This is a genomic window from Sphingomonas flavida (assembly GCF_036663655.1).
Lineage (GTDB): Bacteria > Pseudomonadota > Alphaproteobacteria > Sphingomonadales > Sphingomonadaceae > Sphingomonas.
In genome coordinates this window covers 1-56,795 of sequence record NZ_JAXOJH010000005.1, presented here as the reverse complement: position 1 = coordinate 56,795, position 56,795 = coordinate 1, and the positions used below count along the sequence as shown (strand labels likewise).

Annotated in this window: 51 protein-coding genes (1 of these 51 running past the window's edge); 28 read left to right on the top strand and 23 right to left on the bottom strand. The window is 66.6% G+C overall.

The window, feature by feature from the left end; translation table 11 throughout:
* A protein-coding gene (locus tag U1703_RS07440) for an ABC-F family ATP-binding cassette domain-containing protein (protein WP_332785180.1) crosses the window boundary here: on the bottom strand, positions 1–1,202 show its 5' portion. Its footprint begins 583 nt before the window's first position; the window shows 1,202 of its 1,785 coding nt (coding positions 1–1,202); the start codon lies at positions 1,200–1,202; its stop codon lies beyond the left edge, outside the window.
* A gap of 112 nt (positions 1,203–1,314) precedes the next feature.
* Here U1703_RS07440 and U1703_RS07435 point away from each other — a divergent pair, with 112 nt between their 5' ends.
* The 3 genes from U1703_RS07435 to U1703_RS07425 all read left to right on the top strand — a co-directional run bounded on the left by U1703_RS07435 (position 1,315) and on the right by U1703_RS07425 (position 3,749).
* Positions 1,315–1,632, top strand: coding sequence for a hypothetical protein (locus U1703_RS07435; protein WP_414712010.1), 318 nt, complete (start codon positions 1,315–1,317; stop codon positions 1,630–1,632).
* A 46-nt stretch (positions 1,633–1,678) separates the two neighbouring features.
* Positions 1,679–2,368, top strand: a complete 690-nt coding sequence (locus U1703_RS07430) for a response regulator transcription factor (RefSeq protein WP_320451545.1) — start codon at positions 1,679–1,681, stop codon at positions 2,366–2,368.
* A 70-nt stretch (positions 2,369–2,438) separates the two neighbouring features.
* Positions 2,439–3,749, top strand: a complete 1,311-nt coding sequence (locus U1703_RS07425) for a sensor histidine kinase (protein ID WP_443025779.1) — start codon at positions 2,439–2,441, stop codon at positions 3,747–3,749.
* A gap of 280 nt (positions 3,750–4,029) precedes the next feature.
* Here the strand turns inward: U1703_RS07425 and U1703_RS07420 are convergent, their stop codons facing one another.
* Both U1703_RS07420 and U1703_RS07415 read right to left on the bottom strand, forming a co-directional pair.
* Positions 4,030–5,031 (bottom strand): LLM class flavin-dependent oxidoreductase, encoded by a 1,002-nt coding sequence (locus U1703_RS07420; RefSeq protein WP_320451547.1) that lies wholly within the window; start codon positions 5,029–5,031, stop codon positions 4,030–4,032.
* A 49-nt stretch (positions 5,032–5,080) separates the two neighbouring features.
* Complete coding sequence (locus U1703_RS07415) at positions 5,081–7,399, bottom strand: S8 family serine peptidase (protein WP_332785178.1); 2,319 nt, start codon at positions 7,397–7,399, stop codon at positions 5,081–5,083.
* A gap of 201 nt (positions 7,400–7,600) precedes the next feature.
* Between U1703_RS07415 and U1703_RS07410 the strand changes: the two genes are divergently transcribed.
* The gene (locus U1703_RS07410) at positions 7,601–8,263 is read left to right on the top strand and encodes a pyrimidine 5'-nucleotidase (RefSeq protein ID WP_332785177.1); all 663 of its coding nucleotides are present in this window, start codon (positions 7,601–7,603) and stop codon (positions 8,261–8,263) included.
* A 2-nt stretch (positions 8,264–8,265) separates the two neighbouring features.
* Entirely contained in the window at positions 8,266–9,093 is an 828-nt protein-coding gene (gene dapD / locus U1703_RS07405; RefSeq protein WP_332785176.1) for a 2,3,4,5-tetrahydropyridine-2,6-dicarboxylate N-succinyltransferase, read from the top strand.
* 154 nt (positions 9,094–9,247) lie between these two features.
* On the opposite strand, the gene U1703_RS07400 is transcribed toward dapD, so the two are convergent.
* Positions 9,248–10,789 (bottom strand): glycine betaine ABC transporter substrate-binding protein, encoded by a 1,542-nt coding sequence (locus U1703_RS07400; RefSeq protein WP_332785175.1) that lies wholly within the window; start codon positions 10,787–10,789, stop codon positions 9,248–9,250.
* A complete protein-coding gene (locus tag U1703_RS07395; RefSeq protein WP_332785174.1) occupies positions 10,786–11,547 on the bottom strand; it encodes an ATP-binding cassette domain-containing protein in 762 nt (253 codons plus the stop codon). The genes U1703_RS07400 and U1703_RS07395 overlap by 4 nt, the downstream gene beginning before the upstream one ends.
* A gap of 146 nt (positions 11,548–11,693) precedes the next feature.
* On the opposite strand from U1703_RS07395, the gene glpX reads away from it, so the two are divergent.
* Positions 11,694–12,656, top strand: a complete 963-nt coding sequence (gene glpX, locus U1703_RS07390) for a class II fructose-bisphosphatase (RefSeq protein ID WP_320451553.1) — start codon at positions 11,694–11,696, stop codon at positions 12,654–12,656.
* A gap of 260 nt (positions 12,657–12,916) precedes the next feature.
* Complete coding sequence (locus tag U1703_RS07385; protein ID WP_332785173.1) at positions 12,917–13,639, top strand: CPBP family intramembrane glutamic endopeptidase; 723 nt, start codon at positions 12,917–12,919, stop codon at positions 13,637–13,639.
* 31 nt (positions 13,640–13,670) lie between these two features.
* Here the strand turns inward: U1703_RS07385 and U1703_RS07380 are convergent, their stop codons facing one another.
* The 6 genes from U1703_RS07380 to U1703_RS07355 all read right to left on the bottom strand — a co-directional run bounded on the left by U1703_RS07380 (position 13,671) and on the right by U1703_RS07355 (position 21,713).
* The gene (locus U1703_RS07380) at positions 13,671–14,432 is read right to left on the bottom strand and encodes an ABC transporter permease (RefSeq protein WP_332785172.1); all 762 of its coding nucleotides are present in this window, start codon (positions 14,430–14,432) and stop codon (positions 13,671–13,673) included.
* Positions 14,429–15,361 carry an ABC transporter ATP-binding protein gene (locus tag U1703_RS07375; protein WP_320451556.1) on the bottom strand — a complete coding sequence of 311 codons (933 nt, stop codon included), beginning with the start codon at positions 15,359–15,361 and terminating at the stop codon, positions 14,429–14,431. Before U1703_RS07375 ends, U1703_RS07380 begins: the two co-directional genes overlap by 4 nt.
* 33 nt (positions 15,362–15,394) lie before the next feature.
* Positions 15,395–16,102: a DsbA family protein gene (locus tag U1703_RS07370; protein WP_332785171.1), complete on the bottom strand. Its 708-nt coding sequence runs from the start codon at positions 16,100–16,102 to the stop codon at positions 15,395–15,397.
* A complete protein-coding gene (locus tag U1703_RS07365; protein ID WP_332785170.1) occupies positions 16,102–17,448 on the bottom strand; it encodes a M48 family metalloprotease in 1,347 nt (448 codons plus the stop codon). Before U1703_RS07365 ends, U1703_RS07370 begins: the two co-directional genes overlap by 1 nt.
* Positions 17,449–18,273: 825 nt before the next feature.
* Complete coding sequence (locus U1703_RS07360; protein WP_332785169.1) at positions 18,274–18,735, bottom strand: P-loop NTPase family protein; 462 nt, start codon at positions 18,733–18,735, stop codon at positions 18,274–18,276.
* Positions 18,736–19,052: 317 nt separating this feature from the next.
* Positions 19,053–21,713: an Rne/Rng family ribonuclease gene (locus tag U1703_RS07355; protein WP_332785327.1), complete on the bottom strand. Its 2,661-nt coding sequence runs from the start codon at positions 21,711–21,713 to the stop codon at positions 19,053–19,055.
* 499 nt (positions 21,714–22,212) lie between these two features.
* On the opposite strand from U1703_RS07355, the gene U1703_RS07350 reads away from it, so the two are divergent.
* The 3 genes from U1703_RS07350 (at position 22,213) to U1703_RS07340 (ending at position 24,570) form a co-directional block, all read left to right on the top strand.
* Positions 22,213–23,448, top strand: coding sequence for an N-acetylmuramoyl-L-alanine amidase family protein (locus U1703_RS07350; RefSeq protein ID WP_320451560.1), 1,236 nt, complete (start codon positions 22,213–22,215; stop codon positions 23,446–23,448).
* 100 nt (positions 23,449–23,548) lie between these two features.
* Positions 23,549–24,010 (top strand): VOC family protein, encoded by a 462-nt coding sequence (locus U1703_RS07345; RefSeq protein WP_332785168.1) that lies wholly within the window; start codon positions 23,549–23,551, stop codon positions 24,008–24,010.
* A 104-nt stretch (positions 24,011–24,114) separates the two neighbouring features.
* The gene (locus tag U1703_RS07340; protein WP_332785167.1) at positions 24,115–24,570 is read left to right on the top strand and encodes an RES family NAD+ phosphorylase; all 456 of its coding nucleotides are present in this window, start codon (positions 24,115–24,117) and stop codon (positions 24,568–24,570) included.
* Here the strand turns inward: U1703_RS07340 and U1703_RS07335 are convergent.
* Entirely contained in the window at positions 24,555–25,271 is a 717-nt protein-coding gene (locus U1703_RS07335; protein WP_332785166.1) for a CPBP family intramembrane glutamic endopeptidase, read from the bottom strand. The two genes, U1703_RS07340 and U1703_RS07335, sit on opposite strands and share 16 nt — an antisense overlap.
* Before the next feature lies 1 nt (position 25,272).
* Between U1703_RS07335 and U1703_RS07330 the strand changes: the two genes are divergently transcribed.
* Complete coding sequence (locus U1703_RS07330) at positions 25,273–25,407, top strand: hypothetical protein (RefSeq protein ID WP_332785165.1); 135 nt, start codon at positions 25,273–25,275, stop codon at positions 25,405–25,407.
* A 43-nt stretch (positions 25,408–25,450) separates the two neighbouring features.
* Here the strand turns inward: U1703_RS07330 and U1703_RS07325 are convergent, their stop codons facing one another.
* Both U1703_RS07325 and U1703_RS07320 read right to left on the bottom strand, forming a co-directional pair.
* A complete protein-coding gene (locus U1703_RS07325; protein WP_332785164.1) occupies positions 25,451–26,035 on the bottom strand; it encodes a hypothetical protein in 585 nt (194 codons plus the stop codon).
* A complete protein-coding gene (locus U1703_RS07320; protein ID WP_332785163.1) occupies positions 26,032–26,427 on the bottom strand; it encodes a PadR family transcriptional regulator in 396 nt (131 codons plus the stop codon). The genes U1703_RS07325 and U1703_RS07320 overlap by 4 nt, the downstream gene beginning before the upstream one ends.
* Positions 26,428–26,624: 197 nt before the next feature.
* Here U1703_RS07320 and U1703_RS07315 point away from each other — a divergent pair, with 197 nt between their 5' ends.
* The 7 genes from U1703_RS07315 to U1703_RS07285 all read left to right on the top strand — a co-directional run bounded on the left by U1703_RS07315 (position 26,625) and on the right by U1703_RS07285 (position 34,222).
* Entirely contained in the window at positions 26,625–27,083 is a 459-nt protein-coding gene (locus U1703_RS07315) for an RES family NAD+ phosphorylase (protein WP_332785162.1), read from the top strand.
* 301 nt (positions 27,084–27,384) lie between these two features.
* Positions 27,385–28,338: an oxygen-dependent tRNA uridine(34) hydroxylase TrhO gene (gene trhO, locus U1703_RS07310; RefSeq protein WP_332785161.1), complete on the top strand. Its 954-nt coding sequence runs from the start codon at positions 27,385–27,387 to the stop codon at positions 28,336–28,338.
* 55 nt (positions 28,339–28,393) lie between these two features.
* Positions 28,394–30,889 carry a penicillin-binding protein 1A gene (locus tag U1703_RS07305; protein ID WP_332785160.1) on the top strand — a complete coding sequence of 832 codons (2,496 nt, stop codon included), beginning with the start codon at positions 28,394–28,396 and terminating at the stop codon, positions 30,887–30,889.
* Between the two features lie 66 nt (positions 30,890–30,955).
* Positions 30,956–32,083, top strand: coding sequence for a peptide chain release factor 2 (gene prfB / locus U1703_RS07300; RefSeq protein ID WP_320451568.1), 1,128 nt, complete (start codon positions 30,956–30,958; stop codon positions 32,081–32,083).
* A 1-nt stretch (position 32,084) separates the two neighbouring features.
* Complete coding sequence (locus tag U1703_RS07295) at positions 32,085–32,834, top strand: class I SAM-dependent methyltransferase (protein ID WP_332785159.1); 750 nt, start codon at positions 32,085–32,087, stop codon at positions 32,832–32,834.
* Positions 32,835–32,997: 163 nt separating this feature from the next.
* Positions 32,998–33,444: a hypothetical protein gene (locus U1703_RS07290; protein ID WP_332785158.1), complete on the top strand. Its 447-nt coding sequence runs from the start codon at positions 32,998–33,000 to the stop codon at positions 33,442–33,444.
* Positions 33,445–33,469: 25 nt separating this feature from the next.
* Positions 33,470–34,222, top strand: coding sequence for a TorF family putative porin (locus U1703_RS07285; RefSeq protein ID WP_332785157.1), 753 nt, complete (start codon positions 33,470–33,472; stop codon positions 34,220–34,222).
* A gap of 58 nt (positions 34,223–34,280) precedes the next feature.
* Here U1703_RS07285 and U1703_RS07280 read toward each other — a convergent pair whose 3' ends face one another.
* A complete protein-coding gene (locus U1703_RS07280) occupies positions 34,281–34,673 on the bottom strand; it encodes a JAB domain-containing protein (protein ID WP_332785156.1) in 393 nt (130 codons plus the stop codon).
* Positions 34,674–34,773: 100 nt separating this feature from the next.
* Between U1703_RS07280 and U1703_RS07275 the strand changes: the two genes are divergently transcribed.
* The 7 genes from U1703_RS07275 (at position 34,774) to U1703_RS07245 (ending at position 41,973) form a co-directional block, all read left to right on the top strand.
* Positions 34,774–35,568: a thymidylate synthase gene (locus U1703_RS07275; RefSeq protein WP_332785155.1), complete on the top strand. Its 795-nt coding sequence runs from the start codon at positions 34,774–34,776 to the stop codon at positions 35,566–35,568.
* On the top strand, positions 35,565–36,041 hold the full coding sequence (locus U1703_RS07270) for a dihydrofolate reductase (RefSeq protein WP_332785154.1): 477 nt from the start codon (positions 35,565–35,567) through the stop codon (positions 36,039–36,041). Before U1703_RS07275 ends, U1703_RS07270 begins: the two co-directional genes overlap by 4 nt.
* Positions 36,042–36,189: 148 nt before the next feature.
* A complete protein-coding gene (locus tag U1703_RS07265; protein ID WP_320451575.1) occupies positions 36,190–37,218 on the top strand; it encodes a GGDEF domain-containing protein in 1,029 nt (342 codons plus the stop codon).
* Between the two features lie 32 nt (positions 37,219–37,250).
* Positions 37,251–38,201: a bifunctional riboflavin kinase/FAD synthetase gene (locus U1703_RS07260; protein WP_332785153.1), complete on the top strand. Its 951-nt coding sequence runs from the start codon at positions 37,251–37,253 to the stop codon at positions 38,199–38,201.
* A 35-nt stretch (positions 38,202–38,236) separates the two neighbouring features.
* Entirely contained in the window at positions 38,237–41,068 is a 2,832-nt protein-coding gene (ileS, locus tag U1703_RS07255) for an isoleucine--tRNA ligase (RefSeq protein ID WP_332785152.1), read from the top strand.
* Positions 41,061–41,567: a signal peptidase II gene (gene lspA, locus U1703_RS07250; protein WP_320451578.1), complete on the top strand. Its 507-nt coding sequence runs from the start codon at positions 41,061–41,063 to the stop codon at positions 41,565–41,567. Before ileS ends, lspA begins: the two co-directional genes overlap by 8 nt.
* A complete protein-coding gene (locus U1703_RS07245; RefSeq protein WP_332785151.1) occupies positions 41,560–41,973 on the top strand; it encodes a DUF3035 domain-containing protein in 414 nt (137 codons plus the stop codon). Before lspA ends, U1703_RS07245 begins: the two co-directional genes overlap by 8 nt.
* Positions 41,974–42,312: 339 nt before the next feature.
* Here U1703_RS07245 and U1703_RS07240 read toward each other — a convergent pair whose 3' ends face one another.
* The 6 genes from U1703_RS07240 to U1703_RS07215 form a co-directional block, all read right to left on the bottom strand.
* Entirely contained in the window at positions 42,313–43,458 is a 1,146-nt protein-coding gene (locus tag U1703_RS07240; protein ID WP_332785150.1) for an energy transducer TonB, read from the bottom strand.
* A gap of 157 nt (positions 43,459–43,615) precedes the next feature.
* Positions 43,616–44,455, bottom strand: a complete 840-nt coding sequence (locus U1703_RS07235) for a TorF family putative porin (RefSeq protein ID WP_320451581.1) — start codon at positions 44,453–44,455, stop codon at positions 43,616–43,618.
* 199 nt (positions 44,456–44,654) lie between these two features.
* Positions 44,655–45,947, bottom strand: a complete 1,293-nt coding sequence (locus U1703_RS07230; protein WP_320451582.1) for a mechanosensitive ion channel family protein — start codon at positions 45,945–45,947, stop codon at positions 44,655–44,657.
* A complete protein-coding gene (gene metC, locus U1703_RS07225) occupies positions 45,944–47,140 on the bottom strand; it encodes a cystathionine beta-lyase (RefSeq protein WP_332785149.1) in 1,197 nt (398 codons plus the stop codon). Before metC ends, U1703_RS07230 begins: the two co-directional genes overlap by 4 nt.
* Before the next feature lie 5 nt (positions 47,141–47,145).
* Complete coding sequence (locus U1703_RS07220; RefSeq protein WP_332785148.1) at positions 47,146–47,991, bottom strand: sulfurtransferase; 846 nt, start codon at positions 47,989–47,991, stop codon at positions 47,146–47,148.
* A gap of 166 nt (positions 47,992–48,157) precedes the next feature.
* Positions 48,158–49,690 (bottom strand): cryptochrome/photolyase family protein, encoded by a 1,533-nt coding sequence (locus U1703_RS07215; protein ID WP_332785147.1) that lies wholly within the window; start codon positions 49,688–49,690, stop codon positions 48,158–48,160.
* A 21-nt stretch (positions 49,691–49,711) separates the two neighbouring features.
* On the opposite strand from U1703_RS07215, the gene queF reads away from it, so the two are divergent.
* The 3 genes from queF to U1703_RS07200 all read left to right on the top strand — a co-directional run bounded on the left by queF (position 49,712) and on the right by U1703_RS07200 (position 54,160).
* Entirely contained in the window at positions 49,712–50,152 is a 441-nt protein-coding gene (queF, locus tag U1703_RS07210) for a preQ(1) synthase (protein ID WP_320451586.1), read from the top strand.
* A 390-nt stretch (positions 50,153–50,542) separates the two neighbouring features.
* Entirely contained in the window at positions 50,543–52,813 is a 2,271-nt protein-coding gene (locus U1703_RS07205; RefSeq protein ID WP_320451587.1) for a glycosyltransferase family 4 protein, read from the top strand.
* Between the two features lie 63 nt (positions 52,814–52,876).
* Positions 52,877–54,160, top strand: a complete 1,284-nt coding sequence (locus U1703_RS07200; protein WP_332785146.1) for a glycoside hydrolase family 130 protein — start codon at positions 52,877–52,879, stop codon at positions 54,158–54,160.
* A gap of 108 nt (positions 54,161–54,268) precedes the next feature.
* Here U1703_RS07200 and U1703_RS07195 read toward each other — a convergent pair whose 3' ends face one another.
* Positions 54,269–56,293 carry an OPT family oligopeptide transporter gene (locus U1703_RS07195; protein ID WP_332785145.1) on the bottom strand — a complete coding sequence of 675 codons (2,025 nt, stop codon included), beginning with the start codon at positions 56,291–56,293 and terminating at the stop codon, positions 54,269–54,271.
* A 172-nt stretch (positions 56,294–56,465) separates the two neighbouring features.
* The coding region (locus U1703_RS07190) for a hypothetical protein (protein ID WP_332785144.1) at positions 56,466–56,795 on the bottom strand (330 nt) is incomplete at its 5' end.

The following is a 56,795-nucleotide window of genomic DNA, read 5'->3' as shown; positions in this document are numbered from 1 at the left end:
CCGATCTTGGCCTCGGCCAGCGAGGGGTCGAACAGGAATTCCTTCAAATAGCCGTGGATGTGCTTGCGCACGCCGCGCACGTCGATCCAGTCGCCGCCATCGGCCACAACCTCGCGAACCCGCTTTTCCGGCGCCATCAACTTGCGCTGCTGGTCGATGATGATGCCGTCCAGCGTCTTGGCCAGGAACACGCTGCCCTCGTCGGGCTGGATCTCGCCGGTCAGCAGGCGCAACAGCGTCGTTTTCCCTGCGCCGTTCGAACCCACGATGCCGATCCGGTCGCCGCGCGTGACCTTCAGGGTCAGGTCCTTGATGATCGTGCGGTCGCCATAGCGCTTGGTGACATGCTCGGCCTTGATGACCTCCTTGGTCTTCACGTCGTCCGACGTGATGCCGAGCTTGGCCGCGCCCTGCGGCCCGATCATGGCGGCGCGGCTGGCGCGCATCTGCACCAGCTTTTCCAGGCGGCCCTGGTTGCGCTTGCGCCGCGCGGTCACGCCGCGGTGGAGCCAGTGCTCCTCGATCTTGAGTTTTGCGTCCAGCTTTTCGGCGGCGCGCTGTTCCTCGGCATAGACCTGTTCGGTCCACGCATCGAAGCCGCCGAAGCCGACCTCGTTGCGGCGCATCTGCCCGCGATCGAGCCACAGCGTCGACTTGGTCAGCCGGGTCAGGAAGGTCCGGTCGTGGCTGATGACGACGAACGCGCCGGTGAAGCGCTTCAGCCAGTCCTCCAGCCATTCGATCGCGGCGAGGTCGAGATGGTTGGTCGGCTCGTCGAGCAGCAGCACGTCCGGGTTCATCGCCAGCGCGCGCACGATCGCGGCGCGGCGGCGCTCGCCGCCGCTGGCGGTCGCGGCGTCGCGGGTCAGGTCGATGCCCAGTTGTCCGGCGATGGCATCGGCCTCATAGGCCTCCGGCGCATCGTCGCCCGCCAGGACATAGTCGGCCAGCGTCGTGCAGGCCGTCAGGTCGGGGTCCTGTTCCAGATAGACGACGTGGGTGCCCGGCACGATCACGCGCCGTCCCTCGTCGGAATCGATGATTCCGGCCATCAGCTTGAGGAGGGTCGACTTGCCCGCGCCGTTGCGCCCGATCAGCGCCAGCCGGTCGCGCGGACCGACATGGATATCGAGATGCCGGAAGAGCCAGCCCGAGCCTTGAACAAGGCCCAGGTCTTCGTAGGAAAGAACGGGTGCTGCCATGATAAGTGGCAGTTAGGGGCGGATCGGGAACCCGGCAAGCGCCCCATGCGCTGTCGCGCCGCTGTATGATCCATTCAGAGGCTGTTCAACGGTTGCCCGCTATGCCAGTTTCATGCCGATGACCGTCCTTCTGGCTCTGCTCGCCGCACCGATGGGCTCGCCGCCGATGATCCAACCGCCCCTGGACGTGGGTGGCGATCAGCGTCGCGGCGACCAGATCCGCGCCTATCAGCAGCGCAAGGAAGGCAACCTGTCGCTACGCGAGATCGAGGCGCGCGTGGTGCCCACCATGCGCGACTCGCAGTATATCGGCTTCGACTATGATGCGGGTGCGGCGGTTTACACGCTCAAATTCCTGCGCAATGGCACGGTCATCTGGGTGGAAGTGGACGGCCGCACGGGCAAGGTCATCGGTCGGACCGACGGCTGATGGCCGTGTCGTCCGGCACCCCAATGAATTTACAGGGAGTTTTGCGATGCGCGTTCTGATCGTCGAGGACGAGCCCAATCTCGGCCAGCAGTTGAAGAATACGCTGGAGGGCGCAGGATACGCCATCGACCTCGCCACCGATGGCGAGGAAGGGCATTTCCTGGGTTCGACCGAAAGCTACGACGCGATCGTCCTCGACCTGGGCCTGCCCGAGGTCGACGGGCTGACCGTGCTCGACCGTTGGCGCAAAGAGGGCAAGACGACGCCCGTCCTGGTCCTGACCGCGCGCGACAGCTGGTCGGACAAGGTCGCCGGGCTCGACGCGGGCGCGGACGACTATGTCGCCAAGCCGTTCCAGACCGAGGAACTGATCGCCCGGCTTCGCGCGCTGATCCGGCGCGCCAGCGGCAACGCCTCGTCCGAACTGACGGCGGGCGACGTCCGCCTCGACACCCGTTCGGGCAAGGTCACGCGGGCTGGCGAACCGGTGAAGCTGACCGCGCAGGAATATAAGCTGCTCTCCTATCTGCTTCATCACAAGGGCAAGGTGGTCAGCCGCACCGAGCTGATCGAACATATCTACGACCAGGATTTCGACCGCGATTCGAACACGATCGAGGTGTTCGTGACGCGTATCCGCAAGAAGCTGGGCCAGGACGTCATCACCACCATTCGCGGCCTGGGCTACAGCCTGGACGACCCGGCGGCGGGTGCGCCGACGGGCGGGGCGGCCTGATCGGCCATTCCCGGTGAAGGACGGACCCATCATGCGCCCGACCCTGCGGACGGGGTCGCTGTCGCGCCGCATGATCCTGATCGCCGCGGGGTGGATCATGGTCCTGCTGGCGGGCGGCGGCTTTGCGCTCGACCGGGTGCTGGTGTCCGCCGTCACGCAAAATTTCGACGATCGCCAGGCCTATGTGCTGAAGTCGCTGCTGGTGTCCGCCGGGATTGATTCGAACGGCGAGGTTTGGTTCAATCGGGAGCCCGCCGATCAGGGGTTTCTGGAGCCTGGCTCGGGCATCTACTGGCAGGTTTCCGGCAAGGGCTATGACCCCTTTCCGTCACGGTCGTTATGGGATCGGCGACTTGCTTATGGCCCGGTACGGAGCGACGACGACATCCACGTCTATACCAGTACCCAGTTCGCGGACGAAAAGCTGCGCATCGTCGAGCGTGACGTGAAGCTGCCCGGATCGAATGTCCGCTGGCGCTTTCAGGTGGCCCAGCGAACAACGGAACTCGATGCACAGGTCAGCGCGCTGCGCCGCATCCTGATCCGCAGCTTCGCGCTGTTGGGCGTCGGCCTGCTCCTGATGGCGGCGATGCAGACCTTCTACGGCCTCTACCCCTTGCGCCGCGTGCGTGAGGAGATCGCGGCGATGCGTGCGGGCAAGGCGGACCGGGTGTCCGACGCGATGCCCAACGAAGTCGCGCCGATGGTCGAAGAGCTGAACGCGCTCATCGAGCATAACGAGAAGCAGGCCGAGGAAGCGCGCCGTCACGCGGGGAACCTCGCCCATGCGCTCAAGACGCCGCTGACCGTCATCATGAACGCCGCCACCGCGCAGTCCGAGGATCTGGCCGAGACGGTGATCCGCGAGGCGCGCACGATGCGCCGCCAGGTCGACCATCACCTGGCGCGCGCCCGCGCGGTCGGGCGGCGCGGCTCGGCGCATAGCCGCGCGGAGGTCTGGCCCAGCCTGCAATCGGTCGAGCGCGCCGTCGGCCGCCTCTATCGCCATGTCCGCATCGATATCGACGGCCCCAAGGATCTGGTCGTCCATGTCGAGCGACAGGATCTGGACGAGATGCTCGGCAACCTGGTCGAGAATGCGGCCAAATATGGCGGCGGCAGCGTCTTCGTGACGGTCGGCGCGCAGGCGGGCTTCGTCGAGATTCTGGTCGAGGATGACGGCACCGGCATCCCCGAGAATGAACGCGTCCGCATATTCGACCGCGGCGTCCGGCTGGATACGGGCAAGCCAGGCACGGGTCTTGGCCTCGCCATCGTACGCGACGTGGCGGAGATTTACGGCGGCACCGTCTCGCTGGAGGAGAGCGAGGACCTGGGTGGCCTGCTGGTGCGGCTCAGGCTTCCGGCGGCGGTGGGGTGATATTGGTTCGCGCGGAGGCGCGGAGGGGGGGGCGGACGCGCGGTGATGTGGGGATTTGCACATCTTCGATGGGCGTTGCCGTCAACCGTAAATATTCCTCCCCTGCAAGGGGAGGGGGACCATCCGAAGGATGGTGGAGGGGTGTCACCCCTATCGAGAGCGGGACACCCTTCCGTCAGCGCTCCGCGCTGCCACCTCCCCTTACAGGGGAGGGATAACGGGGAAGCGGACCGCCGATCCAACAAGCCAGACCCCTCCGCGTCCTCCGCGCGAACCAAGATCAGGCCGCCACCGTCTCCAGCGCATCCATCGCCCGTGCCGCAATCCCGATCGAGCGTTTGCGCGCGTCGTGGTCGAAGATCGAGCTGACCACCATCACCTCGTCCACCTTGGTCCGCTCGATGAAGGCGGCGAGTTGGCGTTCCACGGTGGCAGGCGCACCGATCGCCGAGCAGGACAGGACGTGGTCGAGGATCGCCGAGCCTTGCGCGCCCAGGCTCTCGCGATAGCCGGGGACGGGCGGGGGCAGTTTGCCGGGGCGGCCGGTGCGCAGTGCGACGAAGGCCTGTTGCTGCGAGCTCGCCAGGAACTCGGCCTCTTCGTCGGTGTCGGCGGCGAAGACGTTGAAGCCCGCCATTGCATAGGGCTTGTCGAGCACCGCCGATGGCCGGAAGTCTCGGCGATAGACGGCCAGCGCATCGTCCAGCGCGTCGGGCGCGAAGTGCGAGGCAAAGGCATAGGGCAGGCCCAGCGCGGCGGCGAGCTGCGCGCCGTAGAGGCTGGATCCTAGGATCCACATCTGCGGCTTCGCGCCCGCACCGGGTGTCGCGACGATGCCGGTCTGGCCGTCATCGGCGAAATAGCTTTGCAGCTCCATCACGTCGCGGGGGAAGGCGTTGGGATCGCTGTCCAGTGTCCGGCGCAGTGCGCGCGCGACGCGCTGGTCCGATCCCGGCGCGCGGCCCAGGCCCAGGTCGATGCGGCCGGGGAACAGCGCGTCGAGCGTCCCGAACTGCTCGGCAATGGTCAGCGGCGCATGGTTGGGCAGCATGATGCCGCCCGCCCCGACGCGGATGGTCTTCGTCGCCTGCGCGACATGGCCCAGCACCACGGCGGTCGCCGCCGACGCGATGCCCGCCATGCCGTGATGCTCGGCGGTCCAATAACGGTGAAAGCCGACCGCCTCGGCATGAACGGCCAGGTCGGCGGCATTGGCCAGCGCCTGGGCCACGGTGCCGCCTTCAATGACGGGCACCAGATCGAGCAGCGAATAACGTGTCATATGAGACAGATGGGGACGCCGTAGCGCCCCCGCCAGCCAAGACCGGGTATCAGAAGGTCAAGCCATACTTCACCGCCATGCCCCGTTCGGGCGGAAGCGCCGCGATATGACCGGGATCACGCCGCCAGAAGAGATGCGTCGACAGCTCGCCGCGACCGACCATCACGCCGTGCCGCGCCTCGACCAGCAACTCCCGGCCGGTGGGGGCCAGGCTCATGCGCTGGGTCGTCCAGCCATCGACCGCGGCGGTCGCATAGTCCCAATGCGCGGGCAGCAGCAGGTCGAGCCTGCCGCTGTTCACGCGCAGCGGCTGCGACAGGCGCAGGTCGAACCGGTCGCCGCCGAACAGCCCGGCCTTGCCCGCCTCGACCGACCAGGACCGGCTTTGCAACATGCCGCCGCCCAGCCCGCCGCTGGCGCGGGTCCAGCCCTGGCGCCAACGCGCACCCAGCGCCCAGCCGCTCGCATCGCTCCACCGGGTGGCGGTGTCGGCGAACCAGCTGACCCCGCGCGCCTGGCCCAGCGCGCCGCCGAACCAGCCGCCGAGCACGGTCGCCCGCTCGTCCAGCCGGGTCATGCCCAGCGACAGGGCGACCGCGCCCAGGCGCCGGTCGATGGTGACCGCGCTCTGGTCGTAGCGTGGCGACGCGGTGCCGGGCACCGACGAGGCGAAGCGGCCGCTCTCGGCCATGACGTTCAGGCCGATGCCGCCCAGCATGTGCCGCATCGCGACCGAGGCGGTGGGCGCGCGGTCGGCGCCAAAGCCCGGATCGTTCAGCAGGAATGGCGCGCCAGCCTGTCCGGTCCACCCGGCGACCAGCGCGTCGCCGCCACTGGAAAAGCCCACGCCGATGGCGGTGGTCGGATCGAGGACCTGGGTCACGCTGCCCGCGACAATCCGGCGGGTCGGCGCGGCGACATCGCCGGGTACGGTCGAGCGCAACCGCGCCTCGCCCGGCATCTGCATGGCGCTGGTCAGCGCGATCGAGCGGCGGCCATCGCCGATCACCGCGCCCTCGACCCGGCCGAGCAAGGCGGGTGACAGCATCGCGCGCGGGCTGGCCTGCGCGATCGTGCCGGACACGTCGACCCGATAGGCGCGGGCATAGCCGTCGAGCGCGACCAGGCTGAGCGTGCCGGTGCGCGCGTCGCCCATGGCGGGGGACAGGCGCGCATTGATGCCCATGGCGACGGCGGCGGTCGTCCCCGCCGCGCTGCCCGCCACGTTCAACGCGCCGACCGGCTGGAACGCGGCGGTCAGGTCCAGCGTGCCGCGCCCATAGACGTCGTCGGTGCCGCTGGCCCCGCTGTCGCGCGCGGTCTTCAGCAGCAGGTCGACGATCTGCGCGCCGGTCAGGTTCGGAAAGGCCTGGGCCAGCAGGGCGGCCGCGCCGCTGATCTGCGGTGCGGCAAAGGACGTGCCCGACCAGAGATAGCGTTTGCCGGTGGCGTCGGGGGCCTCCACCTGCTCGCCCAGCGCGGTCAGGTAGTGCGCGGCGGTCTGTCCGGCACGGTTGCTGAAGGTCGAGATGGTGCCCGTGGTCCCGACCGATCCGGCGACGATCACCTGCCCGCGCGACACGGTGTTGTCGTTGGCGATCTGCGCCATCAGCGTCGGGTTGGACTCGCCGTTATTGCCTGCCGAGAAGACCAGGACCATACCCGCCGCCGTCGCCCGGTTGATCGCGCTCAGCAGCGCGGCGGGCGGCGTGTCGTTGGACCCCAGCGAGATGTTGACGACCCGCGCGCCCGCCAGCCGTGCGGTATCGAGCCCCCGGGCGATCGCGTCCGACGAAAAGGCGCAGTTGCCCACCCCCGCGCTGGTCGTGCCGCTGGCGCAGCTGCCCGGCTGGTCGGCGCGCAGGACGACCAGCGTGGCATCGAAGGCGACGCCCTGCGCCTTGTTGCCGCCGCGACCGCCGACCGCCGTGAAGGCCACCGCCGTGCCGTGGCCGCCCTCGTCCGCCGTGCCGCGCGAGCCGCCCGCGACATCGGCCGACGCCGACGAAATACGGCCGTCGAACAGGCCGGTCCGCGTATCGAGCCCGGAGTCGATGACGCCCAGCGTGACGCCCGCCCCCGTCGCGCCGCGCTGATAGGCGGCGAGCGCATTCATCGCCACCGCGCCCTGCGTCGCGCGGTAACCGGCGGTATCGTAATTCTGCCTGGGCGTTGCCGTGGGAGTCGGTGAGGGTGAGGGTGTCGGCGTCGTGATCGTCGTGGAAATGGGCGTCGTGGTCGTCACCGGCTGGCTGGAGGGAGATTGAACCGCTCCGCTGCCACCGCCGCATGCGGTCAACGTCGCACCCGCGCAGCCCAGCGCAATTCCCAGGCGAGCGATACGCTCCGCCTTCTGCGCACCGCGCATCCGATAGTCCTGCCCCATTTGCCCCGATTCGCTCTTCGATTTCCCCGCCTTTACGCGACAAACGATTACGAAAGCATGATTTTGGTCCATCAAGGCGTGCAAATGTGACGGTTATGGACACTGTCGGGATTCGGGGGCGCGACACCCGGCCGTCCGCCATGGCTTGCGACCCCACGCGGCCGCGCCTACACGCTGGCCGCGATGCTGCCCGCGCTTGCCCATATCGACGCCTGGATCTTTGATCTGGACAACACGCTCTATCCGGCGAGCGCGAATCTGTTCTCGCACATCGACCGACGGATGACGGCGTTTGTCGGCGAACTGCTGGGGGTGGAGGCCGAAGAGGCGTTCCACATCCAGAAGACCTATTTCCACGCGCACGGCACGACGCTGGCCGGGTTGATGGCCGAGCATGACGTCGATCCCGCCGCCTTCCTGTCCTATGTCCACGATATCGAGATGGACGTGCTGGAGGCGGATGCGCCGCTCGCCGCCGCGCTGGCCAAGCTGCCGGGGCGCAAGCTGGTCTTCACCAATGGCGACAAGCCCTATGCGCTGAAGGTCCTCGACCGGCTGGGGCTGGGCAGCCATTTCGAGGCGGTGCACGACATCACCGCCATGGGCCTGGTGCCCAAGCCGCAGCCGTCCGCCTATGCGGGCCTGTGCGCGGCGTTCGACATCGACCCGACACGGGCGATCTTCTTCGAGGACATGGCCCGCAACCTGATCCCCGCCAAGGCGATCGGGATGACGACCGTGTGGGTCGACAACGGTTCCGAACAGGGGCCCGAGGCCGCCCGCGAGCATATCGATTACACCGTCCACGCGCTGACGCCGTGGCTGACCAGCATATTGGAGGATTGACCATGAGCCAGGATCTGGCCGCGACCATCGACGCCGCCTGGGAAAACCGTGCCGAGCTGACCTTCGCGACGCAGGGTGAGGAACGGATCGCCGTCGACCGCGCGCTGGCGCTGCTCGACCGGGGCGAGGCGCGCGTGGCCGAACCCGACGGTGATGGCGGCTGGACCGTTAACCAGTGGCTGAAAAAGGCGGTGCTGCTGTCGTTCCGCCTGAACGACAATGTCCTGATCGACAATGGTCCGGGCGCGGGCCACTGGTTCGACAAGGTGCCGTCGAAGTTCAGCGGCTGGTCGGAAGCCGATTTCCGCGCCGCCGGTTTCCGCGCGGTGCCCGGCTCGGTCGTGCGGCGCGGCGCGCATGTCGCCAAGGGCGCGATCCTGATGCCCAGCTTCGTCAACATCGGCGCCTATGTCGGTGAAGGCACGATGGTCGACACCTGGGCGACCGTCGGCAGCTGCGCGCAGATCGGCAAGAATGTCCACCTGTCGGGCGGTGCCGGCATCGGCGGCGTGCTCGAGCCGCTCCAGGCCGATCCCGTCATCATCGAGGATGGCGCATTCATCGGCGCGCGCGCCGAAGTGGCCGAGGGCGTCCGCGTCGGCGAGGGCGCGGTGCTGTCGATGGGCGTGTATCTGGGCGCCTCGACCAAGATCATCGACCGCGAGACGGGTGAGGTCTTCCGGGGCCATGTGCCGCCTTACTCGGTGGTGGTGCCCGGCACGACCCCGTCGGTCGACGGCAAGCCGGGGTTGTATTGCGCGGTGATCGTCAAGCGGGTGGACGCGCAGACGCGGTCGAAGACCAGCATCAACGACCTGTTGCGGGATTGATGGTTTCTGACATTTGACCCTTGGCACGCCCCTCCCGCAAGCGGGAGGGGATGGGGGAGGGCAAGGCCACGGACGACGGACTCCGTGACACTCCCGCCCTCCCCGAACCCCTCCCGCCTGCGGGAGGGGCTTACCGCTTGGGGATAGGGTTTCCCTACAACCCCACGCGTTTGGCCAACCACTTGGCCGCCGCTTCCGGGCTCTCTTTCGCGGCATCGTCCCGGTCCACCCGGTAATTCGCCTCGCGCATCACCTCGACCGGGATCCGGTTCAGCATCGGCCCCAGCGCCTGCACGAACCGCGCATCCCCCGCCCGGTCCTTCGCCACCAGCAGCACCGCGTTATAGCCCGGTATCGCCCGCTTCGGATCGGCCAGCACCGTCAGCCGCTCCGCCGCGATCCGCCCGTCCGAGGAAAAGGCCGAGATCACATCCGCCCGCCCGCTCTCCAGCGCGCGGTACATGAAGGTCGGGCTGTACGGCGTCATGCTCGCGAACCGCAGGCCATAGGCATTGCGCACCGCCGCCCATTCGGGACGGTCGAGAAATTCCAGGTCACTGCCCAGTTTTAACGACGGTGCCCGGCCCGACAGATCGGCGAGCGAGCGCACCCCCAGCCGCTGCGCCAGCGGCGTCTTCATCGCAAAGGCATAGGCGTTCTCGAAGCCCAGCGGACCCAGCATCGTGACATCGCGGGTGGCCGCCCAGTCCTTCAGCGCGCCCAGCATCGCCGCACGCGGCGGCGCGTCCTGCCGGTGCATCGCGGTCGTCCACAGCGTGCCCGCATAATCGACATAGACATCCACGCGCCCGCTCGCCGTCGCCTCGAACGCCACGGTCGAACCCAGGCCATCGCGATAGCTGACATCATAGCCCGCCTGCGTCAGCCGGTCGCCGATCAGCCGCGCCAGGATATATTGCTCGGAGAAGTTCTTCGCCCCGATCACCACCTGAGCCCGCGCATCGTGACCGCGCGGCCAGAGCGGCTGGGTCGCCAGCGCGATGCCCAGCGCCAGCGCGACCAGCCCGCCGAGCCACATCCAGCGCCGCCGTGCCGCCAGCCCGCGCTCGATCAGCCCGATCAGCGCATCGACCACCAGCGCCAGCGCGGCGGCGGCGAAGCATCCCGCCAGCACCAGCGCCCAGGCCTGGGTCTGGAGCCCGGCAAAGATCAGGTCGCCGAGCGAGGGTTGCCCCACCGTCGTCGACAGGGTGGCCGCGCCGATCGTCCAGACCGCCGCCGTCCGTATCCCCGCCGCCAGCACCGGGGCGACCAGCGGCGCCTCGACCAGTCGCAGCTTTTGGGCGCGCGTCATCCCCACCGCATCGGCCGCCTGTAGGACCGCCGGATCGAGCCCGACCAGCCCCGTCACGCCGTTGCGCAGGATCGGCAGCAGCGCATACAGCGTCAGCGCGAGCAGCGAGGGAAGGAAGCCCAGCGCCGGTATCCCGCCGCCGACCAGTCCCGACAGGCTGAGCAGCACCGGATAGAACAGCGCCAACAGCGCCAGCGCCGGAATCGTCTGGACCAGGCTGGCGAACCCCAGCGCCACCCGCGACAGTCCCGGCCGCCGCGCACAGGCAAAGGCCAGCGGCACCGCGATCAGGATACCGAGCAGCAGCGCGGCCATGCTGACCAGCACATGCTGCGCGAGCAGCGGCGGCACCCGGCCAAGCGCGTCGAGAAAGGCGCTCATGCCTTGAGCGCCGCCAGCCGTTCGGCCTGATGCCGGGGAACCGCCATCAGTTCCTGTGCCGCGTCGCCCCCTTCGCCGTTCACCAGTTGCGCGGGCGTCGCATCGGCGACGATCCGGCCCGTCTCCATCACCAGCACGCGCGTCGCGGTCAGCAGCGCCTCGGCCATGTCGTGCGTGACCAGAATTGTCGTCAGGCCCAACCGCTCGTGCAATTCGACCAGCCGCCCCGCCACCGCATCGCGCCTGACCGGGTCGAGCGCACCCAGCGCCTCGTCGAGCAGCAGGATCGGCGGCTCGGCCGCCAGCGCGCGGGCGATGGCGACACGCTGTCGCTGCCCCCCCGACAGCGCATCGGGCATCCGCCCGGCGACCTCGTGCGGCAGGTCGACCAGATCGAGCAATTCGCCCACCCGGTTGCCCACGCCACGCCCCGCGATCGTCAGCCCGATGGCGATGTTCGCCGCGACCGTCATGTGCGGGAACAGGCCGTGTTGCTGAAAGACATAGCCGATCCGGCGGCGCAGCCGGGGGGCGGGCTCGGCTGTGACGTCGCGACCGTCGATCAGGACGCGACCTGTGTCGGGCTCCTCCAGCCGGTTGATCATGCGCAACAGCGTCGATTTGCCCGAACCCGACGCGCCGACCAGCGCGACGAAACTGCCACGCGCAAACTCCAGCGAGACATGGTCGACCGCCGCGACCGCACCATAGCGGCGGCTGACATCGTCGAGCGTGATGATGGGGGCGGGGGTGCTCACGCCGCCCTTAACGCGGGATCCGATCATTCCGCCTCACCCGCTCTGTATGCCCGTCACGATTCGGGGCTATGCCTTGCCCGCACCAGACGATAAAGCGTGTAAAACATGTTCAACGCGGCGGGCAAAATTACCGCCAGGAGAGTAAGATGACCCAGACCGCCAGCCAGGTTCTCGACCGCGTCCTCGTCCTCGAAATGGTGCGCGTGACCGAAGCGGCGGCGATCGCGGCCTCGACCCTGGTGGGGCGCGGGGACGAGAAAGCGGCGGACGCGGCGGCGGTCGAGGCGATGCGCGCCGCGCTCAACGAACTCGACATGGACGGCACCGTCGTCATCGGCGAGGGGGAGCGCGACGAGGCGCCGATGCTGTTCATCGGCGAGAAGGTCGGCACCGGCCAGGGTCCGGAGATCGATATCGCGCTCGATCCGCTGGAGGGCACGACCATCTGCGCCAAGGCCGGGCCGAACAGCCTGGCGGTGCTGGCCATCGCGGAGAAGGGCCACCTGCTCAACGCGCCCGACGTCTACATGGACAAGATCGCGGTCGGCCCCGGCTATCCGGCGGGCGTCATCGACCTGGACCGCAGCCCCAGCGACAATATCCGCGCCATCGCCGCGGCCAAGGGGGTCGAGGCCAAGGATATCGTCGTGTGCGTGCTCGACCGCCCGCGTCACGAGGCGCTGATCGCCGAGCTGCGGTCGCTTGGCTGCGGCGTGGTGCTGATCGGCGACGGCGATGTCGCGGGCGTGATCGCGACGACCGATCCGGATACGACGATCGACGTCTATATGGGGTCGGGCGGCGCGCCCGAGGGCGTCCTGGCTTGTGCCGCGCTGCGTTGCGTCGGTGGCCAGTTCAAGGGGCGGCTGCTGTTCCGCAACGATGCCGAACGGGCGCGGGCGCACAAATGGGGCGTGACCGACCTCGACAAGCAGTATGACCTGACCGAGCTGGCCCGCGGCGACTGTATCTTCGCGGCGACCGGCGTGACCGATGGCTCGCTGCTGGCGGGCGTGAAGCGGCGGCCCAAAGTGATGACCACCGAGAGCGTGGTGATGCGCGCCTCGTCGGGCACGGTGCGCTGGGTGAAGGGGCAGCATCGGTTGTGACGTCGATGCCGATCGATATCTAACTTTCCTCCCTTCTGGATAGCGCAGCTTGGGCGAGTGCCACTCCTCACCCCATTCCTCCCCTGTAAGGGGAGGTGGCAGGCCGCAGGCCTGACGGAGGGGTGTCCCGGTAGGAGAGGCGGGGCTGCCTCGCGACCAGGAGCACCTCCCTTGCGGCACGGGGCAGCCGGTCTTGCCTCGCGCCATGCCCGCGATAAGAACCAAGCCGTCCCACTTCCGGGGAGCGGGGAATGGATTTCATGTCGTTCGTTTTGGCCGCCCTGCTGCTCTTCGCCTCGCTGGCGGGGATTTGGTGGTTCCAGAAGGGCGATCTGGGGGAGTATCGTCGCTTCTGCGCGCTGAACGACGGCCATTCGCGACGGATGCGGTTTCGGCTATGGCTCGTGCGGGCGGCACTGGCCTTTCTGGTGCCGGTGCTGATCGGGCTGGTGCTGCTCGGTCGGACAGAGACGTTGACGGCCATGCCGGGCGAGTTCGCCGGGGCGGCGGGCATCATGCCGTCGATCGTCGACGATGACGGTGCGCTGTCATCGCTGCTGATCGGCGGTGCGATCGGCGGGCTGGTGACCGGTGCGCTGCTCGCCCGGTTCTGGCGGCGCAAGCCGATCGGCAATGTCTCCGCGCTGCTGCCCCGCGATCGGCGCGAGGTGAAATACGCGCTGGCGCTCAGCGTGATGGCGGGGGTGACCGAAGAGGCGTATTTCCGCCTCTATCTGCCGCTGTTGATCGCGATCCTGACCGGACAGGCATGGATCGGCTTTGCCGCGTCGCTGGCGCTGTTCGGCGCGATGCACCGCTATCAGGGCTGGGCCGGGGTGCTGGCCACCACCGCACTGGGGGCGGTGATGACCGGGCTGTACCTGATGACCGGCAGCCTGTGGGTCGTGATGCTGGTCCACACGCTGGTCGATGTGAACGGTCTGGTCGTCCTGCCACTGATGGGCGGGGTGTGGCGGCGCTGAATTCCTCCCCCGTGCGAGGGGAGGAACAGGATCAGTTCTTCAGCCGCCAGCCGGTGCGGAAGATCCAGCCGATCCACGCCAGACAGGCCAGCAGGAACAACGCCGTCACGGCCAGGCTGACCCCCGGCGTCACGTCCGATGTGCCGAAGAAGGTCCAGCGAAAGCCGTTGATCAGATACACGACCGGGTTGAACAGCGTCACCGTCCGCCACGGCTCGGGCAGGATCGTCACCGAGTAGAAGGCACCGCCCAGAAAGGTGAGGGGGGTGACGATCAACAGCGGAATGACCTGCAACTGCTCGAACCCGCGCGCCCAGATGCCGATGGCGAAGCCGAACAGCGAAAAGGTCGTCGCGACCAGCAGCAGGTACAAGATCATCGCCACCGGGTGCAGGATGCTGAGGTCCACGAACAGATAGGCGGTGGCCAGGATCACCAGCCCGATCACCATCGACTTGCTTGCCGCCGCCCCGACATAGCCCAGTACCGTCTCGATCGGGGAGAGCGGTGCGGACAGGATCTCGTACATCGTGCCGGTGAATTTGGGCATGTAGATGCCCAGGCTGGCGTTCAGGATGCTTTCCGAAAAGATCGACAACAGCATCAGACCCGGCACGATGAACGCACCGTACGGCACGCCCGAGACCTGGTTCATCGCCGATCCGATCGCGGTGCCGAACACCACGAAATACAGGGTCGTGGTGATGACCGGCACCATCAGGCTGGTCCACACCGTCCGCCGGAAGCGCGCCATTTCGAAGCGATAGATCGACCAGATGCCATGCAGGTTCATGCGCGTGTTCCCTCGACCAGATCGACGAAGATATCCTCCAGCGAGGACTTGTAGGTTTCCAGATCGACGAAGCCGATGTCCATGTCGCCCAGCTTGCGCAGCAGCGAGGGGATGCCGGTCCGCTCGGCCCGCGCGTCGAAGATATAGCGCAGGCGCCTGCCCTCATCCTCCAGCGACAGGCTCCATTCGGCCAGGTCGGGCGGAATCGTCGTCATCGGCTCGGCCAGGGTCAGCACCATTTCGCGCTTGCCGAGCTTCTTCATCATCTCGGCCTTTTCCTCGACCAGGAGCAGCTTGCCCTTGGCGATCACGCCCACCCGGTCGGCCATCTCCTCGGCCTCCTCGATATAATGGGTGGTCAGGATGATGGTGACGCCGCGCTCGCGAAGCCGGTGGACCAGCTTCCACATGTCGCGGCGCAGCTCGACATCGACGCCCGCCGTGGGTTCGTCGAGGAAGAGGAGGTCGGGTTCGTGGGACAGCGCCTTGGCGATCAGCACGCGGCGCTTCATGCCTCCGGATAGCTCCATCAGCTTGGCGTGGCGCTTGTCCCATAGCGACAGGTCGCGCAGCACCTGCTCGACATAGGCGGGGTTGGGGGCGCGGCCGAACAGGCCCCGGCTGAAATTGACGGTGTCGATGACGCGCTCGAACATGTCGACCGACAATTCCTGCGGCACCAGTCCGATCTTGCGGCGGGCGGTCTTGTAGTCGCGCAGGGCATCATGCCCATCGACCTGGATGGTCCCGCCCGACGGCGTGACGATGCCGCACACGATCGAGATCAGCGTGGTCTTGCCCGCGCCATTGGGACCCAGCAGCGCAAAGATTTCGCCGCGCCGGATGGCCAGGTCGACCGGGTGGAGTGCGGTGACGCCGCCCTTATAGGTCTTGGTCACGCCCGCGACGGACAGGATCGGGTCGGTCATTCGGCAGTCCCCCGTTGGAAGACTGCCGCTTTATCAACCGTTTCGTGCCGCGGCGATGGCCTTTTGCAATTCCTCGATCGGCTGCGCACCCGACAGGATGCGATTGCCGACGATCCAGCTGGGCGTCCCGTTCAGGCCCAGCCGTCCGGCGGCCTCCAGATTGCGGCGGATTTCGGCATCGGCCTGGGGCTGGAAGGCGGCCATCTTGCCCATGTCGACGCCCGCTTTCGCGGCGGCGGCGGCGATTGTCGCATCGCTGACCGGGCCACCGGCATAAAGCGCGTCGTGGAAGGCGGCGAACTTGCCCTGGTCTGCGGCGAGCAGGCTGGCGCGCGCCGCCGCGCGGCTCGACGGGGCCAGGATCGGCAGTTCGCGATAGACGATGCGCAGTTTCGGATCGGCCTGGGTCAGGGCCTTCAGCTGCGGCAGGCTGGCCCGGCAATAACCGCAATTATAGTCGTAGAACTCGACCAGCGTGACGTCGCCCTGGGGGTTGCCGGTATAGGCGCTACCGAACGGCTTGATCAGGTCGCCGCCGATCGCCGCCACCGCCTTGCCCTGTTCGCGGTCCTGAAGCTGTTGCATCGCCTCCGGAATGACCTCGGGATGGTCGAGCAGATAGGCGCGGACGCTGTCGCCCGAGGAGCCGCCGGGCGCGACCAGAGGGGCCAGCGTCAATGCGGCCCCGCCGCCTACCAGGCCGCCCAGCACCGCGACGGCGGCCAATGTCTTCACCCCCATCAGCGGCGCTTCTTCTTGGTGCTGGCGGCGGCGTCGGCAGAGGTCATGGCGATATCCTGCGCCCGAATCCATTCGGACGTATTGGGGGTGAGATTGGCCATCGCATAGCGTGCGCTCTGGATGGCGGTACGGCTGTCGCCCATCATGCTCGCGCGTTCAGCGGTGGCCAGCGCGGCGCGGGGCGTGTCGCCCAACTGCTCATAGGCGGTGCCCAGCTGGACCCAGGCGAAGGGATTGTCCTCGTCGCGCTGGACCGCGACGCGCAGGACCTTCACCGCCTCGGGCAGGTTGCGCTTGTCCTCGGTCGCGATCAGCGCATGGCCGAAGGTGGTGGCGATCAGTGCGTTCTGGCCCGATCCCATGGTCGCGGCCCGCAGCGGCGCCAGCGCCAGTTGCGGCTTGCCCGATTCCAGCAGGATCTGGCCCTGGATCTCCTGGAAATAGGGATCGGTGGGATCGCGCGCGATCAGCGCGGCGGCCTCCGCCTCGGCTTTGTCGGGATAGCCGCCCTTGTGATAGGCATAGGCGCGCGCATAATGCGCATAGATCGACTGGTCGCTGTCGGGATATTTCTGAAGCGTGGTCTCGGGTGGGGAGACATAGCCGAGCAGCTTGGCCTTCACGCGCAGGAACCGCTCCTGCAATTTCGGGTCGACCGGCTTGTTCCAGGCGGGCGAGGCTTTCAAATCCTCGGTCAGCGACTGGATACGGACCGCCGACAGCGGGTGGGTCTGCGCGAACGGATCGATATTGGTATAGCCGTAGCGATATTCCTGGTTCTGCAACTTCTTGAAGAAGCTCAGCATCCCCTTGCCGGTCACCCCGGCGGTGGTCAGGTAGCGCGCGCCCGCCGCGTCGGCGGCCGATTCCTGGTTGCGGCTGAACGACAGGACCTGGCCCATCGCCGCCTGCTGCCCGGCCGCCATCACGCCCATGCCCGCCGCACCGCCGCCCAGCGCGACCGTTGCCAGGCCCAGCACCATCGAGAGCAGTTGCATCTTCATCGCGGGCTTCATCGCCTGCTCGCTCAGCACGACATGGCCGTCGGCGATATGGCCCAGTTCGTGCGCGACGACGCCCTGCACCTCGTTCACATTGTCCGCCGCGCGCAACAGGCCCGAATGGACATAGACGATCTGCCCGCCCGCGACGAAGGCGTTGATCGAATCATCGTTGATCAGGACGATCTTCACGTCGCGTGGGCTAAGCCCCGCGGCCTTGACGATCGGCGCGGACATCTCGGCGAACAGCGCCTCGGTCTCGGCATCGCGCAGGATCGATTGCGCAGCCGCCGGTTGTGCCCAGAGGACGGCCGTGGCGGCGAAGGCGGCGATCAGACGCTTCATGCTTCCTCTATCGTCGGGTCGGTGACGGGATACAAGCATTGCGTCCCGTGGGGCGACAGGTCGGCCTTGGCATGCGCCGGCTGAACGCCGGACGAATGAAGGCATGGCATGACGGGGTGACGATCGACCCGCCGCCGATGTTCCCCCCAGCGTGCTCCGTCTGATCCTCCAAGGCACATTGGGTCGCCATATTCGCAAGGCATCGATTTTATGAAGGCCGGTGGAAGCGGCGCCGGTCAAACCTCCTCAATCAGACAAGTATGCAATTCCCATAGTGCAGTGCGATTGCTGTCGAATCTTAAGATACTATGCGCGGCCTCGTATGACAGTCACGTTGCGGCAACATTTTCATTCGACACTTGTATTGTTTCATCGGATTGTACCTAGGCTACAAAGGACAATTCCTGCACGACGTACGTCGTCTTTCCACGTTGTCTCCAATCTCAAAAATCCGAGCTGGGACCGTCGCATGAGCATCAAGCGATATCCAGCGTCGACCTGTTGCGGCCAAACCTGCTTCTTCCTCAAATTCACGCTTGGCGGTTGCCAGCGGTGTTTCGCCTAGTCGGTGCCCCCAGCAACGCCTTGCCAGACATCGCCGTTGCCGTCTGAACGGTTGAAGATGGCGTAGTTGAAATCGCCATGTGGCCCTTGGCGAAAAGGCAAGACCAAGACGTTCAATGGGGCAAGCATGATCTATCAAACTATAATCTTGAGATGGAGGCCGTCGAGGACATCCCCGTAAACGCACAGCGACCGAGGCGATCGGAGCACTCCCTGACGAAGATTTCGGGAAAGGAGCCCGTTTGAAGACAGGCCGTGGCCTTAGTCATTTCCCAACATCGCCTTGGCGTCCCTTCGGCTTCTGATAATGGCAACCGGCTTGTCGGAACCAAATCGCTCAAGCTGCTCGACAAAGCGTGGAGCCGTCTCTTTCTCAAAATTCCAGATGTAGGAGAGGAATTCACGGTCGGGAATTGGCTCACGACATCCTTCCGCCATGGCGATCCTGACCTTGCCATAATTTTGCACGACGCGACGGGCCAGGCCAAGCAAAGCCAATCCGCGTGGAACACGGACCCATATGATCAGGTCTGCCCGTGGAACACGTATGTCGAATGTCGATGGACCACTCCCGTCCATCACCCAGCGATCCCGCGCGACGAGATCGGCCGTCAGAGCACGCTGCTCTTCGCGATTTCTGACCTTCCATCCCGGCAGCCAACGTACATCTCTGTCAAGGGATTGATACTCAAGACCGAAGAGTTCCGCTATGCGCAGCGCCAACGTGGTCTTTCCTCCTCCCGAGCATCCAATCACAAGTATCCGATTCGATGCAACTAGCCGATTCGCGGCCTCTGACAGCGAAATATAATGGGGCATCTGGGACCTCATATTGGATAGCGCGATGTCATATCAGCTTCGTGCATCAGTCTTTCCCTGAATAGTCCCCCTTGGCTCGCAAGCGAAGTCGTACGAACAGCTATCAAAGCCTGGTTTCGACTTCTTTCCGACCGCCCCCGGCCGAACAATCCATTCCCACACGAAAAACGCCCCCCTTCCGCTGGGGAAGGAGGGCGTCTTTGCGTTCAGTTGCTCAGCGATCAGGCGCCGAAGGTGCGCTGCCACCAGCCGCGACGCGGCGTGTCGGTCGACGTACCGTCCTCGGACGTCGCCGCTTCGGGGGCGGGCTCCGGTGCCTCGGGCTCGGCGGCCGGGGCTTCCTCGGCGACCGGTTCGGCGGCAACCTTGGGCGCGGCCTTCTTGCGGACGCGCTTGGGCTTGGCCGGGGCTTCGGCTTCGGCCACGGGGGCTGCTTCTTCCGCGACCGGTTCGGCGGCGACCTTGGGCGCGGCCTTCTTGCGGACGCGCTTGGGCTTGGCCGGCGCTTCCACCGGAGCCTCCGCCTCGACGACGGGCGCCGTTTCCTCGACGACCGGTGCCTCGACCGTCTCGGTCGGCGTGGCATCGCTCACCACCGGTGCGGCCTTGCGGGCGCGCGGACGGCGGCGGGTCTTGGGAGCGTCGCTCGCCTCGACCTCGGCAATGGCCAGCGGCGTGGTGACCGGCGCGGCATCACCCGCCTCGATCGGCTCGGCGATGGTCAGCGGTTCGTCCGCCGCATCCTCGTCGGCCGACGCATCGCTGGCGGCTTCGATCGCGTCGTTCGCGCCACCTTCGTTCCGGCGACCGCCACGACGACCGCGACGACCGCGACGGCGGCGACCGCCTTCGCGCGGTTCGGCATCACCGGCCTCGACCGTCTCGGCGGCGTCATCCTCGGCATCGGCGTTCGTGTCGTTCGCCTCTGCGGCATCCTCACCGTCCGAGTCGGAGTCGTCGCCATGCTCCTCGCCCTCGGCCTGTTCGCCCTCACCGCCACGGTTGCGGCGGCCACGACGGCGGCGACGGCGCTTGCGGCCGCCCCCTTCGCCATCCTCGCGCGGCTCGCGCTGGCTGGGGGCTTCGGTCGCGGCCTCCTCGACCTCTTCCTCGTCCTCTTCTTCCTCGATCTCGTCGACCAGATCGTCCTCATCCTCCTCGACGGGCAGGAGCATGTCGATCTTGGGCGCATAGGCGGGCGGCGGGCCGGACGCCTCGACCGTCATGCGCGCACCCTCTTCCTCGCGGTCGGGGATGATCTCGACGGTCACGCCGTAGCGGTCCTCGATCTCGGCGATGTCGGCGCGCTTGCGGTTCAGCACATAGACGGCGGCCTCCTGGCTGGCGCGCAGCGTCAGGATCGAGCCGCGACCGCGTGCGGCCTCGTCCTCGATCAGGCGCAGCGCCGACAGGCCCGACGACGAGGCGGTGCGGACCAGGCCGGTGCCTTCGCAATGCGGGCAGGGTCGCGTCGAGGCCTCGAGCACGCCGGTGCGCAGGCGCTGGCGGCTCATTTCCATCAGGCCGAAGGATGAGATGCGGCCGACCTGGATACGGGCGCGATCGTTCTTCAACGCTTCCTTCATCGCCTTCTCGACCTTCCGGACATTGGAGTTGTTGTCCATGTCGATGAAGTCGATGACGACGAGGCCCGCCATGTCGCGCAGACGCAGCTGGCGCGCGATTTCCTGCGCGGCTTCCAGATTGGTCGCGGTCGCGGTCTGCTCGATATTATGCTCGCGGGTCGAGCGGCCCGAGTTGATGTCGATCGACACCAGCGCCTCGGTCGGGTTGATGACCAGATAGCCGCCCGACTTCAGCTGGACGACCGGATTGTACATCGCGGCCAGCTGATCCTCGACATGCGCGCGCTGGAACAGCGGCACGGCGTCGGCATATTGCTTCACCCGGCGGGCATGCGTCGGCATCAGCAGGCGCATGAATTCCTTCGCCTGGCGATACCCTTCCTCACCCTCGACGATCACTTCCTCGATCTCGCGATTATAGATGTCGCGGATCGCGCGCTTGATCAGGTCGCTGTCGCCATAGATCAGCGCGGGCGCCGACGAATGCAGCGTCTTTTCGCGGATGCCGTCCCACAGGCGCGCCAGGTAATCGAAGTCGCGCTTGATCTCGGTCTTGGTGCGCTGAAGCCCCGCGGTGCGCACGATGCAGCCCATGGTCGAGGGCAGCGCCATGTCGGCCATGATCGACTTCAGCCGCTTGCGATCGGCCGCGTTCGAGATCTTCCGGCTGATGCCGCCGCCATGCGACGTGTTGGGCATCAGTACGCAGTAACGGCCCGCCAGCGACAGATAGGTCGTCAGCGCCGCGCCCTTGTTGCCGCGCTCTTCCTTGACGATCTGGACCAGCAGCACCTGGCGCCGATGGATGACGTCCTGGATCTTGTAACGGCGGCGCAGATTCTGGCGACGCTGGCGCAGCGCCTCGACCTGGTCGTCGTTGACGGTCGACTTGCGCGGGCGCGGGGCGGCTTCGCCCTCCTCGTCGTCATGATGGTCGTCGGCGTGGTCGCCGTCATCCTCATGGTCGTCGTGATCGTCATCGTCGTCCAGCTCGGCACGCAGGGCGGCTTCTTCCGCCGCATGCTCGGCTTCCTCGCGCAGCAGGGCTTCGCGATCTTCCTTCGGGATCTGGTAATAGTCGGGGTGGATTTCCGAAAAGGCCAGGAAGCCGTGACGGTTGCCGCCGTAATCGACGAACGCCGCCTGCAGCGACGGTTCGACGCGGGTCACCTTGGCGAGGTAGATATTGCCCTTGAGCTGCTTGCGCTCGGCCGACTCGAAGTCGAATTCCTCGATCCGGTTACCCTTGACGACGGCCACGCGGGTTTCTTCCCGGTGGCGTGCGTCGATCAGCATACGCGTGGTCATTATGAAGTCTCCACGCGCGCGCCGGGCCCTGTGGCAGCCGTCGCGCGCGGTAAATGGGGTGGGCGGCGGCGCGGGGCGCCGGTCCGCTGGAAATAACGGAAAGCGTGTCGGCCACAGCCGCAGCACCGGCAACGGGGCCGGTGCGGACCCACGACACCGCGATCCCACCGGCAAAGGCCGGTCGGTCAGCGGGGTGGATCATATGCGTCATGCGAGCGTCAACCTGGTTGGCCCGGGCGCGAAAGCCTCGCAGTTCCGGTCCTTTGAAGATGGCCCCGCCCCGATCGGTTGGGAGAGGTGATCGGGGCCGGGGTCCGCAGATGTGCTAGCATCATCGGAACGTTTGCGCAACAGGCGGAAAAGTGCCGTTTTCACCGGCCGAAAAATGCCGAATTGCCGGTTAACCATTGGTAGAAAGTTCCCGACAGGGGCGTTCGCCTATCCCGAGTTGGTCGATCGCAGGATCGCCAAAAAGGGTTTGGGTACGATGGCTTTTCGCTGGACCAGCGGCGGGCGGTCGCGGCATGGTCGCCGGGTCGTGTTGATGCTGTTCACTTTCCTGTTCGGACTGTTCGCGCCGGTCAGCGCCTTTGCCGCGACGGTGCAGAAGGTGGTCGTGCGCGGCGCGCAGCTGATCATCCGTTTCGACGTGCCGGTGAAGCGGGCGCGCAGCGTCATGCTGGGCGAACAGCGCCGGGTGGCGATCGACGTGACCGGCGCGTCGCCCGGCGATGTCACCGTAACCCATGGCGCGGTGCGCGGGCTGACCCAGACGCGGGTGCGCCACGACGTCACCCGCCTGACCTTCGCGCTGGCGCAGGATGCGGCGATCTTCGATGGCGGCTTCGATGATGACGGGCGACAGCTGTCGCTGACCCTGAAGCCGGTGCGCCAGGGTTATAGCCAGGCCAGTTTCGCGGGCGTCCTCGACTTCTTCCCGTTCCATTTTCAGCGCAAGCCCGCCTACACGTTAAGCGTGCCGGTGCCGACCCCGGCGCGCACCCTGCCGCTGCCGCGCGTGCGCGGGGCCGACAACCGGCCGCTGGTGGTGATCGACGCAGGGCATGGCGGCGTCGATCCGGGCGCGATCAATCCGCAGACGGGGCTGCGCGAAAAGGACGTGACGCTGGCCATCGCGCGGGCGATTCGCGACACGCTGGTCGCATCGGGCCGGGTGCGCGCGGCGCTGACCCGTGAGGATGACCGCTACATCCTCCACCGCGAACGCTATGGTATCGCGCGGCGGCTGCACGCCGACCTGTTCATCTCAATCCATTGCGACAGTGCGGGCGCCGGGGAAGCGCGCGGCGCGACCGCCTATACCCTGTCCGACGTCGCCTCCGACAAGGAAGCCGCGCGATTGGCCGCGCGTGAGAACAAGGCCGACGTGATCGCGGGCGTCGACCTGGGCGGCAACAGCGACGTGTCCTCGATCCTGATCGACCTGACCCAGCGCGAGACGATGAACGCCTCGGCCAGCTTCGCCCGCCTGCTGGGCCGCGAGGCGCAGCCGCTGATCCCGGTCAAGCCGGCCTTCCACCGCATGGCCTCGCTGATGGTCCTGAAGGCGCCCGACATGCCGTCGATCCTGTTCGAGACGGGCTATATCTCGAACATGCAGGATGCGGCGTTCCTGGACAGCAAGGAAGGCCAGGATCGGATCGCCAAGGCCGTGCTGCAAGCGGTCGAAGTGCATTTCGCGCGGCGCATGGCGTCGCGGTAAGGGGAGCGTCTTTCCCATTTCCGCGTTGAAATCCGCGGTTTCGGGAACGCCAAACCCGCAGCCCCTGACACCGCGACCGCGACCTAGCGAGAGTACAGCAATGACCGACGCCGCAAACGTAATGGCCGTGGACCACACAGGCTTCGCTGTATCGTCTTTGGACGAAGCCGTTCGATTCTGGACGGGAGCGCTCGGTTTCACGCTTGAGCGGCAATCGGAGATGGGGGGCGACTTCCTGCATCAGGTGACGGGTGTCGATGATCCGAGCGTGAAAACGGCGATCGTCAAGGCACCCGACGGCTATGTGGTCGAACTGTTGGAATATTCAAACGGGCCCCGGAACGGGACGGTGCCCAACAGCGCGGGAGCGATCGGAGCCGCCCACCTGGCTCTGACCGTGAAGGATATCCATGCCGCCATCGCCCGCGTCGAGGCAGAAGGATGGAAGGCCAAGGATCATCCGCTGCCGATCGCGGGTGGTCCACGGAAGGGAACGTTGGTGGCCTATGTTTCAGGCCCGGATCACATCACGATAGAGCTTATGCAGCCGCCAGAGCGTTGATGGGCGTACGGCAGCTTTCCTGCCTCAACATCCCAATGGAAATGCTCCGGCCGTTTCTTCGCGGGAACTGGCTCCATCGGCACAGATAGGGCTATTCCACCCACATGGTTTTCCCGATCATCTCATTTGATGGCCCCGTGTGGCGCCTGTTGCCGAAAGGGCTGGCCGCCCAACCTGCGGTTCCGGCATCTGCCCCGGAGGGACGCTTTCATCATTCCGGACAAGTCGCCGCCTATGCTTCCCTCAGTGCGGAAGGCGCCGTCGTTGCGATCCAACGCTACTTGGGGGATGGTGTCGAACGCGTGCTGATCCCGATGCGTTTGACGGCAACACGGGTGGCCGATGCGCGAGATATGCCATCGGCCTCGATGGTCTGGCAGGACCTGCGAAGCACCGGCGAGCATTCGCCCACCTGGCTGCTTTCGGATGAGGCACGGAATTTGGGGGCAGATGCGATGCTCTATTCCTCGCGATCCCGGCCCGATCTTTCGCACGTCGTCGTGTTCAAGCCCGAATACCTGAACACGTTCGGAGAAGCATCCGCTTATGTCGCGCGATGACGTGCGGCCCAGAACAGGAAGGCGGCGCTAAGAGCCGCAGCGATGGCGAAGTGGCCTGTACTGGCTTCCGGTGACCAGCGGCTCGTCCACAGGCTGCGGTCAAAGGCGATGCCGCCTACGGCGTTCACCAGCCCGTGCAGCCAGATACAGGGGATCAGGCTGCCGCCGCCGATCCGCCAGACCCGCGACATCACGAAGGACAGGCCGATGACGCCGAGCGTATAGAGCGGAAGATAGGCAAAGAACGGAACGCCGCTTCGCCAGTCGGCGAACATCGCCATGATCGGCAGGTGCCACAGCGCCCAGACGATACCGATGACGAGCGATGCGCGGACCTCGCCACCCTGCTCCAGCAGTCGAGGCAGCAGATAGCCGCGCCACCCGCCTTCCTCTCCCAGTGGGCCGGCCCCCATGATCGCAGTCGCCACGCCGTTGAAGATCGAAACCGGGAACACCGTCAGATAGAGGAGGATGGGGGGCTGACCATGCAGTCCTTCAAGCCGTGGGGCATAACCAAGGGCGATCGTCAGCATGAGCAGCGCCAGCGGGAAAGGCAGCAGCGCGGCGGCATAGGCCCGCCATCCGCAGCGAAACCGGATGAACCCGCCCAGCCACTCCTTGAGAGAACCGGGACGCGACATCGCAGACAGAATCGCCGCCGCCACACCCGGCCCGAACGATCCGGCATAGATCGCCGCCATCATGGTTCCCGCACCGTGCAACGCGCTTGGCTTTCCAATTGCCAGCCATGTCGCGATCCAGATCGACCAGCTCAACGACACCGTCAGCAAGACGAACGCCATCGCACCCGGTCGCGTACGACCGGCCGTCCTATAAGTCATCATGATTCCCTTGCTATACGAGGTTTTGGGGCAAAGCTTCAGCGTCGCTGTCGGAGAGCCCGAAGTCCCCTGGTGAGGGCGACGTAGAGCAGTGCTGCCAACAGCAACGCGATGGGGATCGACCACCAGCCGAGCAGTTCGCGAGCGCCATCGGACTGCGCGACGATGCCGGCGCTGATCGTGCCATCCGCATTGCGGAACACACCGACATGCTCACCCCAAAGCGGCTTGAGCAACGCCATGGCGGTGAAGATGGCGAGCAGCAGATAGCCGAGGCCAAATGCGAGACCGATTCCGGCTCGGCGCGATCCGGCCAAGACGGCATGGGAAAGCCCACGCGCGATCGTCACCGGGCTGTAGCTTCGGGTGCCCCGTTCGATAAGCTCGTCGGCGAGCAGCGGTCGCAGATAGTCGATCGGCCGACCGAGACGGGACAAGGCCGCGTCCAGCCGTTCGCCCTCGCTGCCACCCGGTGCAGCAGCCATGCTGTCGGCAACATGTGCTTCCAGATCGCCGCGCAATTCGGCTGCGTCGGCACCAGCCCGCGCGAGCAGGCGATCGACTTCGGAGAAATAGGCGTCAAAGCGACGGCGCGCGTCGCTATCGGTAAAAGCGGGGATCATGCGGACGCTCCTGGCAGCAGGCGATCGACGGAGGCGGCGAGCTTCGACCATGACGGGATCATATCCCGCAGCAGGTCCCGGCCCTGAGCTGTCAGGGCGTAGTATTTACGGGGCGCACCGCCATCGCCATCAGCGAGACGGGACGAGATCAGCCCGTCCTTCGCGAGGCGCAGCATCAGCGGATAGAGCGTCCCTTCCGGCAGGTCGATCGCGGCGCGCTTGGCGATCCCGGAGATCAGCTCGAAGCCATATTGCTCGCGGTCACTCAGCGACAACAGGACGACGAACTCCAGCACGCCTTTGCGGAGCTGGACCTCCCATCTGCTGATCGCTTCCTGCGAATCGTCTGATTGCCTTGTCATGCAAGGATATTGGCGGAAGGTGGCTTGCAATGCAAGGCAATGGTGTGAATGGCGTCAGGTTGTCATAGATTGCTTCTGGTTTCGGCCACCGAGCAGGTTTGGAGAAGCCTGTCGGATTGTCGTATCACCATCCCAAACGAGACGGTTCTTGCCGTCTCGCTGGTCGTTCCCGATCGGGAATGCTGGTGTGTTGAGGCAACCGTGCCGTGCCTGATAGACGCGGTCGAATGAAACTATGGCGGCTCACGCGACCGGAATATGTCGCCCTTGATGGGGCGGGTGCGGCAAAATCGGGTGGGCGGTATTCGTCGCCCGGCATCCCATTGGTCAACTTCGCCAGTGAGCCGGGATTGGCGGTCCTGGTGGCACTGCGCTATGTCCAGGCCAGCCCGGCATTCTCCGACGGCGATTTCGTTTTGGGTTGGACGACTATCGATTGTGATGTCGAGCGGGTTCCCAACGACTTGAGCGGCGCAGCAAAGATTGCCTTCGTCGACGCTTGGGCAGCGCAGCGGCGGTCGCTTGCAGTTGCCGTCCAGTCCGCCGTCTTACCCGAAGCCGACATAATCCTGATGAACCCCTTGCACCCTGAAGCGGCGAACGTGGCGCCGCTATCCACCCGACCTTTCAGCTTTTCGGAGTGCTTGCATCGACCGCCGATGTTGGAGCGATACACCGCAGGCTGACGCCGCGTTTCCCTAGGCCGGATCGACATTCATTTTATTCCTCCCCTGGAAGGGGAGGTGGCAGGGCGCAGCCCTGACGGAGGGGTGTCCCGGTTGGAGAGTTTGGGGATCACTCGCCACCGGCGACACCCCTCCACCAGCTTCGCTGGTCCCCCTCCCCTTGCAGGGGAGGAATTAATAGGGGGACTGAATGTCGATCCGCCCTAGATTCGATCTGCTGTGATAAAGTCGTGAATTCGGATCGGTGTGGGTTCGGCGGAATATCTGGCCCCCTCCATCCGATTCGGCGTAAAGGCCGTCGATGATCCGCGTCTGTGCCCTTTACCGTTTCGCCGCCTTTCCCGACCCCGCCGCGCTGCGCGACCCCCTGCTCGCCGTGGCCGAGGTACACGGCGTTCGCGGTACGTTGCTGCTGGCGAAGGAGGGGATCAACGGCACGGTCGCGGGGACCCATGACGCGATCGAGGCGCTGCTGGCGCATATCCGCACGCTGCCCGGTTGTGCCGATCTCGATTACAAGGACTCGCATGCCGAGACGATGCCGTTCCACCGGATGAAGGTGCGGCTGAAGCGCGAGATCGTGTCGATGGGCGTCGAGGGCATCGACCCGACCCGTGAAGTCGGCACCTATGTCGCGGGCGAGGAATGGAACGCGCTGATCGCGGATCCCGACACGCTGCTGATCGACACGCGCAACGATTACGAGGTCGCGATCGGCACGTTCGACGGCGCTGTCGATCCGGGGACGAGGAGCTTTCGCGAATTCCCCGACTGGTTCCGCGAACATCGCGACGAACTGATGGCGGGCAAGTCGAAGGTGGCGATGTTCTGTACAGGCGGCATACGCTGCGAAAAGGCGACCGCGTTTCTCAAGGCCGAAGGCGTCGAGGACGTCTTTCACCTCGACGGCGGCATCCTGAAATATCTCGAGACGATGCCCGAGGCGCAGAGCCGGTGGAACGGTGAATGCTTCGTCTTCGATGCGCGCGTCGCGGTCGGGCACGGCCTGGCGCAGGGAAGCCACGCGCTGTGCCATGGCTGTCGTATGCCGGTCGGCCCCGAGGATCGCGCCTCGCCGCTCTATGTCGAGGGGGTGAGCTGCCCCGCCTGCCACGGCACGCGCGACGAAGAGCGGTTGGCCGCCTATGCCGAGCGGCACCGGCAGGAGGCGCTGGCGGCGGCGCGGGGGCAGGCGCATGTCGGGGCGCGCTACCCCGGTCAGGTCGACCCGCGCGACGAACCGCCCACGGCGTGACGGCAAGGCGGGTGGCAAGCGGGGGCGAACCTGCTACACGAACGCTCGCAAAGCCATGGCCGTCGAAACCTCCCCCCCATCCGATACGGGCGAACGCCCCCGCCGCCCGCTCTGGCGCCGCTGGTGGGTGAAGCTGCTCGCCGTGCTCGCGCTGCTGGCGGCGGTGGGCGCGGCCGTGTTCTGGTTCGTCTTCATCCGCGACCTGCCCTCGGTCGATGCGCTCAAGGCCTATGAGCCGCCGCTGCCGACCCATGTGCGGGGAATCGACGGCACGCCGATCCAGTCCTATGCGCGCGAACGGCGGGTCGAGCTGTCGTACAGCGAATATCCGCCGCTGCTCGTCCGCGCGTTCCTGGCCGCAGAGGACAAGACCTTTTTCGAGCATGGCGGCGTCGACTATCCGGGCCTGGCGGGCGCGGTCGTCGACTATGCGCAGAAATGGGGCACCGGACGGCGCGCGCGCGGCGGCTCGACCATTACGCAGCAGGTCGCCAAGAACCTGCTGATCGGCGACGCCTATTCCCCCACGCGCAAGGTCAAGGAGGCGATCCTCGCCTATAAGATCGAGGATACGCTGACCAAGCCGCAGATCCTGGAGCTGTACCTCAACCAGATCGCGCTGGGCCGGAACGCGTTCGGCGTCGAGGCGGCGGCCCATGCCTATTTCGACAAGGAACTGAACGAACTGTCGCTGGGCCAGATGGCGTATCTGGCGCTGCTGCCCAAGGGGCCGGCCAATTACGATCCGGTCCGCCATCCCGACCGGGCGCTGGCCAGGCGGGCCTATGTGCTGCGCGAGATGCTGGCCAACAACTTCATCACCCGCGCGCAGTTCGATGCGGCGATGGCCGAGCCGCTCGGCACCGTCCTGCGCCGCACGCCCAAATATGCCCAGGTCGGCGGTTACTTCGTCGAGGAACTGCGCCGCCAGCTGATCAAGCGTTACGGCGAAAAGGCCGAGAGCGGGCCCAACAGCGTCTATGAAGGCGGACTGTGGGTGCGCAGCTCGCTCGACACCCGGCTGCAGGACCTGGCGGCCGAGGCGCTGCGTGATGGCCTGGTCCGGTTCGATGGCGGGCGCGGCTGGTCCGGGCCGATCCGGCACGAGGATATCGACGACTCGAACTGGCACCAGGTGCTGCTCAACACCAATGTCGGGCTCGACTATCGCGACTGGCGCGCGGGCATCGTCACCGCGAAGGATACGGGCGAGGCGACGATCGGCTTCGCCAATGGGCGCACCGGCACTTTGCCGCGCAGTCTGGCGCAGATGCCGCGCCGGGGCACGGGCGCGATCGCGTTCGGCGCGCTGAAGGTCGGCGACATCATCGCCGTGTCGCCCGCTGGTACCCAGTTCCAGTTGCGCTCGATCCCGCGCATCTCGGGCGGCTTCGTGGTCGAGGAGCCCGCGACGGGCCGCGTGCTGGCGATGCAGGGCGGCTTCGACCTGCGGCTGAGCGATTTCAACCGCGCGACCCAGGCGCAGCGCCAGCCGGGCTCGACGATCAAGCCGATCGTCTATTCCGCCGCGCTGGACCAGGGCATGACGCCCGCCTCGATCATCGTCGACGGGCCGTTCTGCGTCGACCAGGGTGCCAATCTGGGCACCAAATGCTTCCGCAACTTCGGCAATTCGGCGGGCGCCGGGCCGCACACCATGCGGTGGGGCATCGAGCAGTCGCGCAACCTGATGACGGTGCGCACGGCCTCCACCATCGGCATGAAGAACGTCGTCGCGCTGATCAAGCAGGTCGGAATCGGCGATTTCCCGCCCTATCTGTCCTATGCGCTGGGCGCGGGCGAGACGACGGTGGCGCAGATGGTCAACGCCTATGCGATCCTGGCCAATAACGGACGCGGTGGTGATCCGTCGCTGATCGACTTCGTGCAGGACCGGCACGGCAAGGTGATCTGGCCCGAGAACTGGCGTGCGTGCGACCGGTGCAACGCGGCCGATTATGACGGCAAGCCGATGCCGCGCCCGGTCAGCCGCCAGCGCCAGGTGATGGACGCGATGACCGCGTACCAGATGGTCCACATCACCGAGGGCGTGATCCAGCGCGGCACCGCGACCGCCTTGCGCGACCTGGGTCGCCCGATGTTTGGCAAGACCGGCACCAACAACGGCCCCACCGATGTCTGGTTCGTCGGTGGCACGCCGCAATTCGTCGGCGGCCTCTATATCGGCTATGACACGCCGCGCTCGCTGGGTGGTTACGCGCAGGGTGGCACGGTCGCGGTGCCGATCTTCCGCCAGTTCGCCGAAAAGGCCTATGAGGGGTTGGAGAAGCTGCCCTTCCGCGCCGCGCCGGGGATCCGCATGGTCCGTATCGACCGGGCGAGCGGACGGCCGGTCTATGGCACCTTCCCGACCGGCGACGATCCCAAGCCCGCCGTGATCTGGGAAGCGTTCAAGCCCGAAAGCGAGCCGCGCCGCCGGGCCCGCCGCAGCGGCGCTCCGGTCCAGACGCCCGCGACACCCGCCGGTCCGGCGACGCCCGCACCGCCGCGCGACAGCGATTTCTTGCAAAGAGAAGGCGGAATCTACTAGCCCGCTTCCCATATGCGTTTTGCCGTCCCCGTTCGGGCGGCCGTACGACCGATTCGGAGAATTTTCATGCGCGCTGAAGCGCAGGCTCATGTCGACAAGATCAAGGACGCCCTGGAGCTGCTGCGCCGCTTCCTCGACTGGGACCGCGCGCTGCGCCGCCTGGACGAGCTGAACGCGCGCGTCGAAGACCAGGCCCTGTGGAACGACCCCAAGCAGGCGCAGGAGGTGATGCGCGAGCGTCGCCGCCTGGACGAGGCCATCACCGCCACCCGCGCGATCGAGAGCGAGCTGTCGGGCACGGTCGAGCTGATCGAGCTGGCCGAGATGGAAGGCGACGAGGAGCTGGAGAAGGAAGCCGTCACCAGCCTGGGCGACTTGGCCAGGAAGGCGGAGGCCGACAAGATCAAGGCGCTGCTGGCGGGCGAGGCCGACGCCAATGACAGCTATATCGAGATCAACGCGGGCGCGGGCGGCACCGAGAGCCAGGACTGGGCCGGTATGCTCCAGCGCATGTACACGCGCTGGGCCGAGCGGCGAGGGCTGAAGGTCGAGCTGATCGACTATCATGCGGGCGAGCAGGCCGGGATCAAGTCGGCGACCCTGCTGGTCAAGGGCGAGAACGCCTATGGCTATGCCAAGGTGGAATCGGGCGTGCACCGGCTGGTGCGGATCAGCCCCTACGATTCGGCCGCGCGTCGCCACACCAGCTTCTCGAGCGTGTGGGTCTATCCGGTGATCGACGACAATATCGAGGTCGAGATCAACGAGAGCGAGCTGCGCATCGACACGTACCGTGCATCGGGTGCCGGTGGTCAGCACATCAACACCACCGACTCGGCGGTGCGCATCACCCACTTGCCGACCGGCATCGTGGTGCAGTGCCAGAACCAGCGCTCGCAGCACAAGAACAAGGCCGAGGCGTACAACCAGCTTCGCGCCCGCCTGTACGAGCGCGAACTGGCCGAGCGCGAGGCCGTTGCCAATGCGCAGAACGCGACCAAGACCGATATCGGCTGGGGTCACCAGATCCGGTCCTACGTCCTCCAGCCCTATCAGCTGGTGAAGGACCTGCGCACCGGCGTCACCTCGACCGCGCCGGGCGATGTGCTCGACGGCGATCTCGACGACTTCATGGCCGCCGCGCTGTCGCAGCGCGTGACCGGCGAGGCGGTCGCGGTGGAGGACGTCGATTAAGATGCGCGTGGCCGGGGGGACCTTGTTGGCGGCGGCACTCGTCATCGCGCTGGGCGGCGCGGTGGCGGCGTGCGACGGATCGAAGCCGCTCATCCCGCACAAGGATGAAGAGGAAAAGGTCGGTCCCTTCCCGGCGGCCGATCGCCCGGTCGCCGACGTCGTATCGTCGCGCTGGTCGAACGAGGATGCGCGCGATCGCCTGCGCGAGGCGGATCAGGTGATGAACCGCGCCAATATCCGCCCAGGCATGACCGTCGCCGACATCGGCGCGGGCGAGGGCTATTACACGGTCCGCCTGGCGCAGCGCGTCGGCAAGAACGGGCGCGTGCTGGCCGAGGATATCGTCGCCGCCTGGCGCGACCGGCTGGCCGAGCGCGTCTCGCGCGAGCGGCTGGACAATGTCAGCGTGCGGCTGGGCGAACCCGCCGATCCCAAGCTGCCGCCGAACAGCTTCGACCGCGTCCTCATGGTCCATATGTATCATGAGATCGAGCAGCCCTATGAGTTCCTCTGGCGGCTGTTCCCGGCGCTCAAGTCCGACGGGCTGGTCGTGGTGGTCGATGCGAACCGCCGCACCAAGGCGCACGGCACCCCGCCATCGCTGCTGAAATGCGAGTTCGAGGCGGTCGGCTTCACCCAGGTCTCGATCCAGAACATGCCGTCGGCGGGCGGCTATCTGGCCACCTTCCGCGCCACCGGCCCACGTCCGCAGCCCGCCGCGATCCGGCCCTGCCGGACGCCGGACAACTAAATTCCTCCCTGCAAGGGAAGGAATGGCTGTGATCATTTGTCGCTGTCGCCACGACAAATTTGGAACATGACAGCTTTGTCATGTATTGCATCATCATCGGCCCCTGGGGTGCCGATAGGCCACCGGCCAGCATAGGCCGGGGCACGTCATGAAGGAGATGATGATGCACATGCTCTTGATTGCCGGGCTCGCGCTCGGTGCGGCCACGGCGTCCGACGGCGCGCTCGAACACCGGGTCCAGCTCGACCACCATTCGGGGCCCGTCGCGGTCCGCTATAGTGCCGATGTCGGCGTGACCCACAAACAGGTCGGCGCGGTGACGACCGGCGGCCGCCCCTCGACCCTGCGCTGCCTGTGGAGTGCCAATGTCACCGTCCACCGCGAGGCGCGGGGCCATAGCGGTGCGACGCTGATGCGCAGCGCGGGACAGGACGGCGTGATCGAGGGCAGTCGTCCGGGCTGGTGCAGCACCAACCGCACCGCGATTGCGCAGGACGTCGCCCGGCGTCAGGACGCGGTGCACGACCACCTTCAGGCCGTGGCGCAGGAAGATCATGGTGTTCTGCGCGCCGAGATGGATCGCCTCCATCCCGATACGCGCGCGGGATGACCCTTAAAGGAAGATATGTTCCAAGATGACGTTTCGTGAACTGACCCTGGGTGCCGCTGCGGGCGTCACCGTCGCGCTGGCGGCGGCTTCGCCCACACGGGCCCAGGAACGGCCCGCTCTGGGTGTCGAACTGAACAGCGACGAGAATCGCCGCGGGCTGAGCTGGAGCGGGGGGCGGGTATCGCCCTCCGCCGACATCTATGCCAGCCAAGGGGTATTCGAGGCGAGCGGCCGGATCGTGGCGCTTCGCGACTCGGACCGGCATGGCGGCGCGGATGTGGTGGGCGACCTGAGCGCGGGCGCGTCGACGACGATCGGGCTGGTCACGGTGCGCGGACGCGTGACCGGCCATTTGTTCGGCGGTGCGGGTTTCGACGCCGATTATGTCGAGCTGGGTGGCTCGGCGGCCTATACGCTGGGGCCGGTCCAGCTCGACGCGGGGGCGGACTATGCGCCGATCCAGGACGCGATCGGCGGCGACAATCTGTATGTCCATGCCGGGGCGCAGGCGGGCATACCGGGTACGCCCTGGACCGTACTGGCCGGCATTGGCCATTCCTCCGGCAAGACCAACGATCCGCGCCGCGCCGCGCGGCTGCGGCCCGGCGGCGACTATGCCGACTGGCGGCTGGGAGTGGAGCATGTGACCGGACCGGTGACCTTGGGTCTCGACTATGTCGGGACCGACGTGTCGGAGCGGGCGGCATCGTCCTTCCTGCTCGCGGATGCGCGCCATTCGGGCGATCGGATCGTCGGCCGGGTGCGCTTCAGCTTCTAAATCGTCGCAGGCGCTCACCCCGGGCACGCCCCTCCCCCCTGGCTGGCGGAGGGGCTTTTCACACCAACCCCATTTCCCGCAGGCTGACGACCTTGCCGTCCGCCAGGATCAAATGGTCTAGCAGTACCATGTCCAGCGCCGCCAAGCCCTGTGCCAGCCGCCGGGTCAGCGCCAGGTCGGCGGCGCTGGGGCGCGGATCGCCATCGGGGTGGTTGTGCGCGATCAGCACCGCGCCAGCCCCCAGCAGGATCGCGTCGCGGGCGATCCGCGCGACCGGGACCGTCACCGAATCACCGCGCCCCGCGACGTGGCGCAAGCCCAACAGCATCCGTTCCGAACCCAGATAGGCGATTGCCATCGCCTCCTGCGCGCCGCGATCCAGTCCGCCGAACAGGTTCAGCGCATCCTGACGCGTCTGAACCGACAGGGTGGGATGGGGTAAGCGGGACACGACCAGTCCTGCCGTGCGTCGTGAACCGATGCACGTCCGGCGAGGTTCGTTTCCGTTCCATTTGCTTGGCGCGGACGGCGCACGGCGCTAGGGCCGGGCCATGCGGCAATATCTCGACCTCATGGACCGGGTGCTGACCCAGGGCGCCCGCCAGATGGACCGGACCGGCACCGGCACGCTGTCGGTCTTCGGCCATCAGATGCGATTCGATCTGGCCAAGGGCTTTCCGGTCCTGACCACCAAGAAGCTCCACCTGCGCTCGATCATCGTCGAGCTGTTGTGGTTCCTGCGCGGCGACACCAATGTCCGCTGGCTGCAGGATCGCCGGGTGAGCATCTGGGACGAATGGGCTAACGAGCAGGGCGATCTCGGCCCGGTGTATGGCAAGCAGTGGCGCGACTGGGCGACCGCGGACGGCCGCCATATCGACCAGATCGCCGAGCTGGTCGAGCAGATCCGCACCCAGCCCGCCTCGCGCCGCCAGATCGTGTCGGCGTGGAACCCCGGCGACCTGCACGCCATGGCGCTGGCCCCGTGCCACTGCCTGTTCCAGACCCATGTCGCGAACGGCCGCCTGTCGTTGCAGCTTTATCAGCGCTCGGCCGACATCTTCCTGGGCGTGCCGTTCAACATCGCCTCCTATGCGTTCCTGACGCACATGCTGGCGCAGCAATGCGACCTGGAGGTGGGCGAGTTCATCTGGACCGGCGGCGACTGCCACCTCTACCTCAACCACCTGGAGCAGGCGCAGACCCAACTGGGTCGCGAGCCGGGCGCGCTGCCGCGCCTGGAAATCCTGCGCCGTCCGCCGGCGATCGACGGTTACGAGCCGGAGGATTTCGTGCTGCACGACTATGTCGCGCAACCCCATATCAAGGCGCCGGTCGCGATATGATCGTGCTGATCCTCGCCCGCGCGACGAACGGGGTGATCGGCCGCGACGGCGGCCTGCCCTGGCACCTGCCCGCCGATCTGAAGCGGTTCAAGGCGCTGACCATGGGGCGGCCGATGATCATGGGCCGCAAGACCTTCGACAGCTTTCCCGCGCCGTTGCCCGGGCGGCGGCACATCGTCCTGACCCGCGACCGCGATTGGCAGGCCGCAGGTGCGGAAATCGTCCACGACAGGGATGCGGCGCTGGCACTGGCGGGGGAGGGCGAGGTGTTCGTCATCGGGGGAGCGGAAATCTTCGACATGTTCCGCGACCGTGCCGATCGCCTCGAACTGACCGAGGTCGAGGCGGCTCCCGAGGGCGACACGATCGTCGCGCCTTTTCACGGCTGGCGCGAAGTTGCGCGCAAGCATCATCCCGCACAGGATGGTCGCCCGGCCTATTCCTTTGTGACGTTGCTACGCCAACGCTTCTGAGGCGATGCTAAAACGCATTAACAATATTCTGAAAATTTTGTCCTCATCTGATCTTCATTTGCCTGTCGAAGGGCCGTAAGGTTCGTCAAAACGAGGAAAGCGGCATCAGACCCTGTTCCTCTGGCGAGCGGATCGGGCAAGAATGGTCATGGATTGGGAATCCGAGGGGCAGAGTCGGCCGAGCATCGACCCTCCCGGTCTTTTCGACGCTAGTCGAGAGGCGCTGACCTTCCTCGACAGCCACCGCTTGGCGCGGACCACCAACAGCTATGCGATGGCGCTCCAGGCGGTGCTGCATCCTTATGGCCCGCTGGGGCTGGAAGTGGCTCGGCGGACCGATGGCGGCATCCGCCTGACCGAGCAGGACGTCCGCGACCTGGTGCCGCTGGTCCGCGAGCATGAGACGACCGAGCGGCGACACGACCGGACGCAGATGGCGCGCGAGCTGGGCGACCAGGCCGAACAGCTGGAATCGCTGACCTTCGATGCGCGCCAGATCACCAGCGGCTTTACCACCCAGGTCGCGGCCCTGTCCCACGCCCATCGCGGCAGCAACGATCTGGGCCCCGATGCGGGGGCGGTGGCGCTGCTGCTGGAACAGCTGATCGCGCGCATCTCCAAGACCGAGCGCGATCTGGAAGAGCTGGCAGGCAATGTCGCGGCGCTGCGCACGCGCATCGACGCGGTGCCGCAGAATGACGATGTCGACCAGCTGACCGGGGTGACGAGCCGCCACGGTGCCCGCGCGCTGGTGGAGTCGCTGGCCAGCGATCCGCATGGCTATGTCGTCGCGGCGTGCAGCCTGGACGATCTGGACGGCATCAACGATCGTTACGGACGCCCGGTCGCCGACAATGTCCTGCGCGCCTTCGTCGCCACGTTGCGCCAGACCTGTGAGGGGGCCGAGATCGTCCGCTGGCAAGGCAATCTGTTCGTCATCGTGATGCGCGGGCGGCCGCTGTCGATGGTGACGGGCATGATCGAGGATGCGCGGGGCGCGATGCAGGCCCGTACGTTGCGCCTGCGCGGATCGGGCGAGCCGATCGGCGTGGTGACCATGTCGGGCGGTGTCGCGGTCGGCATCGGCGTGCCGATGGAGGAAACCTTTCACAAGGCCGAGTCGCTGCGCCAGCTGGCGGTCGAGGGGATCGGCAACCGCGTGCTGTCGCGCGCCTAGCCAATTCGGCGCGGCCTGTTATAGCGCGGCCCATGCAGCGTGTTGACGGCGCGGGGCCCATCCCGGCGCATCTGGCGGGCGGGATCGTCGCGCTGGGCAATTTCGATGGTTTCCATCTGGGGCATCAGGCGGTGGTCGGTGCCGCCGTCGCCCGTGCGCGTGCCGAAGGGCGGCCCGCGCTGGTCGCCACTTTCGATCCGCATCCCATCCGCTATTTCCGGCCCGACGCCGCGTCCTTCCGCCTGACCACGCTCGACCAGCGCGAACGGCTGTTCGCCGCGGCTGGGGTGGATGCGATGGTGGTGTTCGGCTTCGACGCCGAACTGGCCGCCCTGTCGGCGGAGGATTTCGTGCAGGCGCGGCTGTTGGGCAGCCTGCGGGTCGGCGGCGTGGTCACGGGCGAGGACTTCACCTTCGGCCGCGCGCGCAGCGGCGACGTGAACGCGCTGCGCGCCTGGGGGCGGGCACACGGCTTTTCGACCGATGCGGTCGCGCCCGTCATGCTGGACGGCGAGACGATCTCGTCCAGCCGGATTCGCACCGCGCTGACCACGGGCGACCCCGAGACGGCGGCGCGGCTGCTGACCCGGCCGTTCGCGATCGAAGGGGTGGTGCAGCATGGCGACAAGCTGGGCCGCACCATCGGATATCCGACCGCCAATCTGGACATGCGCCAATATCTGCGCCCCGCCTATGGCATCTATGCGGTGCGTGGGACCCTGGACAATGGGCGGGTGCTCGACGGTGCCGCCAATCTGGGCATCCGGCCCCAGTTCGACCCGCCCAAGGAATTGCTGGAGCCGCATTTCTTCGACTTCGGCGGCGACCTGTACGGACAACGCCTGTCGGTCGAGCTGATCGCCTATCTGCGGCCCGAGGCGAAGTTCGACTCGCTCGATGCCTTGATCGCGCAGATGGACGCCGACTGCGCACGTGCGCGGGACATACTCGCCCGGATACCGGCGGCGCATAATCCGGCATGACGTGTTAACCTAAAGTCGCTAAGGGCCTGTCCCCTATGAGCGACGCGCCCGATTACCGCGACACCGTCTTCCTGCCGAAGACCGATTTCCCCATGAAGGCGGGGCTTGCCGCCAAGGAACCGGCGATCCTGGATCGCTGGGCCCGGATGGGGCTGTACGACCGCCTGCGCCGCGAGCGCGAGGGGCGTGAGCGGTTCATCCTGCACGACGGCCCGCCCTATGCGAATGGCGACATCCACATGGGCCATGCCCTCAACAAGGTGCTGAAGGACATCATCGTCCGTTCGCAGACCTTGCTGGGCAAGGACGCGCCCTATGTCCCGGGCTGGGACTGTCACGGCCTGCCGATCGAGTGGAAGGTCGAGGAGGCGTATCGCGCCAAGAAGCTGAACAAGGACGAGGTGCCCGTCGCGCAGTTCCGCGCCGAGTGCCGTGCCTATGCCGACACCTGGGTCGGCACGCAAAAGGCGCAGTTCGAGCGGCTGGGCATCATGGGCGACTGGGCCAACCCCTATCTGACCATGACCTATGACGCCGAGGCGGTGATCGCGGGCGAACTGCTGAAGTTCGCCGAGTCGGGCCAGCTTTATCGCGGTGCCAAGCCGGTCATGTGGTCGCCGGTCGAAAAGACCGCGCTGGCCGAGGCCGAGGTCGAATATGAGGATATCGTCTCGACCCAGATCGATGTCGGGTTCGAGATCATATCCTGTCCCGAATATCCCGATCTGGTCGGCGCGCTGGCGGTCATCTGGACGACGACCCCCTGGACGATTCCGGTCAACCAGGCGCTGAGCTATGGCGAGGCGATCGATTATCTGCATTTCGAGTGCGACGGCCGCCGCTACCTCGTCGCCGAGCCGCTGCTGCCCGCCTTCACCAAGCGCACCGGCATTGCGATGAAGACCTTCCTTGCGCTGGTGAAGGGCCCGGTGCTGGAGGGGGCGACCGCGAAGCACCCGATGCACGCGCTGGGCGGCTTCTTCGCCAAGCCCCGTCCGTTCCTGGCGGGCGATTTCGTAACGACCGAGGCGGGTACGGGTCTGGTCCACATGGCTCCCGATCATGGCGAGGACGACTTCCTGCTGTGCAAGGCCAACGGCATCGACCCGGTCTTCGCGGTGCAGGGTGACGGCACCTATCGTCCCGACTGGGCATGGCTGGGCGGCCAGGGCAGCGTTATCAACAAGAAGTTCGTCGCCGCCGACGGCCCGATCTGCTCGGACCTGCGCGAGGCCGGTGCGCTGCTGTCCGCCTCGGACGATTTCCAGCACAGCTATCCGCATAGCTGGCGCTCCAAGGCCAAGGTCATCTTCCGCGCCACGCCGCAATGGTTCATCCCGATGGACCGCGCCGATGCGACGTTGGTGCCGGAGATGGCAATGGCGAGTGTCGACCCGATCTCGGGTGTGACGCCGCTGTTGACCCTGCCGCTGGGCAATGGCGCGACGCTGCGCGAAACCGCGCTCGATGCGATCGAGCGGACCCGCTGGGTGCCCGAGCGCAGCCGCAACCGCATCCGCGCGATGGTCGAGGGACGTCCCGACTGGGTCATCAGCCGCCAGCGCGCCTGGGGTGTGCCGATCGCGCTGTATGTGAACCGCCAGACCGGCGAGTATCTGACCGACAAGGCGGTCAACGCCCGCATCCTTGACGCCTTCCGCGCAGGCGGGGCGGATGCGTGGTTCACCGCCGATCACCAGGCGCTGCTCGGCCCCGACTATGACATCGCCGATTATGAGCCGGTCAACGACATCCTTGACGTCTGGTTCGACTCCGGCTCGACCCACGCCTTCGTGATCGAGGCACGCTATGGCGAGGGCACGCGTGCGAACCTGTATCTGGAGGGTTCGGACCAGCATCGCGGCTGGTTCCAGTCGTCGCTGCTCGAATCCTGCGGCACGCGCGGCCGGGCACCGTATGACGCGGTGCTGACCCACGGCTTCGCGCTCGACGGGCAGGGACGGAAAATGTCCAAGTCGCTGGGCAATGTCGTCGATCCGCTGAAGATCATCGGCGAGTCGGGCGCAGACATCCTGCGCATCTGGACCGCCTCGACCGATTATTTCGAGGATGTCCGCATCGGCAAGGAGGTGCTCGCCACCGCCTCGGACAGCTATCGCAAGCTGCGCAACACCTTCCGCTACATGCTCGGCGCGCTCGACGGGTTCGGCGAGGAGGAGCGCATCTCGTTCGACGCGATGCCCGAGCTGGAGCGTTATGTCCTTGCGCGTCTGACCGCGCTTGATACCGAGCTGCGCCGTGCGGCCGACGCCTATGAGTTCAACCGTTATCTCCGCGCGCTGACCGATTTCGCGAACGAGGACCTGTCGGCCTTCTTCTTCGATATCCGCAAGGACTCGCTGTACTGCGACGCCGCGACCGATCCGAAGCGTCGCAGCTATCGCACCGTGCTCGACATCCTGTTCCACGCGCTGGTCCGCTATGCCGCGCCGATCCTGTGCTTCACTGCCGAGGAAGTGTGGCAGTCGCGCTTCCAGTCGGAGGATGGCTCGGTCCATCTGCTCGAATGGCCGGAACTGCCGCAGCTGGGCGAGGACGAGGCACTGATGGCGCGCTGGACCGAGATCCGCTCCTTGCGCGCGCAGGTGACCGAGGCGATCGAGCCGCTGCGCCGCGAAAAGACCGTGCGCTCGTCCAACGAGGCCGAGGTGACGGTGCCGTCGCTGCCGCTCGAGCCGCACGCGCTGGCCGAGGCGTTCATCGTCGCCGATGTGAGCATGGCCGACACGGTCTCGGTGACCCGGACGACCAAGCACAAATGCGGCCGCTGCTGGCGTCACCTGCCCGATGTCGCGGCGGATGGTGAGCTGTGCGGGCGCTGTGCCGAGGTGGTCGCTCATGGGTAATCTGCCCCGGCGGGGCCTGGCGACGGCGCTGGCGCTGTTCCTGGTCGACCAGATCATCAAATGGGCGATCACCGGGCCGATGGGCCTGCGCGCGCTGGGTGACGTGCGAGAGATCCTGCCGATCTTCAACCTGCGCTTCGTGCCCAATTACGGCATTTCGCTGGGTCTGCTCACCGCCGACAGCAACGCCTCGCGCTGGGCGCTGGTCGCGATGACCGGGGCGATCGCGCTGGCGGTGGCCTTCTGGATGACGCGCGAGCGCAACCCGGTCGACCAGGTCGCGCTGGGCTGTGTGCTGGGCGGGGCGCTGGGCAATATTCTCGACCGGGTGCGTTTCGGCTATGTCGTCGACTTCGCCGATCTGCACTTCGGCGAGTGGCGTCCCTTTTTGGTCTTCAATGTCGCTGATGCAGCGATTACGATAGGCGTTCTGGTTCTGCTGGCGCGCGCGCTTCTCGTGCGCGACCGGCCCGCTCCCGTGGAGAAGAGCAATGCGTAAGTTGGTGCCCGTCATCGCAGGTCTGTCCTGCGCCGCGTTGCTGACGGGATGTGGGGCCGGGCGCGGTCTCGATCGCGATCGTCCCGACGAGTTCGCCGTCGCGCGGCAGCCCTCGCTCATCATCCCGCCCGACTTCGCGCTCGTCCCGCCCCAGCCGGGTGCGGCCCCGGTGCAGACGCGCGGCGGTCAGCAGCAGACGCTCGACGCGCTGTTCGGCGGTCAGGCGGCGCGCAGCCAGTCGGAATATAGCCTGGTCCAGAATGCCGGGGCGGACACCGCCGATGCGGGCATCCGCTCCTCGGTCGGCGATCCCGCCACGAACGTCGTCGACAAGGGTGCGACCACCCGCGACATCGTCGCCGCTCCCGAGGGCGACGGCCAGGACGCACGCGCCGCGACCAAGTAAGCGTCTTACGACGATTTGGGAAAAGGGCCGGGGGCGGATCGCCCGACCGGCCCTTTTTCTTTGGGGACGTCCTGTGCAAGGAAGGCTGACGGAAGGACACCTCGCTGGAGTGTGATCCACCTGCCCTGAACTCTTGCCTTACCATCTTGGCGGATGGCCGGGGGCCAGTTGCGAAGGCTTCAGCGATGAAGCGTAGTGGATCATCACAACCTCATCCCCAACTGGACCCCGGCCTCCGCCGGGGTGGTGCTTCCGCTTGGCTGGATCAAACTCTACCGGCGACACCCCTCCGTCAGGCTCGGCACCTGCCACCTCCCCCGACAGCGGCGAATATCCTTCCTACGACGTCGGGACCCCGCCTTCTCCGCCTCGGCCCCCGGTAGCGGGGCCCATTGTGAAACGGATTCGGTCGACGCAGCCGGTAAACCCTTGCGGCGTCGCGGGCAGCCGTGCGGCCCGCAGCATCGCGATCGCCTGGTCGCCGAAATCGGCCGAGGGCTGGGCATCGATCACCGTCCAGTTGCCCGTCTCGCCCCACGAGGCGACGTCATAGCGGATCACCGCCCACCCTTCGATCGCGCGGCGGCGATAGGGTTCGGGAAAGCGCAGCTGCGGCGGTACGGCCCAGCCATGCTTGTCGGGGCAGTTGCCCTCGACCTTGGTGGTCCGGATCGCCTCGGGCATGTCGGGGGCGGGCAATGTCGCCGCCTCCTTCCAATAGGGATAGAGGCACCCCGACCGCGCGCCCTTGGTAAAGCGGGAGGCGCGGATCGCCTTCACTCCGGCGGCATCGAGCGCGCGGTTGCCGGTCCCGGTCAGGACGCTCGCCCCCTTCACCTTGCCCGCGGCATCCACGTCGTAGCGGATCATCGACCAGTCGCGCACACCGGGTGTCGCGGGGATGGCGGCGAAGTCCGGGAAATGCCGTTCCAGCGGCTGTGGCTGGGGGTTTTCCATGCAGTCGCCCGCGCCCTGCCGAATCCGCTCCCACCCCGTATCCGGCAGTCGCCCCGACAAGGGATGGACCGAATAGGACATCAACTCGTCCAGGGGCGCCCCGGCGAGCGGACTCTGGCGCATGGTATAGGTGATCGTGCAGTTCGTGTGCGGTGCCTGTGCGGCAAAACGGCTGGCGGTCAGCGCGGGCGCCAGGTCCTCGCCGAAGGGGACGGCGCCCTTGGTCTCGCGCGTGATCGAGACGGGGCGGCCGCTGGCGTCGATCGCGAAGCGCAGGCTGACGTCGTGCGTGTCCGGACCGGAGCTCCAGCCCAGCTGGTTCCAGGGCCGCCGAATCATCTGTGCGCTGACGACGGCACCGTCGCACCGCGCCTCGCCTGGTTCCCAGCGCAACAGCGTGCGCGCGCTGGACACGCTGACGATCGGCGGGGGCGGCGGCGCGACGGCCTGGACTGGTCGGGCGGCGACGGGCGAACCCGAGACGATGGGCAGGGCCAGCAGGGCGGTCAGGTGCGGAAATCGGATCATCGCGCGCTCCGGAGGGACAGACGCTATCGGCGGGGTTGCCGATCCGAACGGCAGCCTATGGCGGCCGGGCCAAGGAAGCGAGCCGGTTTTTTGCGGAATGAAAAGGGCGGCACCGTCGCCGGCACCGCCCCTTCATCCCCGAAAGGCTATGTACCTTTTAGAAGGCGGCGGTCAGCGAGAAGACCACCGTCGCATCCGAAATCGGCGCGCCGCCGGCCACCTGGCCCTGCGAGAAGTTCGGCTGGATATAAGCCGCCTTGGCGCGGGTGATGTCGGTGTCGATGTACGAGACGTTGAAGGTCAGGTTCTTGTACACCGCGACATCGGCGCCCAGCGACCAGTCCCAATAGCTGCCGGTCGGCGACAGGCTGGTGCCGTTGGGGCCCAGGCCCGGATTGCCCTTCGAATAGCCGATATGCGCCTTGGCGGTGATCGGCGTGTTCGGAATGGCGGCCGCGCCGTCACCGGTCAGGTAGATATTGTCCCAACGCTGGCCACGGCTGAACGAAGTGTTCGAGAAGTTGCCGAGCGAGGTCTGCTTGGGCGCGTAATAGGCACCGGCGGTCAGCGTCGCGGGGCCCGCCGTGCCCGACACGCGGCCGAAGAATTCGACGACGTCGGTTTCGGAGGCACCACCCGGATAGGTGTACCAGGTGACGCCGACATCGGCGGTCGCGTTGCCATAGGTGTGCTTGTACCCGGCAATGCCGTCCAGCTCCATATTGGCGCCGCCGAACGTGCCCCAGCCCGCCAGGTTCGACGCGAAGGTGCCGATGTAGAAGCCGCTCTCGTGCGAGACCGTCAACGCGGCCTGGACGGCGGCATTCTTGTTGGTCTGCGACACGCCGCGCAGGCGATAGTCGGTCAGGATGGCCGCGCTACCGCTAACCGTGATCGCCGAAGGCGGCGCGGTGTCGGTGGCACCGCTGTCCTGCGCGAAGGCGGGCGTGGCGGCAACCAGCGAAAGGCCGCTGAGGAGAAGTGTGGAGAAGCGCATCGTTTCCCTTCCAAACCGGAAATTCGATGTTCTCACCTGCATTCCCGCAACCGGTGCGGCTTCTGTCATGTCGGGTGAAACCCGGCGAACCGTCTGCCGTTGCGAGGCTCAAGGGAATGGCAGCGCATGGTGCGCTGCACAAGCATAATCTAACCCATGATGACTTTTCGGTGACGCGATGTTGCGCGCCGGGCACAGGTCAGGTGCCAAGATTGCCGTGACGCTCGGTGCCCGGCAGCGAGCGGATATGGATGTCGCGCTGCGGATAGGGCAGGCCGATGCCATGGTCCTTGAACAGGAACCACAGCCGGTTGAGCACGTCCGACCGGACATTGCCGACACCGCTTTCGGGGTCGCTGATCCAGGCCAGGATCTCGTGCTGGAGCGAATGCTCGCCAAAGCTCATCAGCCAGACATTGGGCTTGGGACTCTTCAGGACGCGCGGCGATTCGCGGGCGGCGCGCAGCATCAATTCCTGGGCAAGCTTCAGGTCGGCGTCATAGGCGATCGAGACGGGGATGCGGACACGTACGTTGCGGTCGGAATAGGACCAGTTCTCGACCTCCTGCGTCATCAGATTCTCGTTGGGAATCAGATGTTCCTTGCCGTCGCGGGTGATGATCGAGACGGCACGCACGCCGATCTTGTTCACCCAGCCGATCTCCTCGCGCAGCGCGATGACGTCGCCCGGCTTGATCGACCGGTCCATCAGCAGGATGATGCCCGCGATCAGGTTGCCGATCGTCTTCTGCAGGCCGAACCCGATCGCCAGGCCGAAGCCGCCCGAAAACAGCGCCAGGCTGGTCAGGTCGATGTCGAGCAGGTCGATCGCGAAGAAGAAGGCGATGACGACGATGCCGATGCTGGCCAGCTTTTGCGCCAGAAGCTTCTGCGTCGGGTCGAGGCCGCGGGCGTGGCCGATCCACTGTTCGGTGATCCGCGTGACCGCGCGGGTCAGCGCCAGGATGGCGACCACGGTGACGAGCATCGTGACCAGCAGCATGACCGAAAAGCGTCGGCTGCCGACGGTGAAGCCGATCTGCTCGGCCAGCCGGGTGACGGGGCCCAGCCCGCCGATCTCGCGGCTGAAGAGCGCGACGAAGCAGACGCTCGCGAACACCCAGGCCAGCCAGCGCGCCAGGCCCAACCCGCGCAGCAGCTGGAACCCCGCCTTGGCGACCGACAGGCCCAGCGCCAGCCCGATCGGAAACCCGCCTAGCGGCTCCCAGGGCCATAGCTCGCCCAGCGTCAGCAGCAGCAGCCCGGCGGTCAAATGCCGGGTGATCGCGCAGATGCGGGCGTGCAGCGTGTCGCCCTGTCCGATCGCGAATCGCTGCATCATGGCGACGAGGCGCGGCCCCAGCCTGCGCCCCGCCAGCACGCCGCCCGCCAGCATGACGAGCGTCAGGGCGCAGGCGATCGCCGCCTCGATGGCCTCGGCACGGGTCGGCAGTTCGATGCCGCTCGCCTGAAGCCATTCGAACAAGGTCATCCGCGCGCGGCCCGGAAGCGGGCGAGGCCCCGGTCGAGATCGGCGATCAGGTCGTCGGTGTCCTCCAGGCCGATCTGCAAGCGGACCAGCGGCCCGGCGAACTCGCGCTTGGTGACGCTGCGATAGCGGTGCGGGTCGGCGGGGATCGCCAGGCTCTCATAGCCGCCCCAGCTGAACCCCAGGCCGAAATGCGCCAGCCCGTCGAGCATCGCGGTGCGGGCCGCGTCGTTACCACCGTCGAGAGCGAAGGCGAACAGCCCGCTCGACCCCAGGAAGTCGCGCGCGAAAATCTCATGACCGGGGCAGGAGGGCAGGGCGGGGTGCAGCACCTGCGCCACGCCCGGCTGCTCGCCAAGCCATTTCGCGATGGTCAGCGCGCTCTGCTGGTGATGGGCGAGGCGGACGCCCATGGTGCGCAGGCCCCGACTGCCCAGATAGGCGTCGTCGGGGCTGGCCACCTGGCCCAGCTGGAAACTGGTGTCGCGCAGCGCCGCCCAGTGCGAGGGGGCGGCCGTCACCGATCCCAGCATCGCGTCGGAGTGGCCAACCACATATTTGGTGCAGGCCAGCACGGTCAGGTCGACGCCCTTCCCGATCGCCGGGAAGAACAGCGGCGTCGCCCAGGTATTGTCGAGGATCGTGGTGATGCCATGCTGCTTGGCGACGGCGACGATGGCGGGAATATCCTGCACCTCGAAGCTGAGCGAGCCGGGGCTTTCGAGGAAGATGACCTTGGTCGCCGGACCGATCAGCTCGGCGATCCCGGCCCCCACCAGCGGGTCGTAGAAGCGCGTCGTGATCCCCATGCGGGCCAGCAATCCGGTCGCCAGCCCGCGCGTCGGGTCATAGGCGCTGTCGACCAGCAGCAGCTCGTCGCCCGGCGACAGCACCGACAGCAGCGCCGCCGCGATCGCCGCCACGCCGGACGGATAAAGGAACGTCGCTTCCGCACCGGGCTCCAGGTTGGTCAGCGCGTCCGCCAGCGACCATTGGGTCGGCAGGCCCTTGCGGCCGTAGAACAGCTTTTCGTGCAGGTCGCCCGCACCGGTGGCGCGCATATGCGCGACATTGTCGTACAGCACCGTCGAGCCACGCCAGACGGGGACGTTGACCACGCCCTTCGTCCATTCCGCGCGGCGGCCCGCCTGGACCAGACGGGTGGCGGGCTTGATGGGCAGGTCGTTGTCGGTCATCGCGGTCAAACGTCTTTCGCTTTGGGGGTGCTGGGGTCGGAACCCCATTCGGTCCAGCTGCCGTCATAGACCGGCATCATCCCGCCGATCCGCTCCGCTCCGAAGGCCAGGACGCACGCCGTGATGCCCGAGCCGCAGGTGGCGACCATCGGCTTGGTCGGATCGATGCCGGCGGCGGCAAATTCGGCGGCGATGGCGTCAGGGGATTTCCAGCGGCCATCGTCCTCGAACAGCCTGGAATAGGGCAGGTTCAGCGCACCGGGAATATGGCCGGGCTCGACACCGGGGCGCGGCTCGGGCTCGGTGCCGGCGAAGCGGCCGGGCGAGCGGGCGTCGACGATCTGAGCATCGCCCGCCTCGACATGGTCACGGACTTCGCGCAGGCTGCGCACGCGGGTGAGGTCGACATGGGCGATAAACAGCCCCGGCGTCGCGCACGCCTCTGGAACCCCTCGCTCGACCGGCAAGCCAGCGTTCTGCCATGCCCCGAGCCCCCCGTCGAGCAAAGCGACAGACTCGGCGCCGAACAAAGTCAGCAGCCACCACAAGCGTGTCGAGCAGTGGGAGGGCGCATTGTCATAGATCACGATTCGATCGGCGTGGCCGATACCGGCCGTGCTCATCATATGCGCGAAGGCATCCGATTGAGGCACGGTCATCGGCAGATCGCTTTCCGGATCGGCCAGCGATGGCAGCGGCAGGAATCGGGCGCCGGGAATATGGGCCGTCTCATAGGTTATACGGGCCCGCTCGCCGCTGGGGTCGTCGAGGAAGTAAGTGACGTCGACGATGCGGACGTCGTCGTCGCCAGCGATGGCGGCGAGGTCTTCCGGGGTGATGAGTGGCGGCATCTTGGGGCTCCTCGGTCGGTAGGTCCGTACCTAGGCGCGTTGGGGGCGGGGTCGCAAGCGGGGGCGCGGCAAGCGCCTCTGTCAGGCGGGAGGGGGTGGGGACATCAGGGAGGCCTATCCCAAACCCCGTTCAGCCTGAGCGAAGTCGAAGGCCAAGAGAATTCTGCTATTCCAGCCCCTTCAGATACCGTGCCGCCTGCGCCCGCACCGCCTTGCGATCCGCCTCCGCCATCCGGTTCCAGTTGCGATACGCCATCGCCATCCGGACATTCCCTTCGAACCGCTCTTCGTGCCGCGCCAGGAAATCCCAATAGAGCGCGTTGAACGGGCAGGCGTCCTCGCCGACCCGCTGCTTCACGTCGTAGCGGCAATGCCCGCAATAATCGGACATGCGGTTGATATAGGCCCCGGACGATACGTACGGCTTGGAGGCGATGATGCCTCCATCGGCGAACTGGCTCATGCCGACGACATTGGGCAGCTCGACCCATTCATAGGCGTCGATATAGATTTCCAGATACCAGCGATGCACCTCCGCCGGGTTCGCGCCGATCAGGATGGCGAAATTGCCGGTCACCATCAGCCGCTGGATATGATGCGCGTGCGCGGTGTCGAGCGTCTGGCCCAGCGCCTCGGCCATGCAATGCATGTCGGTCTCGCCCGTCCAGTAGAAGCCGGGCAGCGGCCGGTTCGCGCGCAGGAAGTTGCGCTCCGCATAATCCGGCCCGACATGCCAGTAGAGCCCGCGCACATATTCGCGCCAGCCGATGATCTGGCGGATATAGCCCTCGACGGAATTCAGGCTGACCCGCCCGTCCTCATATTCGCCTTCCGCCATCCGGCACAGCTCCAGCGGATCGAGCAGGCCGGAGTTGATGTAGGGTGACAGGACCGAGTGCCATAGCTGATGCTGCCCGGTTAGCATCGCATCCTGATAGTCGCCGAATTTGGGCAGGGCGTGCGCCATGAACGCCTCGGCCTGGGCGCGTGCGTCCTCGGCGGTGACGGCATAGGCGAAGCCGTCGAGCGAACCGGGGTGATTGTCGAAGCGCGCGGCGACCTGCGTCAGGACATCGCGGGTGATCTTGTCGGGCGCGAAGGCCAGCGGTTCGGGCGGCTTGTCCTTCTTCGGCGCGGGCTTGCGGTTTTCGGCGTCGTAGTTCCACTTGCCGCCCTCGGGCTTGTCGCCCTTCATCAGCAGGCCGGTCTTGCGCCGCATCAGGCGATAGAAGAACTCCATGCGGAGTTCCTTGCGGTCCTTCGCCCAGTCCTCGAACTCGGCCTGGGAGGCGATGAAGCGGGTGTCGGGGCGGATATCGACGGGGACGGCGAACATCGTCTCCCACGCCTCCAGCATCGCGGCGACCCGCCACTCGCCCGCTTGCGTCACGACGATGCGGTCGGGCGAATGCCGCTCCACCGCGCGGGCAACCTCGCCGGTGAAGCTGCCCGCATTGTCCGGATCGTCCAGCTTCACGTAATCGACGCGCCAGCCGGCCTTTTCCAGCGCCTCGGCATGATGGCGCATGGCGGACAGGATATAGGCGATCTTCGCCTTGTGGTGGCGGACATACCCCGTCTCGTCGTCCACCTCCATCATCAGCAGGACGGTGTGTTCGGGGTCCGCGCCGTCCAATGACGAGAGATTCATCGACAATTGGTCGCCCAGAATGGGGATCAGCGTTGGCGATTTGGGCATGGCTGTCCTACAGGGCCTTTCATGAAGCATCTCGGCCAGACCAGCGCGCTGCCCGCTTCCCCGGAAGAGGCGGTGCTCGATTATGTTCCCAACCCCCGTCCCGGGCTCACCTATCTGATCCGGTTCGCGGCACCCGAGTTCACCTCGTTGTGCCCGGTGACCGGTCAGCCCGACTTCGCGCACCTCGTCATCGACTATGTGCCCGGCGAGACGATCGTCGAATCCAAGTCGCTCAAGCTGTTCCTGGGCAGTTTCCGCAACCATGCCGGTTTCCACGAGGATTGCACCGTCGGCATCGGCGTGCGCCTGTTCGAGGAAATGAAGCCCGTCTGGCTGCGCATCGGCGGATACTGGTATCCGCGCGGTGGTATTCCCATCGACGTGTTCTGGCAGTCGTCGGCGCCGCCCGCCGATCTCTGGCTGCCCGACCAGGGCGTCGCGGGCTATCGCGGCCGGGGCTGATCCCGGACCGGCGATCAAGGACGGGGCGATATCGTCCCGTTCGACCCTTCATCACGCAGGACCCCGGTTCGAAGCCGATATCGCCATCGACGCGGACGGCAACCTGTTCGGCGTGAAGGACAATTCGATCGACATGATCGATCCGACGACGGACGCCCGCGGCAACACGCTGATCCAGATCAGTCACTAGGCCGTTGGGGCAGGGGCCAAACCGCTTCAGCCCTTTACGCAACCCGCCGTGCCGTAGCGTCAACCCGTCCGATGCCCAAGTTGCGGTGCAGCAAATATGTAACACGCCCTGCAACCTTCGCCGATCATGCGGGTTGACCTTGCATGCGTGGGGCATGGTGCGGATTTGCCGCCGCCCCCGCGCCTGCAAGGACAAGCGATATGGTGGATGCGAACGGAACCGTGATTGAACGATTGGCGCTGATCGGGAACTTCCTGCCCCGCCAATGCGGTCTCGCGACCTTCACCACCGATGTCTACACCGCACTTCGTACCCGTTACCCGGATCTGGCCGTCGACGTCTATGCGATGGACGACCATCCGGGGCGCTATGCCTATCCCCCGGCGGTAACCGCCGCTATCCCGCAGCACGAGCGCAGCGCCTATCTCGACATGGCGCGCCGGATAGAGGCGAGCGGTGCCCAGGCCATCTGGGTCCAGCACGAATATGGCATCTATGGCGGTGCCGCCGGCGAGCATCTGCTGGCGCTGCTCGACCGGACGACGCTGCCCGTGATCGCGACGCTTCACACCGTCCTCGAAAAGCCGTCGGTCGACGAGCGTCGGGTGATGGAGGGGCTGCTGCGCCGCTGTACGCGCATCATCGTCATGGCCGACAAGGGCCGCGACATTCTGCAGCGTGTCTATGGCGCCGATCCGCGCCAGATCGCGATGATCCCGCACGGCGTGCCGGATCGTGCGCTGATGTCGCCCGAGGCGCTCAAGCCGCGCTTCGGCTGGGAAGGGCGCAAGGTCGTGCTGACCTTCGGCCTGCTCGCACCGAACAAGGGTATCGAGACGATGATCGAGGCGCTGCCCGCAGTCGCCGCCAATCATCCCGAACTTCTCTATGTCGTGCTGGGCGCAACCCATCCGAACCTGATCGCGCATGAGGGCGAGGCCTATCGCGATCGTTTGAAGGCGCTGGCCGAGACGCTGGGCGTCGGCGACAACATTGCCTTTGTCGATGCGTTCGTCGAGCATGACGAGTTGCTGGACTATCTTCAGGCGGCCGACATTTATGCGACGCCCTATACCAACCCGGCCCAGATCACGAGCGGAACGCTGTCCTATGCGATCGGCGTTGGCAAGGCCGTGGTTTCCACCCCTTATGTCCACGCGACCGAGATACTGGCCGATGATCACGGCGTACTCGTGCCCTTCTGCGACGTCGAGGCGTTCGCGAGCGAGATCGACCGGCTGCTGACCGACGAGACGGCCCGCAACCGCCTGTCGAGCCGCGCCTATGCGCGGGGTCGCACGATGATCTGGCCACGCCTGGCCGAAGCGGCGCTCGAGCAGTTCGGGGCGGCGATCACCGCGCGCCCGCGCCGGATCGGCAACGCCCATCAGGCCGCGATCAAGCCGCTGGCCCCCGATCTCGCGGCCGTCGAGCGGATGAGCGATTCGACCGGCATGTTGCAGCATGCCATCTATTCGGTGCCTGATCGCCGGCATGGCTATTGCATCGACGACAATGCCCGCGCGCTGATCTTCATGACGCAGGCACCGGATATCGATCCGGTCACGCGGGACAAGTGGACGACGATCTACGCCTCGTTCCTGCAATATGCCTGGAACCCGGACGCACGCCGGTATCGCAACTTCATGCGCTTCGACCGCAGCTGGTGCGAGGATATCGGTTCGGAGGATTCGAACGGCCGCACCCTCTGGGCACTGGGCGTGACGGCGCGCGATGCGCAGCTTGGCAAGCATCGCGACTGGGCACAGATGTGGTTCGATGCGACCGCTTCGCTGGCGCTCGACCTGGGTTCGCTGCGCGCGCAGGCCTTTGCGATGCTGGGTGCCGCCGCCATGCTGGAGGCACGGCCGGGGCATCAGCTGGCGCGGGCGATCCTCGAAAAGCTGCCGCCGCTGCATCTCGCGCTGCTCGAAGAGGCGCGGCGTCCCGAGTGGCAGTGGTTCGAGATCGTGCTGGCCTATGACAATGCCCGCGTACCGCAGGCGCTGATCGAGGCGGGGCGTGCGCTGGGTCGCCAGGACCTGATCGATTGCGGCATCGCGACGCTGGAATGGATCGTGTCCAAGCAGACCTCGCCAGAAGGCCGTTTCCGTGCGGTCGGCAGCGAGAGCTTCGGCCGCCCCTATGCCGAGCCGCTCCAGTTCGACCAGCAGCCGCTGGAAGCCCAGGCGACGGTCGAAGCTTGCTACTCGGCCTATCTCGCCACGCATGATTCGCGCTGGCTGGAAGAGGGCGAGCGCGCCTATGGCTGGTTCCTGGGGGTCAACGACCTCGACCTGCCGCTGGCCACCGCGCATGACGGCGGCTGCTTCGACGGATTGATGCCCACCGGCCTCAACCGCAACCAGGGTGCCGAGTCGATCCTGGCGCTCCAGCTCGCCAATTGCGCGATTGCAAGCCTTTGCCAATCCGCGTCATCCATGGCAGGAGCCGATCGTCACATCGCCTGATCCGCGCCAGCGCTTCGGGGGATGGGATGAGCGTTTTGGTTAAGATGGCGAGACAGTAGCGCGATGGACTTGTTCAACCACCGGCTGCGGCTTCATGCCGATCCTTCGCGTGTCGTGGTGCGGCCGTTTCACATTGCCTGGGGCGGCGGCAACGGCGCACCCCCCAGCCGGACCGAGCGTCTGGTCGGCGAGGTGCTGGCCATGTCGCCGCAGGAAGCGCGCGACCAGCTGGAAGCCGTGCTGAAGGATTTTGAGGCCCGGCACTGGCAGACGCGGCGCGTCTTCATGAGCCGTTATGACCAGATCGAGGATCTGCTGAAACTCGACGGAGCGCAGATCAGCGACGAGAAGCGTCAGCTGATCGGTGCGTATTTCTGCCACGAGTACAGCTATGCCGCCGCCGCGCTGATGAACCCGTCGGCGGTGCCGCATTTCGACCAGACCGGCATCCAGCCGGGGTCGCAGCGCATCCTGATGTCGATGCGTGCCGTGGGCGAGGGGCACATCTCCTCGGTCGCGTTCCGCGAGGGCATCATCAACGACCAGAACCAGCTGCGCCTGGCGCCCGAGCCCCCCTTCGCGACCGCGACCGACGTTCATGGCTGGGGCGACGAGGATATGCCGAGCGGCCCGATCACCGTCCATCGCCACCGCGACTCGACGCTCTCGGGCACCGTCATCTTCCCGATCACCCAGGCCCAGTCCAAGGGGCTGGAGGATATGCGCATCGTCCAGTTCACGCATGACGACGGCGCGATGGAATGGATCGGCACCTACACCGCCTATGACGGCTCGGGCATCCAGTCCGAACTGATGCGCACCCGCGATTTCCGCGCGTTCGACCTGGTGCCGATGACCGGCTCGGCGGCGCGCAACAAGGGCATGGCGCTGTTCCCGCGCAAGGTCGCCGGGCAATATATGATGATCGGGCGGCAGGACGGCGAAAACCTGTTCCTGCTCAAGTCCGACTCGCTGACCCATTGGGACGAGGGCGAGAAGATCCTGACTCCGGTTTTCCCATGGGAACTGGTGCAGATCGGAAATTGCGGCCCGCCCATCGAGACGGACGAGGGCTGGCTGCTGCTGACGCACGGCGTCGGCGCGATGCGCAAATATTCGATCGGCGCGGCTTTGCTCGACAAGAACGATCCGTCCAAGGTGCTGGGCCGGACGAAGCAGCCGATCCTCGCCGCCAAGGACCAAGACCGCGAGGGCTATGTGCCCAACGTCGTCTATTCCTGCGGCGCGATCCGCCACGGCGACTCGCTGTTCCTGCCTTACGGCATCGCGGACAGCTCGATCGGTTTTGCGTTCGTGAAGATCAGCGAGCTGCTGGCCGCGATGTGACGCTCCAGGCGGCGCGGGCAATCCCGCGCCGCCGCGAAGCCCCCCCTATTCCTCCCCTTGGGGAGGGGGACCATCCGAAGCATGGTGGGGGGGCCGCTATCGAGAGGGTTACACCCCTCCGTCAGGGCCGCGCCCTGCCACCTCCCCTTGCAGGGAAGGAATTGCGACTGGCGACAGGCTGACGACCTGACGCCGCGTGTACCGATACAACGCCGCCACGATGCCCAGGAACAGGATCGTCCCCCCGATCAGCGCAGGGCTGGCAAAACCCTCTCCGACCAGCGCCAGCGGCGCGTCGGAATTGGTCAGATAGACGATCCCCGCAAAGCCGACGCCCCACAGGCTTTCACCCACGATCAGCCCGGTCGCGGCCAGTACGCCCATGCGTTCGGCCGCCTCGGGGTTGGCGCTGCGCCTGGCCCAGCGGTCATAGCTATGGCCGATCACCGCGCCCAGCACGACCGGCAGCGTCGCCGACATGGGCAGATAGATACCCAGCCCCACACCCAGCGGCGGCAGGCGCATCCAGCCCAGCTTGCCGCAAATCTCGTCAGCAATGATCACGCCGACGCCGACCAGCGCCCCGACGCCGATCATCGCCCAGTTGAGGTCGCCGCCCAGCACGCCCTTGGCCAGCGCGGAGATCAGCGCGGCCTGCGGTGCGGACAGCGCATTGGGCCCGGCCCCCGGCGTGCCCGCAAATCCCAGGGTCGCGTTGAGCAGGTCGAGCACCGGCGGGATTACCAGGCTGCCGAAGATGACGCCGATGACCAAGGCCACCTGCTGCTTCCACGGCGTCGCGCCGACCAGTTCGCCGGTCTTCAGGTCCTGGAGATTGTCGTTGGAGATGGTCGCCACGCCGAACACGATGCCCGTGACGATCAGGGCATAGGCGACCAGCGCCTGCGTCGTCTCCGGCGACGTACCGCGCCCGAACAGCCCGACCAGTAACAGCGCGGCGGCCAGGACGGACAGGATGCCGATCCCCGACACCGGGCTGTTCGACGCCCCGATCAGTCCCGCCATATATCCGCACACGGCGGCGATCACGAGGCCGATAAGGAGGATGAACAGCAGCGCACCGCCGATCAGCGCGACACCCGACGCGGCGAGCGGTCCACCCGCGATCACCGACCAGAGCAGTCCCGCGATCGGCACCAGGGTCGCCAGCGCGACGGTGGCGACGATCCCGATCGGCAGATCGCGCTCACCAATCGCCAGCACCGCGCCGTCACGCCGGGCCGAAGCGGCGGCCAGTGACGAGCGGATACCGCCGATGACCGGCCCGATGATCTTCAACAGCGTCCAGATCGCCGCGACCCCGATGACGCCCGCGCCCAGGAAGCGCACGTCGCGGGAAAAGATTCCGCCCGCCCATTCGGCAACCGGCCCCGCCGACGGGGCCATGGCGGTCAGGATGGGCAGCGCCACCCACCAGCCGATCGCGATGCCCAGCAGCATGGCCAGGCCAACCGACAGGCCGACCAGATGCCCGACCCCGATCAGCGCGAAGGACAGCCCGCCCGAAATGCCGGTCGCGCCCGCGCCGGTGCGGAACCAGACGGCGGCCTCGGCCACTGCCAGCTTGGTCTGGGTCAGGATGGCGAACGCCGCCGAGGCGACGGCGTTGACGACGATCAGCCGCAGCCCGGTCGTACTCTCGGCCTCGCCCTCGCGGCTGCCCGCGCCGACCTTCAGCACTTCGGCGGCGGCGCGACCCTCCGGATAGGGAAGGTCGGTGTCGACGACGAGCGCACGGCGCAAGGGGACCGAGAACATGACGCCCAATATGCCGCCCGTCGCGGTGATCCCGGCGGTCAGCCAATAGGGAAAGCCCTGCCACCATCCGATCATGACGAGGCCGGGCAGCACGAAGATGATCGCCGCCAGCGTCCCCGCCGCCGAGGCGACCGTCTGGACGATATTGTTCTCCAAGACCGAGCTGTTCGGCAGATAGCGCAGGATCGCCATCGAGATGACCGCCGCCGGAATCGACGTGGCAAAGGTCAACCCGACCTTCAGCCCCAGATAGACATTGGCGGCGGTGAACAGCAGGGTGATGATCCCGCCCAGTGCGATCCCGCGCAGGGTCAGTTCGGCGACGGGGGCGGTGGTCGTTGGCGTACGGCTCATCCGCGCAGATGTGGCAGAGTGAAGCGCGCTCGCCTAGCGTTTCGTGTTGGAGAGGTCGGGGCTGTCCTCGGTCCTGCCGCCGCCCCTATCTTCGTTCAACCCGAGCGAAGCCAGAGCCCAAGGGATTCCCATTGTCTGAAATGCCATACCGCCCCGGCGGCCGTGGAACTGTTCACCTTGGACTCTGCAGCCGTTTTCTAGCGAGGAATATGTCGAGAGTGATCTCGAGCATCTGTTGGGTTTTGGAGGCGCGCTTTGTTCGGCGATTGAAGCGGGCGAGCATGTCGCGGAACGAGGCGTTGGACGATTCGATCAGATGCGTCTGCGCCTTGGTCTGCTGGTGTGGTTCGGGTGCGCCGATCCGCTCGAAGGCGAGGTGGTAGCGCGAGTTGGCGTCGGTGAAGATGGCGCTGATCTGGCCGACGGCAGCCTTGGCCAGGGCGTAGATGGCGGTCGCGCTTCTGACGCCGTTATCGCCCACATGATAGGCGACGACACGCCG

Excerpts from the sequence above, each read along its gene's own strand:
- U1703_RS07435 (WP_414712010.1), top strand. The coding sequence starts at position 1,315 with ATGCCGATGACCGTCCTTCTGGCTCTGCTCGCCGCACCGATGGGCTCG.
- U1703_RS07430 (WP_320451545.1), top strand. The coding sequence starts at position 1,679 with ATGCGCGTTCTGATCGTCGAGGACGAGCCCAATCTCGGCCAGCAGTTG.
- U1703_RS07425 (WP_443025779.1), top strand. The coding sequence starts at position 2,439 with ATGATCCTGATCGCCGCGGGGTGGATCATGGTCCTGCTGGCGGGCGGC.
- U1703_RS07420 (WP_320451547.1), bottom strand. The coding sequence starts at position 5,031 with ATGACACGTTATTCGCTGCTCGATCTGGTGCCCGTCATTGAAGGCGGC.
- U1703_RS07415 (WP_332785178.1), bottom strand. The coding sequence starts at position 7,399 with ATGCGCGGTGCGCAGAAGGCGGAGCGTATCGCTCGCCTGGGAATTGCG.
- U1703_RS07410 (WP_332785177.1), top strand. The coding sequence starts at position 7,601 with ATGCTGCCCGCGCTTGCCCATATCGACGCCTGGATCTTTGATCTGGAC.
- dapD (WP_332785176.1), top strand. The coding sequence starts at position 8,266 with ATGAGCCAGGATCTGGCCGCGACCATCGACGCCGCCTGGGAAAACCGT.
- U1703_RS07400 (WP_332785175.1), bottom strand. The coding sequence starts at position 10,789 with ATGAGCGCCTTTCTCGACGCGCTTGGCCGGGTGCCGCCGCTGCTCGCG.
- glpX (WP_320451553.1), top strand. The coding sequence starts at position 11,694 with ATGACCCAGACCGCCAGCCAGGTTCTCGACCGCGTCCTCGTCCTCGAA.
- U1703_RS07385 (WP_332785173.1), top strand. The coding sequence starts at position 12,917 with ATGTCGTTCGTTTTGGCCGCCCTGCTGCTCTTCGCCTCGCTGGCGGGG.
- U1703_RS07380 (WP_332785172.1), bottom strand. The coding sequence starts at position 14,432 with ATGAACCTGCATGGCATCTGGTCGATCTATCGCTTCGAAATGGCGCGC.
- U1703_RS07375 (WP_320451556.1), bottom strand. The coding sequence starts at position 15,361 with ATGACCGACCCGATCCTGTCCGTCGCGGGCGTGACCAAGACCTATAAG.
- U1703_RS07370 (WP_332785171.1), bottom strand. The coding sequence starts at position 16,102 with ATGGGGGTGAAGACATTGGCCGCCGTCGCGGTGCTGGGCGGCCTGGTA.
- U1703_RS07365 (WP_332785170.1), bottom strand. The coding sequence starts at position 17,448 with ATGAAGCGTCTGATCGCCGCCTTCGCCGCCACGGCCGTCCTCTGGGCA.
- U1703_RS07355 (WP_332785327.1), bottom strand. The coding sequence starts at position 21,713 with ATGCTGATCGACGCACGCCACCGGGAAGAAACCCGCGTGGCCGTCGTC.
- U1703_RS07350 (WP_320451560.1), top strand. The coding sequence starts at position 22,213 with ATGGCTTTTCGCTGGACCAGCGGCGGGCGGTCGCGGCATGGTCGCCGG.
- U1703_RS07345 (WP_332785168.1), top strand. The coding sequence starts at position 23,549 with ATGACCGACGCCGCAAACGTAATGGCCGTGGACCACACAGGCTTCGCT.
- U1703_RS07340 (WP_332785167.1), top strand. The coding sequence starts at position 24,115 with ATGGTTTTCCCGATCATCTCATTTGATGGCCCCGTGTGGCGCCTGTTG.
- U1703_RS07335 (WP_332785166.1), bottom strand. The coding sequence starts at position 25,271 with ATGGCGGCGATCTATGCCGGATCGTTCGGGCCGGGTGTGGCGGCGGCG.
- U1703_RS07330 (WP_332785165.1), top strand. The coding sequence starts at position 25,273 with ATGGTTCCCGCACCGTGCAACGCGCTTGGCTTTCCAATTGCCAGCCAT.
- U1703_RS07325 (WP_332785164.1), bottom strand. The coding sequence starts at position 26,035 with ATGATCCCCGCTTTTACCGATAGCGACGCGCGCCGTCGCTTTGACGCC.
- U1703_RS07315 (WP_332785162.1), top strand. The coding sequence starts at position 26,625 with ATGAAACTATGGCGGCTCACGCGACCGGAATATGTCGCCCTTGATGGG.
- trhO (WP_332785161.1), top strand. The coding sequence starts at position 27,385 with ATGATCCGCGTCTGTGCCCTTTACCGTTTCGCCGCCTTTCCCGACCCC.
- U1703_RS07305 (WP_332785160.1), top strand. The coding sequence starts at position 28,394 with ATGGCCGTCGAAACCTCCCCCCCATCCGATACGGGCGAACGCCCCCGC.
- prfB (WP_320451568.1), top strand. The coding sequence starts at position 30,956 with ATGCGCGCTGAAGCGCAGGCTCATGTCGACAAGATCAAGGACGCCCTG.
- U1703_RS07295 (WP_332785159.1), top strand. The coding sequence starts at position 32,085 with ATGCGCGTGGCCGGGGGGACCTTGTTGGCGGCGGCACTCGTCATCGCG.
- U1703_RS07290 (WP_332785158.1), top strand. The coding sequence starts at position 32,998 with ATGCACATGCTCTTGATTGCCGGGCTCGCGCTCGGTGCGGCCACGGCG.
- U1703_RS07285 (WP_332785157.1), top strand. The coding sequence starts at position 33,470 with ATGACGTTTCGTGAACTGACCCTGGGTGCCGCTGCGGGCGTCACCGTC.
- U1703_RS07275 (WP_332785155.1), top strand. The coding sequence starts at position 34,774 with ATGCGGCAATATCTCGACCTCATGGACCGGGTGCTGACCCAGGGCGCC.
- U1703_RS07270 (WP_332785154.1), top strand. The coding sequence starts at position 35,565 with ATGATCGTGCTGATCCTCGCCCGCGCGACGAACGGGGTGATCGGCCGC.
- U1703_RS07265 (WP_320451575.1), top strand. The coding sequence starts at position 36,190 with ATGGATTGGGAATCCGAGGGGCAGAGTCGGCCGAGCATCGACCCTCCC.
- U1703_RS07260 (WP_332785153.1), top strand. The coding sequence starts at position 37,251 with ATGCAGCGTGTTGACGGCGCGGGGCCCATCCCGGCGCATCTGGCGGGC.
- ileS (WP_332785152.1), top strand. The coding sequence starts at position 38,237 with ATGAGCGACGCGCCCGATTACCGCGACACCGTCTTCCTGCCGAAGACC.
- lspA (WP_320451578.1), top strand. The coding sequence starts at position 41,061 with ATGGGTAATCTGCCCCGGCGGGGCCTGGCGACGGCGCTGGCGCTGTTC.
- U1703_RS07245 (WP_332785151.1), top strand. The coding sequence starts at position 41,560 with ATGCGTAAGTTGGTGCCCGTCATCGCAGGTCTGTCCTGCGCCGCGTTG.
- U1703_RS07240 (WP_332785150.1), bottom strand. The coding sequence starts at position 43,458 with ATGATCCGATTTCCGCACCTGACCGCCCTGCTGGCCCTGCCCATCGTC.
- U1703_RS07235 (WP_320451581.1), bottom strand. The coding sequence starts at position 44,455 with ATGCGCTTCTCCACACTTCTCCTCAGCGGCCTTTCGCTGGTTGCCGCC.
- U1703_RS07230 (WP_320451582.1), bottom strand. The coding sequence starts at position 45,947 with ATGACCTTGTTCGAATGGCTTCAGGCGAGCGGCATCGAACTGCCGACC.
- metC (WP_332785149.1), bottom strand. The coding sequence starts at position 47,140 with ATGACCGACAACGACCTGCCCATCAAGCCCGCCACCCGTCTGGTCCAG.
- U1703_RS07220 (WP_332785148.1), bottom strand. The coding sequence starts at position 47,991 with ATGCCGCCACTCATCACCCCGGAAGACCTCGCCGCCATCGCTGGCGAC.
- U1703_RS07215 (WP_332785147.1), bottom strand. The coding sequence starts at position 49,690 with ATGCCCAAATCGCCAACGCTGATCCCCATTCTGGGCGACCAATTGTCG.
- queF (WP_320451586.1), top strand. The coding sequence starts at position 49,712 with ATGAAGCATCTCGGCCAGACCAGCGCGCTGCCCGCTTCCCCGGAAGAG.
- U1703_RS07205 (WP_320451587.1), top strand. The coding sequence starts at position 50,543 with ATGGTGGATGCGAACGGAACCGTGATTGAACGATTGGCGCTGATCGGG.
- U1703_RS07200 (WP_332785146.1), top strand. The coding sequence starts at position 52,877 with ATGGACTTGTTCAACCACCGGCTGCGGCTTCATGCCGATCCTTCGCGT.
- U1703_RS07195 (WP_332785145.1), bottom strand. The coding sequence starts at position 56,293 with ATGAGCCGTACGCCAACGACCACCGCCCCCGTCGCCGAACTGACCCTG.